Here is a 56152-nt window from a genome sequence, read left to right as displayed (position 1 = left end):
GCCGTCGCGCAGCGTCACGGTGTAGGTCCGGCCGTCGGCCCCGGGGGTCGGGTCGCTCTTGGCCAGGGCGTTGTAGGGTTCCCGCGTGATCGGGTCGAGGTCGACGAGGCCCTCGAAGACGTGCTGGTTGACCGCTGTCGCCACGGCCGAGGAGGCGTTGCTGGGATCGAAACCGCTGGAGAGCGTGAAGGCCAGCGTCGCCTCGATCGACGTGCCCCCCTTCCCGTCGCCCACGGCGTTTGTCGAGGCGGGACCGCCGCTGCAGGCCGCCAGCGCGACCGCGAGGCCGCCCGCGAGGGAGGCGACGGTCAGGGAGCGGACGCGGCCGCGCAGGGCGCGCCGGCTCCTCGACGGCTTACCGGTGGTGCTCACGTAGCTGCCTCCATAGGCTCTTCATGCGCTCGCGTGACCGCTCGCGCTCGGGGATGTGAAGCATAAGGTGTATGACGTCTGACGTCTGATGCCGGTAGGGTGAGAGTGACAGATTCGGGAACGAAGGGCAAGGGGCAGATGACGACCATTGACGCCAGTCCGCTACGCGGCGCCGAGCGGCCCAGCCCTCGCCGGCAGGAGGTGGCGACCAGGATCAAGGAGTACATCCTGCGCAACCGCCTGAAGCCGGGAAACCTCCTGCCCACCGAGACGGAACTGTGCGAGGCGGTCGGTGCCAGCCGGTCCAGCGTCCGCGAGGCGGTCAAGATCCTCTCCGCGCTCGACATCGTGGAGGTACGCCACGGCCACGGCACGTTCGTCGGCCGCATGTCGCTCAACGCCCTGGTGGAGAGCCTGACGTTCCGGGGCCTGCTCAGTGGCGAGGACGACCATCACGTCCTGGCCCAGGTCGTCGACGTCCGCCAGACGCTGGAGCAGGGCCTGGCCGCCACCGTCATCGACGCGCTGGACGAGCAGCACCGGTCGGAGCTGTCCGCGCTCGCCGACGAGATGCACAGCCGGGCCGCCCAGGGCGAGGACTTCCTCGACGTCGACCGCGCCTTCCACCTGAAGCTGATGGAACCCCTCGGCAACGACCTGCTGGTCCAGTTGACAGAGGCGTTCTGGCAGGTGCAGGCCATCGTCGCGCCCACCCTGCGCACCGAGCCGGAGGACCGGGTCATCACCGCCCAGCGGCACCAGGCGATCGTCGCCGCCCTCACCGCCGCCGACGCGGCGGCGCTGCGCTCGGCCATCGCCGAGCACTACGCGCCCATCCGGGCGAGCATCGCCCGCGCCGCGCAGCCCTGATCCGCCGTACGCCGGGACCTGTCGTTCGAGCCTGATCGAAGCCCCCTGTCCCGGGGCACCCCCGGTGCCGAAGCTGTCTGTGACGGGCGCGTCGGGCGCCCCGGACGGCCGAGGTGGGTGTCATGGCGGTGGTGTCGCGCCGGTCGCGGTCCTGGTGGTACGCGGTAGCGGTGCCGGCCGTGCTCGCGGCGGCGGTGGCCGGGGCGCTGGGCGCGAGCCGGGACGCCGCGCCGCCGCCCGCTGACCACGGCGCGACCGCACTGCCACCGGACCCGAGCGCGCCGGCCGTGTCCGCTCCGGCCGCGTCCGCCCCGCCCGCTGAGGTGCTGTACGCCGCCGAGCAGGTACTGATCCGCGACTGCATGCAACGGCGCGGGTTCCGCTACTGGCCGGCCCCCCGGCAGCCGGTGCCGGAACTGCGCGAGTTCCCGTACGTCCTGGACGACGTGTCCTACGCCCGCCGGTACGGATACGGCGGCGCCCTGGAACGCCGGCTCCAGGAGACGATCGCGGCCGACCCGAACGTGCGGTACGCCCGGGAGCTGCCACCGGAGCGCGGCGCCGCCGCCGTGCGCGCGCGCAACGGCGACCCGGGCGAGCCGGATGCGTTGCGCGTGACGCTGCCGGCGGGCGGGGTGCTGCGCCGCAGCAGTCACAGCTGTACCTCCGAGGCGGAGCGACAGCTCTATCGCGACCTGCCCGGCTGGTACCGCGTCACCCGGATCACCGACAACCTCGCCGGCCCGCGCGTCGGGCGGGTGCTCGCCGACCCCCGCTACGCCGACGGCGTGCGGGCGTGGCGGCGGTGCATGCGGGCCGCCGGACACGACGTCGCGGACCCGGCGTCGGCCCGCGCGTCGGCGCCGGAGCCGACTCCCGTCACGCCCGGCTCCGTCACGCCCGGCGAGATCAGGCTGGCGGTGGCGGAGGCGACCTGCGCCACGCGGACCGGGCTCGGCCGGCTCGCCCGGCGGCTCGACGCCGAGCACCGTCGGGCCGTCGACTCCCGGTTCCGCGCCGAGATCGCGGACCGGCTCCGCCTGGAGGCCGACGCGCTGCCACGGGCCCGTGCCGCGCTGGCCGCCGGCTGACCACCCACGACGTCCGTGGCAGCCCGCCACGGAAGGAACCGACCGGAGGGAAACACCATGAGAGCAGTACGCGCCGTGCTGGCCACAGTGGTCGCGGCGGCAGCCGCGCTGGCCTTCACCGCCACCGCCGCCCAGGCCGCGCCCCGGCCGACCCCACACGCGGACACCGCGCAGCGCGCCGCCGCGGGCAGCGGGTACCTCTACGTCAGCCAGGACGCCGGCTGGGCGGGCCGGTGGTGCTGGTGGTACAACGCCGACAACAACTGGGACACGATCAACACGGCGGAGAACGCCAACTGCGACAACAACAACCGGGCCAGCATGCGCAACCTGGCGTCGTCGGCGTGGAACGACTCCAACAGCGGCCGGCCGGTCGCCCTCTACATCCACCCCGACTACACCGGCGCGTACGCCTGTCTCGGCGCCGGCGACGCGTGGGACAACCTCACCGGCGTCTGGTTCACCTGGGGCTCCAACCGCGACGGTTACATGGCCAACGCCAACGACAACATCGCCTCCCACCGCTGGCGGTCCAGCTGCGGCGCCGGCTGAGACACCTCGGGGCGGCAGCCGTACGGCTGCCGCCCACCCCCGCCATCCAGTGATGTACATCAATGTCAGGGACGAGACTGAGCGCGGTGGCGCATGCGGGAACACTGTGCGTCATGGGGACGCTACGCATCCACTTCACGGCCGGGGACCTCAGCCGCACCCGGCTGGCGGCCCGGCCGGATCCACTGTGGGAGATCATCTGTAGCCTGCACCGCCTCCAGACCCGGGCCGGCCACGCGGCTTACGCCCGCTGGCACCGGCAGGTGCGCCCCGACCTGCAACGAGCCGGCCTCGTCCCGGTCCTCCGCGAGCGGCTGCTGCCGATCGCGCCGCTCAGGCGGTACTTCCCGGACTTCCTCACCCCCGGCCCGGTCACCGACCCCGACGAGGGCATCGACCTGGTTCTCGACACCCCGGCCCGGCGGATCCGCACCGAACTGGGGCGGATGGTGACTCCCGTCGACAGCCCCTGGCTGGTCGATCTGGCCGCCGGCCGACCCGCCGCCCGGCACTGCCTCGGCGACGCGCTGCGTGCCTACTTCCGGGTCGCACTCGCTCCGCACTGGACGCAGGTCACCTCCGCCGTCTCCGGTGACCGGGCCCTGCGCGGGGCATGGGTCCTCGACGACGGCGCCGGGCGCATCCTCGACGACCTGAGCCCGGAGACCTCCTGGGATCCCCCGGTGCTGTCCGTGCACGGCTACCCGGAGGACCGGGAGATGCGTCTCGACGGCCGGGGGATCACGCTTGTCCCGTCGTACTTCTGCTGGCATGCGCCGATCACGCTGGCCGACCCGGAGTTGCCGCCCACGCTTGTCTACCCGGCGTGCCGGCAACGATCGGAACCGACGCCGCCGACCGGCCCGCAACGCCGGCTCGGCCCACTGCTCGGCCACACCCGGGTGGCGGTGCTGCGCGCCGCCGCCGGCGGCGCCACCACCGGCGAGCTGGCCCGGCGCGCTCGCATCTCGCCGGCCACCACCAGCCATCACACCACCATCCTGCGCGAGGCCGGCCTGATCGTCAGCCAGCGGCACGGCAACCTGATGCTGCACCGGCTCACCGCGTTGGGCGAGGCGCTGCTCGGCGAGGCGCCCGGGCGCGATCGCTGAGGGCTCTCGGCGCCGTATCGGACGTCGACCGGAACCGATCCTTGACGGGCCGGGGCGGATCCGCCTAGCGTGCAGACATCGGACATCTGACGTCAGATAGTCGATCCGATCCCCCTCCCCCGTCCCGGAAGGAACCACGTGTCCCCTCGCCGCGCCATGCCGCGCCGGGCAACCGTCCTCGCGGTGGCCGCCCTGACCCTGCTCTCCGTACTGCCCACCACGGCGGCCCAGGCCGCCGCCCCGGCCGGAGTGACGGCCACCGCCGGCGCCGACTGCACCACCGGCCGGCTGCTGCTCGACCTCGACAACCGCAGCGCCACCACGCAGACCTACACCGTGACCTGGCCCGGTCGCTCCGGCTCGCCGTGGACCCGCACGGTCGCCGCCGGCAGCAGCGCCGAGCTGTACTGGACGCTGTCCCCCGGCACGCCGTACACGCTGCGCACCACGACCCCGACCGGCCTGGACGACACCACCAGCGGCATCTTCCACTGCGGCACCGGCATGTCCGCGCTCACCAGCTTCGACTGCACCAACGGCCGCCTCCAGCTCGCGCTGGAGAACCGCACCACGACCGCCCGGGACTTCACCGTCACATGGGCCGGGCGCACCGGCTCACCGTGGACCCGGACGATCGCCGCCGGGGGCAACTACCCGCACTACTGGACCGTCGGCGCCGGCACCCCGTACACGCTGCGCGTCACCGCGCCCGGCTTCGACACCACGCTGCGCGGCACCACCTCCTGCGACCTGGCCACCGGCAACCCGCAGATGACAAGCACCACGCTGCTCACCACGCAGACCGTGATCCGCGACCTCAACGGCGCGGGCGGCCGGTACGACGGCACCGTCGCCTCGGTCCGCATCCCCGGCCTGGCGGTCACCAACAACGGCACCGTGATCGCCGTGGCCGACGCCCGGGTCAACGGCTCGTACGACCTCGGCGGCGGCACCAACAACATCCAGATCGTGATGATCCGCAGCACCGACGGCGGCCGGACCTTCGAGCAGCCCCGCGTCATCCACGCCCCGCCCACCACCAGCGAGGGCGTCGGCGACCCCAGCCTGCTCGTGGACCGCGCCACCGGCGTCGTCTACTGCTTCTTCACCTACTCCCCCCGGCCCGGCATCAGCTTCTGGTCCGGCGGCTCCGGCCTGAACACCGCCGACGACCCGAACAGCATGCACCTGCGCTACATCACCAGCCGGGACAACGGCGCCACCTGGAGCGCCCCGGTCGAGCTGAACCCGGCCGTCAAGGACCCCACCTGGCGGCAGGTGTTCTTCTCCTCCGGCCACGGCATCCAGACCAGCACCGGCCGCCTCATCCAGCCGATCGCCTACCGGGACTCGGCCGGCACCAGCCACGCCGCGAACATCTACAGCGACGACCACGGCGTGACCTGGCGGCGCGGCGGATCCGCCGGCGGGAACATCAACGAGAGCAAGGCGATCGAACGCGGCACGGGCGCGGTGGTGCAGAACATGCGGCACAACTCGACCCGCAGCCGGTTCTACGCCACGTCCACCGACGGGGCCGCGACGTTCGGTGCGGCGACGGCGAGCGCCCTGCTGCCCGACCCGCTCTGCAACGCCGACGAGATGTCCTACCTGCGCCCGTCCGAGGTCGGCGCGAACCGGGCGCCGGTGCGCACCCGCACGGCGCTGTTCAGCAACAACGCGCACCCGACCGCGCGCAACGACCTCACCGTACGGCTGTCGACCGACGACGGCGCGAGCTGGCCGGCGCGGGCGCTGGTCAAGCCCGGCGGCGCCGGCTACTCGACGATGGCGGTGCTGGCCGACGGCACTGTCGGCAACCTGTACGAGGTGGGCAACACCGGCGGCATCTACTTCGCCCGGTTCAGCCTCGACTGGGTGAAGGGCGCCTGACCGCCGGGTCCCGCCCGGACAACGGCGTCCGGGCGGGACCGGTCAGCGCTGCCAGCGGACCACGCCGCCGACCACCGTGAGCGCCACTGTCAGGTCGCGCAGCCGCTGCGCCTCCACCCGGTACGGGTCGGTGGGCAGCACGATGAAGTCGGCGAGCATGCCCTGGCGCAGCCGGCCCTTCAGGTGCTCCTCGTAGGAGGCGTACGCCCCGGCCTCGGTGAAGCAGCGCAGCGCCGAGTCCAGGTCGAGCCGCTCGTGCGGGTCGACGCCGCCCGGCGGGGTGCCGTCGGGCTGCTGCCGGGTCACCGCGGCGTGGATGCCGAAGAACGGATCGGGATCCTCCACCGGGGCGTCCGAGCCGAACGCCACTGTGGCGCCGGCGTCCAGCAGGCTGCGCCAGGCGTACGAGGCCAGGCCCCGGCCGGCGAGCATCCGGGTGGTGAGCGGGATGTCGCTGGTGCAGTGCGTGGGCTGCATCGAGGCGATCACCCCGTGGTGGGTGAGCAGCGGCACGTCGGCCGGCAGCAGGTGCTGGGTGTGCTCGATCCGGTGCCGCAGCCGGGCCGCCGGACCGGGTTGCGCCGACTCGCGCCAGCGCGCGTACGCCCGCAGCACCATCCGGTTCGCCGCGTCGCCGATGGCGTGCGCCGCCACCGCGATCCCGGCCCCGGCCGCGCGCGCCACCAGCCGCTCGAACTCCTCGGCCGGGGTGACAGCGATGCCGTGGTTGCCGGGTTCACCGTCGTACGGCTCGGTCATCAGGCAGGTGTGCGAGCCGAGCGCGCCGTCGGTGAAGATCTTCACCGGGCCGGTGCTCAGCCAGCGGTCCCCGTCCCCGGTGGCCCAGCCGCTGTCGATCGCCTCGTCCAACGCTGTGGCCGGAATCGTCTTGTGCACCCGCAGCGGCAGCTCACCCCGCGCGTACAGCGTCTCGTAGGCGGCGCGGGCGTCCTGCCCGTCCAGGTCGTGGATGCTGGTCAGCCCGGCGGCGAGCAGCCGGGGCAGGTGGGTACGCAACTGTGCGACCAGGTCACCGGCGTGCGGGGAGCGCACCACCGCGTACGCCGCGTCCGCCGCCGCCTCGCGCAGGATCCCGGTCGGCTCGCCGTGCTCGTCCCGGGCGATCTGCCCGCCGGGCGGGTCGGGGGTGGCCGCGTCGATGCCGAGCCGGGCCAGGGCCGCGCTGTTCACCCAGATGGTGTGGCCGTCGATGCTCGGCAGCGCCGCCGGCCGGTCCGGGCAGGCCCGGTCCAGGTCGATGCGGTCCGGCTGCACCGGCCGGGTCCATCTGTTGCTGTCCCACCCGCCGCCGAGCAGCCAGGCGTCCGGCGGCAGCGTGGCGGCGTGTCCCGCGATCCGGGTCAGCGCCTCGTCGAGGCTCGCCGTGCCGCGCAGGTCCGCCTGGTCCAGCCCGCGCACGTAGGACGCCGCGTGGATGTGGCTGTCGATCAGGCCGGGCAGCACGGCCATCCCGTCGAGGTCGACCCGGCGTGCGCCGCCGCCGGCCCGGTCCCGGCACTCCGCGAGATCACCGACGGCGACGATCCGCTCGCCGCGGACCAGCATCGCCTCGGCGTACGGGCGGGCCGGGTCGAGGGTGTGGATGCGGGCGTTCTCGTAGACAGTGCCGCTCATGGGCTCCCCTGTTCCGGCGCTCGCGATCGTCAGGACGTGTGGACCGGCGACGTCTCCCGCGGCTCACCGGCCCGGTCGGCGCGGATGCGGTCGATGTGACCGGCCAGCTCGTCGGTGATCAGCAGGTCCCGCCGGATGTCGTCGTGCGGGTAGGCGGTCCGCCCGACCATGTGCGCGGCCACCGGGGCGGTGGCGAGCTGGAACAGGCCGACCAGCACCAGCGTGGTGATGTCCACCCCGGTACGCAGCCGCAGCGCGCAACCGAGCAGCACCAGCAGCAGTCCGAGCACCTGCGGCTTGGCCGCGGCGTGCATGCGCGACAGCACGTCCGGGAACCGGACCAGCGCGATGCCGGCGGCGAGGCAGAGCAGCGCGCCCGCGATCAGGCAGGCACCGGCGACGGTGTCCAGGACCGTGTCGAGGCTCATTTCGGGTTCCTCCGCGCGGCGAAGCGGGCGACGCTCACCGAGCCGACGAAACCGACCAGGGCCAGGACCACGAGCACCGGCAGCGCGGTGGCGTCCCGGCTGTAGGCCGCCTCGGTCGCGATGGCCGCGACAGCGACGGCGAGCAGCACGTCGGTGGCGACCGCCCGGTCGAGGATCGACGGGCCGCGGATGATGCGGACCAGGGTGAGCCCACCGGCAGCGACGAGCAACAGGGTGACGATCACGGCGACGACTGTCACGTCGGTGCCCCTTCCAGGTCGACCGACCGGGACGGCCCGGCGGGTGCGGATCGGCGGACCAGCTCCAGTTCCTCGGGCGAGCCGACGGCCGCCACGATGCGCTGCTCCAGTTCCAGCACGCTCTGGCGGAAGCGCTCCACCTCGTCGCGGCTGCGGATGCCGATGACGTGCACGTAGAGCGTGCCCGTGCTCCGGTCGGCCTCCACGATCAGGCTGCCCGGCACCAGCGACAGGGCTTCGGCGTTGAGGGTCAGGTTGAGGTCGGTGTTCACCCGCAGCGGCACCCCGATGATCGCCGACTGGGGGTGGTTGGACCGGACGGCCAGCCAGGCGATCTGCGCGGACGCCACGACCAGGTCGCGCAGGAAGCGCGCCAGGAACCTCAGCAGCGGCACCGGCCGGATCCGGCCGGCGAACGTCACCGGTGGCAGCGGGAAGACCACGAGCAGCACCGCGGCGACGACCAGGCCGCTTATCACGTTCGCCCAGCTGAAGGTGCCCCACAGCAGCACCCAGACGGTGACCAGGCCGGTCACGGCGATCGCTCGGTTGCGCCAGCGGTCACGGGCGGTCAGCGGCGCTTTCGGCTGACTGGTCACGGCGGTCCCTCCGGGAACACGGCCTCCACGTACGGGGCACGGCGCAACAGGTCGTCGGCGGCGTCGGTGCTGATCTCGAACAGTGGCCCGGCCACCACTGTCAGCGCCAGACCGAGCACCACCAGGGCGGCGGTCGGCACGGTCATCAGCCGGGGCAGTACGGCACCGGCCGGCGAGGCGCCCTCGTGCGGCTGCTCGGCGCCCTCGGTCCGGGCCGCCCGGTCGGCGTCGCCGGGCCCCGGCATGTCCGGGTGCGGGGCCCGCCAGAACGCCAGGTTCCACACCCGGGCGATGGCGTAGAGCGTGAGCAGGCTGGTCAGCAGCCCACCGGCGACGAGCGCCCAGGCCAGGAACCCGCCGTCGTCCACGCCGGCCTGCACGAGACCGAGCTTGCCGAGGAACCCGGAGAACGGTGGTATGCCGGCCAGGTTGAGGGCGGGCACGAAGAACAGCAGCGCCAGCAGCGGCGACAGCCGGGCCAGCCCGCCGAGGCGGTCCAGCGCGGTGCTGCCCCCGCGCCGTTCGACCAGGCCGGCGGCGAGGAACAGCGTGGTCTGGATGGTGATGTGGTGCACCACGTAGAAGATCGCCGCGGACAGGCCGAGCGGGGTGGTCAGGCCGACCCCGAACAGCATGTAGCCGATGTGGCTGACCAGCGTGAACGACAGCAGCCGTTTGATGTCGGACTGGGCCACCGCGCCCAGGATGCCGACCACCATGGTCAACGCCGCTATCACCATGAGCAGGTCGGCGGTGCGGCCGCCGGGGAACAGCAGCGTCTCGGTGCGGATGATCGCGTACACGCCGACCTTGGTGAGCAGGCCGGCGAAGACCGCTGTGACCGGCGCGGGCGCGGTCGGGTAGCTGTCCGGCAGCCACGCCGACAGCGGGAACACCGCCGCCTTGATCCCGAACGCGAGCAGCAGCATGCCCTGCAGGACCAGGCGCAGGTCGTCGGGGAGCGCGTCCAGGCGGTCGGCGAGCTGGGCCAGGTTCAGCGTGCCGGTGGCGGAGTAGACCAGGCCGATCGCCACCAGGAAGATCAGCGACGACAGGAGGCTGACCACGACGTACGTGGTGCCGGCCCGGATCCGCGTCTCCGTGCTGCCCAGCGTCAGCAGCACGTAGCTGGCCACCAGCAGGATCTCGAAGCCGACGTAGAGGTTGAACAGGTCGCCGGAGAGGAACGCGTTGCACACGCCGGCGGTCAGCACGAGGTAGGTCGGGTGGTAGACCGACAGCGGCGTCTCCTCGTTGCCGTCGGCCATGCCCTGCCCGATGGAGTAGACGAGCACGCACAGCGTCACCGAGGCGGAGACCACGAGCATCAGCGCGGCGAGCTGGTCGGCGACGAGCACGATGCCCATCGGCGCGGCCCAGCCGCCCACCTCCACCACCAGCGGGCCGTCCAGCGACGAGCGGACCAGCAGCAGAGCCGCGACCGCGACGGTGGCCGCGAGCACCACGATGCTTACCCACCGCTGGATGCGGGCCCGCCGGGCGAGCAGCAGGGTGAGGGCCGCGCCGAGCAGCGGCATCACCACCGGCAGCGGAACGAGCCAGGTCATCGGCCCCCCTCCGCCTCGGCGGCGGCCAGGACCCGCGCCTCGGGACTGCCGTCGGCCACGTCGGCGTCGGCGGTGCCGGGGCCCTCGTCCCGGTCGGCCAGCTCCATGATGCGGCGGTCCTCGACGTCGTCCTGCACCTCGTCGTGGCCGTTGAGGTGCCAGCTGCGGTAGGCGAGGGCGAGCAGGAAGGCGGTCATGCCGAGCGTGATGACGATCGCGGTCAGCACCATCGCCTGGGGCAGCGGGTCGGACATGTCCTCCTCGGCGGAGGTGCCGACGATCGGCGGGCCGCCCGCCCGGCCGCCGGTGAGCAGCAGCAGGTTCGCGCCGTTGCCGAGCAGGATGACCCCCATGAGGACGCGGGTGAGGCTGCGTTCCAGCAGCAGCGTGACCCCGGTGGCGAACAGGACGCCGATCACCAGGATGTAGACCAGGTTGGGGATGTTCGGGCTCACACCAGCTCCTCTTCCCGTACGCCGGCCGGTTCGTTCTCCTGCTCGTCGTCCTCCTCCTGGCGGTCCATCTCGGCGCCCAGGCTGCGCAGGATGTCCAGCACCAGGCCGACCACGATGAGGAAGACGCCGACGTCGAAGAACACGGACGTGACGAAGTGGACGTGGCCCAGCAGCGGCAGGTGGAAGTCGAGCGTCGCGCTCTGCAGGAACTCGCCGCCCAGCAGCATCGCGACGACGCCGGTGCCGACCGCGACGAACAGTCCCGCGCCGAGCACGAACCCGGCGTCCACCGGCGCGGCGCCGTTGAGTTCGGTACGCCCGCCCGCCAGGTATCGCACCGCGAGGCCGAGGCCGGCGACCAGCCCGGCGGCGAACCCGCCACCCGGCGCGTTGTGGCCGGAGAAGAGCAGGTAGATGGCGAACAGCAGGATGGCGTGGAAGAGCAGCCGGGTGACGACCTGGAGGATCACCGACTGCTGCCGGGAGGTCGCGCCGGTGGTGAGCCAGCGCGGACGCGACGACTGCTGCCGGCCGGCGCCGGGGATGCCGCTGCGCAGGTCCAGCGCGCGGGTGCCGCGGAAGATCAGGCTGGCCACGCCGGTGGCGGCCACCACCAGCACCGCGATCTCGCCCATCGTGTCCCAGGCGCGGATGTCGACGAGCGTCACGTTCACCACGTTCTTGCCGCCGCCGTAGGACACCGCCTCGTCCGGGAAGCCGGCCGAGATCGGCGTGGCCGTCCGGCTGCCCGCCGCGACGTACGCCATGCCGGCGGTGACCAGGCCGACGGCCACGCCGAGCGCGACGCGGAACCGCCGGGTGGCGCGGATCGGGCGGGCCGAGAACCGGCGCGGCAGGCGGCGAAGCACCAGCACGAACATCACGATCGTGACGGTCTCCACCAGGAACTGGGTGAGCGCCAGGTCCGGCGCGCCGTGCAGGATGAACAGCAGCGCCGTGCCGTAGCCGGTCACCCCGACCAGGATCATCGCGGTGAGCCGGCGGCGGGCGCGGGCGGCCACCAGCGCGGCGACGACGACCACCGCGCCCGCGACGGCCTGCAACGGCGTGTCCCACAGCTGGAACCGCTGTGCCCAGGGCACGCCGGCCAGCAGCGCGCCGCCCGGCATGATCACCAGCACCAGCAGGATGACGCCGAGGTAGAACGGCAGGGATCCGCGCTGGGTGGCGCCGGTGAGCTCCACCGCCGCGCGGTCGACGGCGCTCGCCAGCCGGTCGTAGCCGGTGGCGCCGTCGAAGGGCAGCCGGGCCAGGTACGGACGGCGGCGGTGCAGCAGGAGGAACAGCGCGACGCCGCCGGTGACGGCCAGCGCGGACAGGCCGAGGGCGGGCGTCAGCCCGTGCCAGAGCGCCAGGTGGTAGCCGGGGTCGGCGGTCGGGAACTGGTCGGCGTACGGGGCGAGCACCCGGTCCACCGCCGGGGCGCCGATGCCGACCGCGAGGCCGGCCAGGGCGAGCACCGCCGCCGGGCCGATGAACGCCGGCTCGATCCGGTGCGGCCGGGTCTCCGCGACGCCGGGCTTGGCGGCGAACGCGCCCCAGAGGAAGCGCAGCGTGTACGCCACCGTCAGCGCCGAGCCGACGACCACCCCGGCGAGCACCAGCAGCTCGACGGTCCCGCCGTGCAGGAACGCCTCCAGCGCGGCCTCCTTGGCCACGAAGCCGAACAGCGGCGGCAGGCCGGCCATGGAGGCGGCGGCGAGGCCGGCGACGGCCGCCAGCACCGGCGCCCGGCGACCCAGACCGCTCAGTTCGCGCAGGTCACGGGTGCCGGTGACGTGGTCGACGACGCCGACGACGAGGAAGAGGGTGGCTTTGAACAGGGCGTGTGCCAGCAGCATCGCGGCGCCGGCCAGCGCGGTGTCCCGGGTGCCCGCGCCGAGGATCACCATGAGCAGGCCGAGCTGGCTCACGGTGCCGTACGCCAGCAGCAGCTTGAGGTCGACCTGCCGCAGCGCCGTCCACCCGCCGAGGAACAGTGTGATCAGGCCGCCGGCGAGCAGGACCGCCCGCCACACGGTGGCCTGGCCGACCGCCGGGCCCATCAGCGCGGCCAGGAACACACCCGCTTTGACCATGGCGGCGGCATGCAGGTAGGCGCTGACCGGCGTGGGCGCGGCCATCGCGCGCGGCAGCCAGAAGCTGAACGGGAAGATCGCCGACTTGCTCGTCACGCCGAGCAGGACGAGCACCAGCGCGACGGTGAGGTAGCCGCCGTCGGGCAGGTTCCCGGAGATCTCGGACCACCGGTACGAGCCGGCGTGCTGGCCCAGCATCACGAACCCGGCGAGCATCGCCAGGCCGCCGAGCGTGGTCACCAGCAGCGCCTGCATCGCGGCCCGCCGGCTCTCCCGCTTGGTGGGATCGCTGCCGATCAGCAGGTACGAGAAGACGGTGGTCAGTTCCCAGAACACGTAGAGCAGCAGCAGGTCGTCGGAGACCACCAGGCCGAGCATCGCGCCGGCGAACGCGACGAACACCGCGGCGAACCGGCCGAGGCTGGGATCGTCGGAGTCGAAGTAGCGCGCGCTGTAGACCAGCACGAGCGCGCCGACACCGCCGACGAGCAGCACCAGCAGCCAGGACAGCGTGCCCATCCGCAACGCGAGGTCCAGCCCGAGCTGCGGCACCCAGGTGACCGTCTCGACGACGGGCCGGCCAGAGCGGACCGCCTCGGTCCGGGTCAGCGCCCAGACCAGCGCCGCGGCCGGGACGGCGGCCAGCAGGTAGAGCACACGTCTACCGAGGAGGCGTACCAGCACGGGGGCGGTCACGGCTGCGAACGCATGGACCGCCACCAGAACCAGCACACACACTCCTCAAGATCGACCTGCGGTACGTCAACCCTAACCGGCCAGGCCGCGAGACGGTATGTCGAGAGAATCACGCGAACGTGTCGTGTCAGCTCCGCTCTGTTTCGGGTAAGGAGTGAGGTTTGGTCTGCCCGGTACACCGGTCGGCGTCCGGCGGGCGCCCCGATAGGGTGGTCGGCGTGCTGCCGATGCGAGCCGCCCTGGCGGGCACCACCGGGAACGCGATGCTGATGGGCCTCGCCGAGGTCAGCACGCCGCTGGGTTGGGTGCTCCTACCGGGCCTGCTCGGCGTCTCGGCCCGGCCCCGGGTGGCGGTGCTGGTGTCGGCCTGGGCGGGCGCGCTGGTAGTGCTGTCGGTCGTCGTACCGGTCATCCCCGGCCACCGCAGCGATCCGCAGGCGCTGCTCGCCTCGGCGGTCAGCCTGGCCGCGGTGCCGGCCCTGGCCTGGGCCCGCCGCCGGACACGGACCGCGACCGTGGCGCGCGCCGCCGGCCCGCCGGACGTCGCGGTGTTCACCGTGCCGGCCGGCCCCGGACGCGCCGCGCTGGCGATCTGCGGCACACCCGGGGAGATCGGTGCCGCCGTTCCGCTGCGCGGCGGCGGCCTGCTCGCCCTGATCGGCACGGTCACCGGCGCGGCACTGGACACCCCCGCCGGGCGCCGGGCCGTCGAGCAGACCTTCCGCCGCCACGCCCGGCCGGGACGCACGCTGCCGGACCTCGCCGGCGTGCTCGACCGGGCGGTACGCGATCTCGCCCCGGCGGGTCACCTGCGCGCCACGATCGTGCGGGTGGACCGGGCCGGCGCCGTGGCGGCGGTGCGCTGCGGCTCCCCCGACCTGATCACCGTCGCCGGTGACCGGGGCGAACTCGCGGCGGTGCCGGCCGGTCCGGCGCTCGGCGCCACCGCCCCCGGCGGGGACCTGCGGCCGGCACCGGTCGAGGGCCGCCGGATCGCCGTCCTCGGCGCCGCGTACGCCGACGCGCACCGCCGGCACTGGGTGCGCGTACCCGATCAGGTGACCGCCGCCGACGACGACCCGGCGGTCGCGGCGCGGCGGCTGACCCGGGGTCCCCGGGGTGAGCGGCGAATCGGCCCGGCGCTGGTGATCGACCCCGGCCCGCAGTCGCGGGCATGACGCCGGGCGCGCCCGCCCCCGGACGGGCCGGTCACGCCCGCCGACGCCGGCCCCGCGGCCTACGCTGGGCGCGGTGGGCCGGCCTCCGGCGCGGGCCCCGCACGGGGGGATCGCGATGACCGACAGCGTCCGCCGGCCAGGTCCGGTCGCGGGCGGCGAGGACGAGCAGTGGCTGGCCGAGGTGGCCCGCGAGGCGGGCGCCGACGCCGGTGGCGTGCCGGTGGAGCTGCTCGGCGACTACCTGCGGCTGCTCACCGACGCGGCGGTGACCGGCCGCCGGCCGCGCCGCGCCGAACTCGACGCGGTCGGCGCGCTGGGCCGGCGCGCGGCCGAGCAGGGGATCTCCGCCGGCCGCGCGGTACGCCTCTACCTGTCCGCGGCGCGGCGCGTCTGGCGGCAACTGCCGCACCTGGACCGGTCCGACGACAGCGAGGCGGTCCGCGCCGCCGCCGACGCCGTCCTGCACGTGGTCGACACCGCGGTGGCCACGCTCGCCGAGGGGTACGCGGTGGCCCGCCGGGAACTCGTCCGGCGCGAGGAGTCACTGCGCCGGGAACTCGTCGACGACCTGCTGCGCGGCGACTCCGACCTGGGCGGCCTGGTGGAGCGGGCCGAGCCGTTCGGCCTGGACCTGGCCCGGGTGCACCAGGTCGCGCTCGCCGCGCCCGGCCGCCGGCTGCCGGACACGGAGGCGGCGATCAGCGCGCTGGAGCGGGTCATCTTCGACCGGCTCGGTGACCGGGACGTGCTGGTGGCGACCAAGGAGGGCCTGCTCGTGGTGATCGCCCCGGCGGACCCGGTGACCGCCGACCGGGGCCGTGACGCCGGCCCGTCCGCGAACCTCGGCACGCTGATGCACGGCGAGCTGGACCGCCTGGTGCGGGGCCGGCCGTGGCAGGTGGCGGTGGGCCGCCCGCATCCCGGCGTCTACGGCATCGCCCGCTCGTACGAGGAGGCCCGGGAGGCGCTGACCACAGCACGCCGCCTGCACAGTGAGGCATCCGTGATCGACGCGCACGACCTGCTGATCTACCGGGTGCTGCTGCGTGACCAGCCCGCCATGGTCGACCTGGTCCGGGCGGTGCTGACGCCGCTGGCCCAGGCACGTGGCGGCGCCGAGCCGCTGCTGGACACGCTCAACGAGTACTTCGCCTGCGGCGAGGTCGCCACCGAGGCCGCCCGGCGGCTGCACGTGTCGGTGCGCACCGTCACCTACCGGCTGGCCCGGATCCGGGCGTTGAGCGGCTACGACCCCGCCGACGCGCGGGACCGGTTCACGCTGCACGCCGCCGTGCTCGGGGCGCGGGCGCTGGACTGGCCGCGCCGGCCGCTGCCGGCGTAGGGCCGGCTCAGGCCGGTACGGCGACCAGCTCCGGGAAACCGAGCAGGTTGGCCAGGGCCGCCGCCTCGTCGCGGGTGAGGGTCAGCGTGACCATGCGGTCCGGGTCGTCCGGGTCGTCGTGGACGACGTCGCGCCGGCCGCCCACCTGGTAGTCGATCACCCCGATGCGACGGCCCTCCTCGGTGACCAGCGTGTGCCGGACCCCGATGCCGGGGAGGGTTGTACGTTCGATGATCACGGGGACCTCCTTCGGACGCGGTCGCCGCGGACCCGCCGGAACCGGCCGGCGTCAGGGCGACGCGGAAGACGTTCGAGCTGCGCTCGCGTTCTCCATGTGTCAACCATAGCCAGGGGGGATGGGGAGATCCGGGTTCCGGCGACCGGCAATCATCGCGCCCGTTGTTGGCCGGTGGCGTGCAGTGCCGCGCGTGCTGTTCCCGGCGACGCTGGAGGTCCGAGGCGGTACCGAGCAGCGAGGAGGTGGTGAGCATGACCCGCACGTCGATGGCTCCACCACCGGCGTTCGCCGTTCTCGTCGCGTCCCGACCTGCGAGCGGCGACCAGAAGCGCGTCTGAAGCCCCCGGCCACCGGCGTCGTCGAGTGAATCCGACGCCCGCGGCCCCGGCCACGCCCCTTCCCCGCACCGTCCACCGCCCGGTTGGGCACCCTGATCCGAAAGAGGTCGGTATGCCGCACCCTGTCACCGCCATTCGCCCGCCGGCCCGTACCGGCATGCTGATCGGCCGTTCCCACGGCAGCCGCCCGTCGGTGACCGTCGACGCGGCGCCGATCGCCGTGGACCTCGGCAGCAGCCTGCTGCGGATCTGGCTGGGACCGGGCCGGACGCTGAGCGTCCCGGTCGGGCACGGCCTGCGCAGCCCGGTCGTCCGGCGCGGGCGGATCGTCGACGGTCCGGCCTGCGTCACCGAGCTGCGCCGGATCCTGCGCGACCACCGCACCCCGGTCCCGGTCGGCGCGCTGGTGGTGGCCTGCCGTCCGGTGCTCGCCGCGCCGGCCGAGCAGGAGGCGGCGCGCCGGGTGCTGACCGCCGTCCTCGCGCCGTCCCGGCTGCTGTTCCTCGACAGCGTCCGGGCGGGCGCCATCGGCGCCGGCGCCGCCGCCGGCACGCTGCTGGTCGCCGACATCGGCGCCCAGCTCAGCGAGGTGGCGCTGCTGGAGGACGGCCGGGTGGTCGCCGCCCGGCGGGCCGACGTCGGCACCCGGGACCTGAACCACACGACGACCGCCGTCATGCTCGCCGACACCACCGCCCGGCTGGTACGCGAGCTGCGGCAGGACGCGGCGCTGCGGCCCCTGGTCCGCGCCGCGCTGACCCGTGGCCCGGTCGTCATCGGCGACGGCGCCACCCGGCCCGACGTGACCGCCCGCCTGGTGGCCACGCTCGGCGCCACGGTCCACCGGGCCGCGTCACCCCGTACCGCGGCGCTGACCGGCGCCGGCATGGCCGCCATCTCGGCCCTGCGCCACCCGCACGACACCCAGCGCCGCCCGGAAAGGAGCGCCACATCATGACGCACGCCCTCAACCGCACCGACACCCTGCGCGAACTGCTCGACCGGCAGTTCGGCGAGTACACCGACCAGCTCACCGAGCTGACGCTGCACACGCGGCAGCCCGGCCACGGCGGCCACGACCCGGACACGCTGCGCCGGCTGATCGAGGTCGCCCGCCAGGGCGTCGCGGACACCGCACAGGCGCTCAAGCGGATGTCCGAGGGCACGTACGGCGTCTGCGAACGCTGCGGGCAGGACATCCCGACCGCCCGCCTGGAGATCCTGCCCTCGGCCCGCTTCTGCGTGCCGTGCCAGCAACGGCGCTGAGCACCGCACGGGGCTGTTAGAGCGGGCGCCGGCCGGTAGCGTCGTCGCCATGGATGTCGACGACGTCGCCGGCCGGCTCGGCGTGCCCGCCGAGGAGGTCGACCGGGTGCGCCGGCTCGCCGGTGACCTGCCCTCCGCGCCGCTGCCCGCCCGGGCGGACGCGCCCGCGCTGCTGGACCGGCTCGCGGTCCGCCCCGACGACGCCGCCGAGATCCTGGCGGGCTGGCCGGAGCCCGGGTCGCCACTGTGGACGCCGGAGCTGCGCTGGCTGCTCGACCGCTCGATCGCCCTGGTCCGCGCCGACCTCGGTGGTTTCGCCTGGCTGCCGCCGGGCCCGGCGCTGCCCCGCGAGCGGGGTCCGGCCTGGCGGCACCTGTACGCCTACGCGTACCTGGCACTGGTCGACGTGGCCCGGGCCTACCACACCGACCACGGCGTGCCCGACGAGGTGTCCTGGACGACGCTCGCCGACCTGGGCAGCAACCTCGCCGTCGACCGGCGGATGAACGGTGAGGGCTGGCCGGTCATCCAGTGCTGGCTGACGCTGCACGCGCGCGGCGGCATCTACGAACTGGGCCGGCTCCAGCACCAGCGCGGCGACGCCGAGGCGATCGAGCTGCACGTCCCGGACTCGGGACCGCTGACCCCGGAGGCGGTCGACGCGTCGCTGGAGCGGGCCCGCGCGTTCTTCCCGCGCCACTTCCCCGACGAGCGCTACACCGCGTTCTCCTGCGGCTCCTGGCTGCTCGACCCGCAGTTGCGCGAATACCTGCCGGAGGACTCCAACATCGTCCGGTTCCAGCGGCGGTTCACAGTGGAGCCCTACCAGGAACTGCCCGGTCTCGACGGCGACACCGAGATGCTGCGGTTCGTGTTCCGCACCCTGGACACGCCGCTGGACCGGCTGCCGCGCCGCACCGTGCTCCAGCGCGCGGTCGTCGACCACATCCGGGCGGGACGCCACTGGCAGTGGCGCCGGGGCCGCTTCCCGATGTAAGTGGACCGAGGGCTTCGGGTGAGCGCCCCCGCGGGCGGGCAGGTCGTTCACGCTAGGCGCCGGGCCGCGGCACCCGCGGTCCTGCCGGCGCGCCCCGGGCCAGCCAGCCGTCGAGGGCGCCCGGGTCGTCGAACAGCAGCACCGGCGGACCGGCCGGGTCGGCCGCCCAGGCCCGCATGCGCCGGCGCGCCCGGCTGAACCCGGTGACGTGCCACACCAGGACCGAGTCGGGAGACAGCACGCTCCCCCAGGACTCCCGGTTGCCGTTGCAGATCTCCTCGCCGCTCGCCAGCCGCCGCCGCGTGCGCCGCAGCAGCCGGCGGAACGAGACCCCACGCGGATAGTCCAGGCCGATCACCAGGTCGGCGCGGCCGAGGACCACGTCCCGCCACCCGTGGTACGCGCCGTCGAGAATCCAGCTGTCGCGCCGGCAGATCGCCTCGATCCGGCGTCGCTGCTCGGCGACCGGCACCTCGACCCAGCCGGGCTCCCACAGCAGATCGTCGACCGGAAACCAGGGCAGGCCGAACCGCTGCGCCAGATGCGCGGCGAGCGTCGACTTGCCGGAACCGTGGATCCCCTCGACCAGGATGCGGGCCGGGACGGTCATGGCAGCAGCGTAGGCACCGCGCGCACCCGCCGCCGATCCGGGCCGTCCGATCAGTGCGCGACAGCGACCGCCGGAGCCGCCTCCAGACCGGCGAGCCGGGACGGCCGGACGACGACCAGCAGCACCACCAGTGCCGCCACCATCCCGCCGGCCACCACCAGGGCCATCGCCACCGCGCCGGTGCCGAGCACACCGACCAGCGGCGCCGCCACCGCGCCCACGCCGAACTGCACGGCGCCGAGCAGGGCGGACGCGGTGCCGGCCGCCTCACCGTGGCGGGACAGGGCCAGCGCCGGGGCGTTCGGCATGGCCAGGCCCGCTGCCGCCAGCACCAGCCACAGCGACACCAGCAGGGCGGGCAGCCCGCCGAAGCCGGTCGCGGCGAACACCACCAGGGCCAGCCCGGCCACCGTGCCCGCCACCAGCGAGGTCAGCAGGATCCACTGCGACGGGTAGCGGCGCAGCAGCCGCACGTTGTACTGGGTGGCGCCGATCAGGCCCACCGCGCCCGCGCCGAACGCCAGGCCGAACTGCTGCTCGTCGAGCCCGTACCCGTCCTGCAGCACGAACGACGACCCCGCGACGTACGCGAACAGCGCCGCCATGGCCAGTCCGGCGACCAGGACCAGGCCGACGAAGACCCGGTCCCGCAGCAGCCCGCCGTACGTCATCACGGTCGCGACGACTCCACCGCGCTGGCGGCGCGCGGGCGGCAGTGTCTCGGGCAGGGCGACAGTGGCCAGCACGACGAGCAGCACCCCGAATACGGCAAGGACCACGAAGACGCCCCGCCAGTCGGTCCACCGCAGCACGCCGCCGCCCAGCGTCGGGGCGAGGACCGGCGCCGCACCCATCACCAGCAGCAGCCGGGACAGCAGGGTGGCGAACGCCGCCCCGCTGAACAGGTCACGCACCACCGCCATCGCCACCACCGCGGTCGCGGCGACACCGAGGCCCTGCACGACGCGCAGGACGCCGAGGACGGCGATGTTCGGGGCGACCACGCACAGCGCCGACGCCACGATGTGCAGCAGGAGGCCGGCGATCAGCGGGCGGCGCCGCCCGATCGCGTCCGACAGCGGCCCGATCAGCAACTGCCCGACGGCCAGCCCGGCGAGCGTGCCGGTGAGCGTCAACTGGACCGCCGCCGACGTGGTCGCGAAGTCCGTGACGATGGCGGGCAGCGCGGGCAGGTACATGTCGATCGTCAGCGGACCCACAGCGATCAGCGAGCCGAGGACCAGCACGAGCTTGAGCCGCTGGCCCCGGCTCATCAGGTCGCCCGGGGTGGGTGTCGGGGTGGCATCGGTCGTCTGGGGGATCTCCGCCCGGTCGGCGTGCGCCCGGGCGGAAGAGGGTGCGGCACTCACACCCTGAGTCAAATGCGCCTCCGGTGATCACATTCCCGTCTCGGCGAGAGGTAACGCAGGTCACGCCGGTCGCCGGCACCGCCGGACGACGGCCGTACCCACCCGTGGGCACGGTCGGTGCTACCGTGAACCCGACCGGTCCGAGCGCGCAGATCGCAGCGGGAAGACGCGCAGATCGCACAGCGGTGACGCGCAGATCGCACAGGGAGAGCAGACATGGCGGGTGACGACGACATCTCCGGGTGAGCCCGGAGACGCGACCGACCGCAGGCGAGCGCCGTGGTCGTCCCGTCGTTCCCTCGTGACCATGTCCCCCGCCGGGCGGATCCGGTCCGCCCGCCCGTACGTCGAGGTCGTCGCCCGATGTCCGATTCCTTTGTCGTCTGCTCGAACCTGACCTTCTCCTGGCCGGACGACACGCCGGTCTTCCAGAACCTCTCCTTCACCCTCGGCGGCGGCCGGACCGGCCTGGTCGCGCCGAACGGCGCCGGCAAGAGCACGCTGCTGCGGCTGATCGCCGGCGAGTACCGCCCGGCCGCCGGGTCGGTGACCGTCGACGGCGTCCTGGGCTACCTCCCGCAGAGCCTGCCGCTGGCCGCCGGCCTCACCGTGGCCGAGGTGCTGGAGATCGCCCCGCTGATCGCGGCACTGCACGCCATCGAAGCCGGTGACGCCGACGAGAGGCACTTCACCACGATCGGCGCCGACTGGGACATCGAGGAGCGCACCCGCGCGCAACTCGACCGGCTCGGCCTCGGCGACCTGGCCTTCGACCGGCCCCTGGGCACGCTCAGCGGTGGTCAGGTGGTCTCCCTCGGCCTGGCGGCGCAGCTGCTCAAGCAGCCCGACGTGCTGCTGCTGGACGAGCCGACGAACAACCTCGACCTCGACGCCCGGCACCGGCTGCACGACGTGCTGGAGCAGTGGCATGGCTGCCTGCTGCTGGTCAGCCACGACCGGGCACTGCTGGACCGGATGGACCGCATCGCCGAACTCGAACGCGGTGAGCTGCGCTTCCACGGCGGGAACTTCACCTCGTACGAGGCGGCCGTGCGGGCCGCGCAGGAGGTGGCGGAGAAGAACGTGCGCAGCGCCGAACAGGAGCTCAAGCGGGAGAAGCGGGAGTTGCAGGAGGCCCGCGAGCGGGCGGCCCGGCGGGCCGGGAACGCGGCCCGCAACCTGAAGAACGCGGGCCTGCCGAGGATCGTCGCCGGTGGCATGAAGCGGGACGCGCAGGTGTCCGCGGGCAAGGCGAACGAGATGCACTCCGGGCGGGTCGACGACGCCCGGGCGCGGCTGGACGAGGCCGAGCGGGCGCTGCGCAACGAGAAGACGATCACCGTGGAGCTGCCCGCCACCACCGTGCCGGCCGGGCGCACGCTGCTCACCGTCGAGGGCGTGCGGGTCCGGCACGGCGGCCGCCCACTGTTCGCCGCCGGCGGTGTCGACCTGACGATCCGGGGCCCGGAGCGGATCGCCCTGCTCGGTGCCAACGGCGCGGGCAAGTCCACGCTGCTGCGCCTGATCGACGGTGACCTGGAACCGGAGAGCGGCCGGATCACGCGCGCCGAGGGCCGGATCGCGTACCTGTCGCAGCGCCTGGACCTGCTCGACCTGGACCGTACCGTCGCGGAGAATCTCGCCGCGTTCGCGCCGCGGGCCCCTGACGCGCGGCGGATGAACCTGCTCGCCCGCTTCCTGTTCCGCGGCCCGCGGGCGCACCTTCCGGTCGGGGTGCTCTCCGGCGGTGAGCGGCTGCGCGCCACCCTCGCGTGCGTGCTGGGCGCCGAACCGGCGCCGCAGCTGCTCCTGCTCGACGAGCCGACGAACAACCTCGACCTGGTCAGCGTCAGCCAGTTGGAGAGCGCGCTGCACGCCTACCGGGGCGCGTTGCTGGTGGTCAGCCACGACGAGCGGTTCCTCGCCGCGATCGACGTCGGCCGCTGGTTGCGCCTGGCCGACGGGCGCCTGACGGAGACCGGTCCCCCGGCCGCCGCCTGACCAGCCCGGCCCGGTCAGGCGGCCGGCAGGCGGACGACGAACCGACACCCGCCGGTGACGTTGTGCGCGTGCACCCGCCCGCCGTGCGCCTCGACCAGCCCGCGCACGATCGCCAGACCCAGCCCGCCGCCGGCCGGCGCCGCCTCGTCGTCGCCGGCCGGTGCCGGGGTACGGGCCCGGGTGCCCCGGAACGCCACGTCGAACACCCGGGGCAGGTCCGCCTCGGGGATGCCGCCGCAGGTGTCGGAGACGGCGAGCCACGCGTCGTCGGCCTCCCGGCCGGCATCGACACGCACCGTGCCGTCCGGCGGCGTGTACCGCACCGAGTTGACCAGCAGGTTCGTCACGACGCGGGCGAGTTCGGCCTCGGCTGCCCGGACCGTCGGCCAGCCGGTCTCGGGGGCGAGCACCCGGACCCGCCGGTCGGCGGCCAGCGGCGCGGTGGCGGCGATCGCGTCGGAGACCACGTCGCCGAGCGGCACCGGGGACAGCGCGGGCCGCAGCGCTCCGGCGTTGATCCGGGACAGCTCGAACAGGTCGTCGACAAGGCGCGTCATCCGGTCCGTCTCGACCCGGATCCGGTGGTGGTACTCGGCCACCGCCCCCGGCTCGTCGACCACCCGGTCCTCCAGCGCCTCCGCCATCGCCCGCAGTCCGGCCAGCGGCGTACGCAGATCGTGCGAGACCCAGGCGACCAGCTCGCGGCGGCCGGCCTCCAGCTGCCGCTCCCGCTGCCGGGCCTGGTCGGCCCAGACCGCCGCCTGCGCCAGCCGCCGGGCGAACGCCACCCCGACGGCCAGGCTCACCGCCGCCGACGCCGCGACCGTCACGAGGACGACCTGGAGGTCGTGCGCGGACAGGAACATGGCCTGGGCGACGGCGGTGACGCCCGCCGTCACCGAGGCGATGGTGACCGCGAGCAGCACCGCGATGTGCGCGAGGATCGACCGGTGGCGCACCAGCCGCAGCGCTCCGGCGCCGAGCGCGCCGACGACCGCTCCGGCGAGCAGGGCGTAGAACCCGATGACCAGCAGCTCGTTCACCGGGGCGCGTCCTGCGGCTCGTACCGGTAGCCGACGCCCCAGACGGTGACGATGCGGCGGGGCTGCGCGGCCCGCTCCTCGATCTTCTCCCGCAGCCGCCGCACGTGGACCGTGACTGTGGACTGGTCGCCGAACCGCCAGCCCCACACGCGGTCCAGCAGCTCGGCCCGCGACCAGGCCCGTCCCGGGTTCGCCAGCAGGAAGGCGAGCAGGTCGAACTCCCGTACGGTCAGCGCCAGCTGCTGCCCGGCGCGCTCGGCGACCCGCCGGTCGGTGTCCGCGGTGAGGTCACCGTCGCGCAGCACCCCCGACGGCCCCCGGTCCTGCGGGGCCGTGCGCCGCAGCACCGACCTGATGCGCAGCACCAGCTCGCGCGGCGAGAACGGTTTGGTCACGTAGTCGTCCGCGCCGACCTCCAGCCCGGCGACGCGGTCGGCCTCGTCGCCGAGCGCGGTGAGCATGACGACCGGCAGGCCGGGCAGCCGGCGCCGCAGCCGCCGGCACACCTCGATGCCGTCGAGGCCCGGCATCATCAAATCGAGGACCACCAGGTCGGGCGGCTCCTCCTCGGCCGCGGCGAGCGCGTCCGGCCCGTCGAAGGAGAGCCGGACCCGGCAGCCGTCCTGTTCCAGGTAGCGCCGGACGACGTCGCTGACCGTCCGGTCGTCGTCGACGACGAGCACGTAGCGCCCCATGGGCCAGACGCTACCCATCGGCGGCCCGGAGCGGCGGCCCGCGGGCGAGCCGTAAGCGGACGGAAAGATCTTTCCGCCGGGTACGCGCCTAGCGTCACGGCATGGGCAGAAGACGTGTGGTGCTGTCAGTGCTGGCCGTCACCGGTCTCGGGGTGAGCCTGTACCTGTTCCAGCCGTGGCGGCTGGCGACCGACCGCGAGGTACGCGAGACGCTGCCGACCGTGGCGGAGCCGCAGCCGGCCGGCACGACCGGCCCGCCGGCTTCCGGCACGGCCGGCCCGTCGCCGACCGGCGCTACGCCCGCCGACGTGGTGCTCGCCGCCGGTGACTTCGTCACCCACGAGCACGACACGTCCGGCCGGGCGCAGCTCGTCCGCCTCGCCGACGGCCGCCGTCAGCTGCTCCTGCGCGGACTGGACACCTCGGACGGCCCCGACCTGCGGGTCTGGCTCACCGACCGGAAGGTGCGGTCCGGCCGGGCGGGCTGGCAGGTGTTCGACGACGGCCGCTTCGTCGAACTGGGCCGGCTCAAGGGCAACATCGGCGACCAGGCGTACGACATCCCCGCGTCGGTGGACCTGGACGGCTTGCGCAGCGTGTCGATCTGGTGCAAGCGGTTCGCCGTGTCGTTCGGCGCGGCGCCACTGGCTCCGGCGGGGACGGGAGCAACGCCGTCCTGATGACCGTGCCGGCCGGCACTGGGCTACGCTGCGGGAAGCGCTGGTTCACCCGGTCGGCGACGGCCGGGTGTCGTAAGAGGGAACCCGGTGGAAGTCCGGGGCTGCCCCGCAGCGGTGAGTGGGAACGACAGCCGTCAACAGCACTGGGCCACGGCCTGGGAAGCGACGGCCAGTAGGCGACCTCGTGTCACGCCCGCGAGTCCGAAGACCTGCCCGCGTCGCGCGTACCACCGGTGCGCGCCGCCGTCGACCTCGCGGGTGGGTCGGGCGGGTGACACGCCGCAGGCAGGGCCGTCGGCGTGTCCTCGACGTGCACGCCCCGGCCGGTCGGCGGTCCGCTTCTGCGAGGACGGAACCGCACAGTGCCCGACACCATCACGCTCACCGGCCGACCACCGTCGGCCTCGCACCTGACCCTGTCGCAGATCATGGACCAGCACCACACCAACCTGATGGGCACGGTCCACGGCGGGCGCATCCTCAACCTGATCGACTCGGTCGCCGGGGTGGTCGCCGCCCGCCACTCCGACGGACCGGCCGTCACCGCCGCCATCGACGAGACCGCGTTCCTGCGCGCGGTACGCGTCGGGGACGTGGTGCACGTGGACGCCCGGATCACCTGGGCCGGCCGCAGCTCGATGGAGGTGGCGGTGAAGGTCAGCGCGGACCGGTGGGACCGCGCGGTGCCGCCGGTGGACGTGGCGACCGCGCACCTGGTGATGGTGGCGGTGGACGACGACGGGCAGCCCCGGCCGGTGCCGCCGCTGCACACCGAGACCGACGGCGACCGGCGGCGCTACCGGGAGGCGCAGATCCGGCGCGAACACCGGCTGGCGCTGCGCCGGGCGCTGCTCGACGGCGCCGGGGAGGTCTGAGCCGGCCGCGTCCGGCTCAGGCGGCCTGCGCCGCCATCTCCCGGGGCGACGGCACGGCCGGCGTCACGGGTGGGGCCGGCGTCCCCGGCGTGACCGGCGTCCGGGGTGGGGACGGCCGCTCGCGGTCCAGATGCAGGCGCAGCAGCATCCAGCCCAGCGACACGCCGCCGATGAACACGTACGCGGGCTGCGTGCCCAACGTGTCCCAGCAGGTGTGCAGCGTGACCACCGCGGCGAAGGTGAGCAGGAACGCCGCCAGCCTCCGGCCGCCGGGCGCGGCGGCGAACGTGAACAACGCGGCGGCGGTCAGCCCGGTCCAGGCCAGGTGCGCGGCGGGCGCGGTGAGCCCACGCACCAGCAGTGTCCGCTCGACCGCGCCGAGGCTGCCCTGCGACCCGACGAACGCGGTGAACGCGTAGCCCATGGTCTCCAGCGCGGCGAACCCGGCGCCGGCGGCCACACCGAGCACCAACCCCTGCGCCGGGGTCCGGTGCCGTCCCCACAGCAGCAGGACGCCCGCCGGCACGATCAGCTTCGCGGTCTCCTCGGCCAGCCCGACGAGCGCCATCGGCAGGACGCCGAGGTGGTTCAGCGTGTCGTACTCCAGCCATCCGGCGGCGACCACGCCGATCACGCCGCCGAGGAGCGCGGCGAGGCCGACGAGGGCGCCGGGGAGCGGGCGGCGGGCCGGCCGCCCCTGGACGAAGGCCAGGAACGTGGCGGGCGCGACGGACGCGCCCAGCACGATCAGCGCCGGTACGAACGTGGTGGCACCGGTGCCACTCAGTGTCTCCAGCACCAGCAGGTGGAGCCCGACGCCGACAACCAGGACCGCTACCCACGCCCAGCGGCGCCCGGCATTCCCCATGGCGCCGAGTATTCCGCCCGGCGAAATGTGCCGGAAACCGGGGTAGGCACTGTGGACGGTGAGATCGAGCCGACACGCGGACACGACATCTGGTGTTGCCATCCAGCCATCACCGCCATATATGGTGTCTTCCGTAGCTGGTTCGGCCGGGCCTTCACTGGTCCGTCCGAGGCAAGAGGGAACCCGGTGGGAATCCGGGACTGCCCCGCAGCGGTGAGTGGGAACGACAGCCGTCAACAGCACTGGGCCATTGGCCTGGGAAGCGACGGCCAGTAGGCGACCGGCAAACGCCGGTCGGGCCCGCGAGTCCGAAGACCTGCCAGCGCGCCGTGCGCTCCCGCGTACGGCGGTCGGAGGTCGCGCGGGACGACCGACGCCAGCAGCCGGGCCGGCCGTGCGCCGCGCCCGTTGGCGTCTCCCGCCGTCTCCAGACGGTGACAGCGAGGAGAGGTCATGACTGTCGTGCAGGAGAGTCCCCCGTCCACCGCCGGCGGGTCCGAGCCCCGCCGGCCGGCGATGCGGGTACGCAAGCGGGACGGCGACACCGAGCCGGTGGACGTCGGCAAGATCGTCCGGGCGGTCGAGCGCTGGGTCGCGGACCTGGACGAGGTGGACCCGCTGCGGGTGGCCACGAAGACGATCAGCGGGCTCTACGACGGTGCGACCACCGCCGAACTGGACCGGTTGTCGATCCAGACCGCGGCGGAGCTGATCGGCGAGGAGCCGCAGTACTCGAAGCTGGCGGCGCGGCTGCTGGCCGCGTACGTGGACAAGGAGGTCCGCGGGCAGGGCGTGGCGAGCTTCAGCCAGTCGATCGCGTACGCGCACGGGCTGGGACTGATCGGCGACGAGACGGCCGCGTTCGTGGCCCGGCACGCCCGCAAGCTCGACGACGCCGTGGACCCGGACGGTGACCTGCGGTTCGAGTACTTCGGACTGCGCACGGTGGCGGACCGCTACCTGCTGCGGCACCCGCTGTCGCGGCTGGTGGTGGAGGCGCCGCAGTACTGGCTGCTGCGGGTGGCCTGCGGGCTGTCCCGCACCCCGGGCGAGGCGGTCGGCTTCTACCGCCTGATGTCCAGCCTGGCCTATCTGCCCAGCTCCCCCACGCTGTTCAACTCCGGCACCCGGCACACCCAGATGTCGTCGTGCTTCCTGGTCGACTCGCCGCGCGACGAGCTTGACTCGATCTACGAGCGGTACCACCAGGTGGCGAAGCTGTCGAAGTTCTCCGGCGGCATCGGCATCTCCTGGTCGCGGGTGCGCGGCCGGGGCGCGCTGATCCGGGGCACCAACGGCCGGTCCAACGGCATCGTGCCGTTCCTCAAGACCCTCGACGCCGGGGTGGCCGCGGTCAACCAGGGCGGTCGGCGCAAGGGCGCGGCCTGCGTCTACCTGGAGCCGTGGCACCCGGACGTGGAGGAGTTCCTGGAGCTGCGGGACAACACCGGCGAGGAGTCCCGGCGTACGCACAACCTCAACCTGGCCAACTGGATCCCGGACGAGTTCATGCGCCGGGTCGAGGCCGACGGCGAGTGGTCGCTGGTCGACCCGTCGGACGCCCCGGAGCTGCCCGACCTGTACGGCGAGGCGTTCGACGCCGCGTACCGGGCGGCGGAGAAGAACGCGGTCCGCACGGTCCGGGCCCGGGACCTGTACGGCCGGATGATGCGCACGCTCGCGCAGACCGGAAACGGCTGGATGACGTTCAAGGACGCCGCGAACCGGCTGTCCAACCAGACCGGCGAGCCGGGCAACGTGATCCACCTGTCCAACCTGTGCACCGAGATCCTGGAGGTGAACGACGACACCGAGACGGCCGTGTGCAACCTCGGCTCGGTGAACCTCGGCGCGCACGTCACCGCCGACGGGGTGGACTGGGAACGGCTGCGTGCCACGGTGCGCACGGCAGTGGTCTTCCTCGACCGGGTGATCGACATCAACTACTACCCGGCCGGGCAGGCGGCGGCGTCGAACCCGCGCTGGCGGCCGGTCGGGCTCGGGCTGATGGGGTTGCAGGACGCGTTCTTCACGCTGCGCCTGCCGTTCGACTCCCCGGAGGCGAAGGAGCTGTCCACCCGCGTGCAGGAGGAGATCCTGCTGACCGCGCTGGAGACCTCCACCGGGCTGGCCGAACGGTACGGCCCGCATCCGGCGTACCCGCAGACCCGGGCCGCCAAGGGTGACCTGCACCCGGACCTGTGGGGCGCGGAGCCGGCGCAGACCGGACGGTGGGCGGCGCTGCGCGAGCGGATCGCCGCCCACGGGCTGCGAAACTCGCTGCTGGTGGCGATCGCGCCGACCGCCACCATCGCCTCCATCGCCGGCTGCTACGAGTGCGTCGAGCCGCAGGTGTCCAACCTGTTCAAGCGCGAGACCATGTCCGGGGAGTTCCTCCAGGTCAACACGTACCTGGTGCGGGAGCTGAAGGCGCGCGGGCTGTGGACGCCGCAGGTCCGCGACCGGATCAAGCGGGCCGAGGGCTCGGTGCAGGACATCGCCGAGCTGCCCGCGCCGGTGCGGGAGCTGTTCCGCACCGCCTGGGAGCTGCCGCAACGGGCGCTTATCGACCTGGCCGCCGCGCGTGCGCCCTTCGTCGACCAGTCCCAGTCGCTGAACCTGTTCCTGAGCGCGCCGACCATCGGCAAGCTCTCCTCGATGTACCTGTACGCCTGGAAGGCCGGGTTGAAGACCACCTACTACCTGCGTTCCCGTCCCGCCACCCGCATCCAGCAGGCCACCGTCGCGCCGGTCTCCGCCGTGCGCGACGACGAGGCGCTGGCCTGTTCCCTGGAGAACCCCGAGAGCTGCGAGGCATGCCAGTGACCACCACCGCGCCGACCCGGCACATGCTGCTCGACCCCGGCATGGACCTGACCCTGCGGCCGATGCGCTACCCGCGCTTCTTCGACCGCTTCAAGGACGCCATCAGGAACACCTGGACGGTCGAGGAGGTGGACCTGCACTCGGACCTCGCCGACCTGGCGAAGCTGTCCCCGGCCGAACGGCACCTGGTGTCGCGGCTGGTGGCGTTCTTCGCCACCGGCGACACCATCGTCGCGAACAACCTGGTGCTCAACCTCTACCAGCACGTCAACTCGCCCGAGGGCCGGCTCTACCTGTCCCGGCAGCTGTTCGAGGAGGCGGTGCACGTCCAGTTCTACCTGAACCTGCTCGACACGTACGTGCCGGACGAGAAGGAACGGTTCGCCGCGTTCGCGGCGGTGGAGAACATCCCGTCGATCGCCCGCAAGGCCGAGTTCTGCTTCCGGTGGATCGACTCCGTCTTCGAGCTGCGGGAGCTGCGGACCCGCGCGGACCGGCGGGCGTTCCTGCTCAACCTGATCTGCTTCGCCGCGTGTATCGAGGGCCTGTTCTTCTACGGCGCGTTCGCCTACGTCTACTTCCTGCGCTCCCGGGGCCTGCTCAACGGGCTGGCCTCCGGCACCAACTGGGTGTTCCGCGACGAGTCGATGCACATGGCGTTCGCCTTCGACGTGGTGGAGACCGTACGCGCCGAGGAGCCGGACCTGTTCGACGACGAGATGGAACGCCAGGTCAGGGAGATGCTGGCCGAGGCGGTGGAGTGCGAGGTGAGCTTCGCCGAGGACCTGCTCGGGCAGGGCGTGCCGGGGATGTCGCCGGCGGACATGCGCGCGTACCTCCAGCACGTGGCCGACCGGCGCCTGGCCGTGCTCGGCATCGCGCCGATGTACGGCAGCGCCAACCCGTTCGCGTTCATGGAGTTGCAGGACGTGCAGGAGCTGTCCAACTTCTTCGAGCGCCGGGTCTCGGCGTACCAGGTCGGCGTGACCGGCAGCGTGACCTTCGACGACGACTTCTGACCGGGCCGCGACACGACGGAGCCGGCAGGCCGGGAACTCCCGGCCTGCCGGCTCCACACACCGGCGTCGGTTACCGCAGGAAGCGGTCGAGCGCGGCCTCGATGGTGCCGCTGTCCGGCGACGCGTACGACTTCATCGTCGCCTTGTTGTAGGAGATGAAGCTCGGGCAGCGGGCGGCCGGCGCGGCCACCGTGCCGCCGTCGCCGACCTTCTCACCGGTCTTGGCCGCGTGGAAGGTCAGGGTGTACCGCGAGGAGATGTAGTCGATGGTGACGACCTTCTCCTCGCTGTTCTTGTACTGGCACTTCTTCGGCGTGCCCTCGCTGCCCTCGACCATCTTGAGGCAGCCGATGACGGACACCGTGGCGAAGTCCGCCGACTTGGCGTAGTAGGGCTTGGCCGAGCTGACCGTCTTCTGCGACCAGAAGGACGGCCGGTCCGGGGAGTTGGAGAAGACGTACGCCTTCGAGCCCGCCGGCGCGGTGTACGGCGCGGCGTTGAGGATCGCTCCCCCGTCGCAGACCGCCGACATCTCGCTGGAGTACCGCGCGGTGATCGAGTTGTTGTTGGTGGGGCCGTCCGGCCCGCTCGACTCCGGCCCGCCCGCGCTGGGGGTCGCGGAGGAGCTGCTGTCCGGCCCGGGGGTGGCGCTGCCCGAGGCGGCCGGCTTCGGGTCCTCCTCGTCCTCGTTGAACGCGACGTAGGCGAGGCCACCGCCGCAGCACAGCAGCGTCAGCGTGACCGCGCCGGCCGCGAGGCCGACGATGAGACCCTTGCTCTTGCCGCCGCTCGGGGGCGGGGTGGGCGCGTACGGCTGCCCGGCGTAGCCCGGCTGGCCCGGGTAGGGCGCCGCGGGCTGCGCGCCGTACGGAGCGCCCGACGCCGGCTGCGCGCCGTAGGGGGCACCCGACGCGGGCTGCGCGCCGTACGGGGCACCCGAGGCGGGCTGGGCGCCGTAGGGCGCACCCGAAGCCGGTGGCGAGCCGTAGGGCGCGCCGGAGGCCGGCTGCGCGCCGTACGGGGCGTTCGGGTCGGGCTGGTTGCCCCACGCTCCGGCGTTCGGGTCCGGATAGCCTCCGTAGGGAGGGTGATTGTCACTCATCTGAGGTTCTTCCACCTGTCGTCCGTGGTTCCGGCGATCAACCACTTCGCAGCGTAATGACGCCCGCAAATCCAGGATCGCCGACATTCGATCGGTCCTTCACCAGCCGTGCCGGGGCCGCTCCGGTGCGTGCGGACGCGGATCCGGCGCCGAGCCGCCCACCAGGGGCGACCGGGCCGGGGAGCGTTGCGACGCAACGAAACGAGCGCTCGGCACGCACCCTCTACCCGACGCCGACATCGGCGAAAAGTGTGACGCACGCAACATCACGACGCGGCAACAAGCCCTCGGCCGGGCGGCGGCGGACCACATCCCGGGACAACATTTAGTGAGGCTTGTCTATATTGACGTGCATCACAGGCGCGGACAGAATCCCCAGCACCACCACCAGGACCCTCCGGGAGAGCGCCATGATCCGTCCCCGCCTGCCGCTCCTACGAACCGCCGGCAAGATGACCGCGCTCGCCGCGGCCGTCACCGGCGTGCTGCTCACCGCAGCCGTACCCGCCGTCGCCGCCGCACCCGCCGGGCGCTATGTCGCGCTCGGCGACTCCTACACCTCCGCCCCGCTCGTGCCCACCCAGGTCGACCTGAACTGCCTGCGCTCCAACCGCAACTACCCGTCAGTGGTCGCGGCGTCCGCCGGTTCCTCGTCGTTCGCCGACGTGAGCTGCTCCGGGGCCACCACCGAGGACATCCTGTCCGGCGGCGACGGCGCGCTGGGCATCGCGCTGCCGCCGCAGGTCAACGCCGTCACCTCGAACACCGCGCTGGTGACGGTGCAGATCGGCGGCAACGACATCGGCTTCGCCGGCATCATCGGCGACTGCGCCGAGGCGAGCGTCAGCAGCCCGCTCGGATCGCCCTGCAAGGACCGATTCACCGCGGGCGGCACGGACCAGTTGCGGGCCCGTATCGCCGCCACCGCCCCCAAGGTGACAGCCGTGCTGCGGGCGGTCCGCCAGGCCGCGCCGAACGCGCGCGTGGTGGTGCTCGGCTACCCGGCGATCCTGCCCGACACCGGATACGGCTGCTGGCCCGTGGTGCCGATCGCCTATCAGGACGTGCCGTACCTGCGCGGCGTCCAGAAGGCACTGAACACGATGCTCGCCGACACCGCGGCGGCGGGCGGCGCGAGCTACGCCGACGTCTACACCCCCTCGATCGGCCGCGACGCGTGCAAGAGCAGCGGCACCCGCTGGGTGGAGGGGCTGGTGCCGCAGAACTCCGCCGCGCCGTTCCACCCGAACGCCCGTGGCGAGCAGGGCATGGCCACCGCCCTGCTGGCGCACCTGAGCTGATCCGGACGCCGTGAGCCGGCCCCGCCGAGGCGGGACCGGCTCACGGCCCGGGCGCGCTCAGACCCGGGTGAGGCGTACCGCGTCGGCGACCACGTAGCCGGTGCCGGCGCTCCAGCGGCTCACCCCGACCTTGTCCCCGGTTCCGGCGGCGAGCGTGAACACACCGAGGGACACCCAGCGTCCGCCGCCGGTGCGCTGGTCGACGGCCACCGACCGGTTGCCGGTCGTGGTGGCCACCAGGTACGGGGTGCGGTCGTTGTAACCGGGGTCGGCCGGGTACCAGACCGAGACCTCGTAGGCGCCGGTCGCCGGCAGGGTGGCCCGGAACCAGGCCACGTCGCTGGACGCCACCGGAGCGGCGAAGCGGTAGTCGGCGCCGTAGCGCTGCCCGGAGTACGCGGAGGTGCCCCAGGCCGCGCCCGCGGTGAACCCGCCCGCCGTGGTGTTGTCGACTGTGACGCTCCAGGAGGCGGGCGGCGTGCCGGCCCGTACGTCCAGGTAGTTGCGGTCGATCTTCATGGTCACGCCGCCCCACGTCTCGGTGACGTCACCGGCGTACTGGTGCAGGCGCTGCTGGTCGGCGTAGCGGTCGTCGGCGCAGTACGTGCCCCCGTCGGTGTCCGCGACGCCGTTCCACCAGGCGATCCAGATCTGGTCCAGACGCAGGTACCGGGTGTCGTGGTAGGCGTCGCAGACGTCCCTGATGCCAGACGAGCCGCTTGAGTACATGCCGGCGAGGTAGCCGCGCGTGTGCAGGCGCTCGACCCAGCCGGAGAGGAAGGAGAGCACCGCGGCCCGGCAGGCGGCGGTCGTCGGGTACTGCTCGATGTCGTTGTAGAGCGTGCTGCCGGCGCCGATGCCGAGCGCCTGTGCCGCCCCGGCCGCGCTGTCCGCCGCGGTCCTGCCCTGCGCGCGGGCGGTCGCCGGGTCGGCGGACATCTTCGGCGTACGGGTGCCGCAGGGCGCCTGGTAGCCCAGCTCGATGGGGATGAGCCGCCAGCCCTTGCGGGTCTGCTCGGCGACCCAGGTGGCGGTGAGGTTGGGCTGGGCGCACGTCCGGCTGCCGCCGCTGATGTAGACGCCGACAGCGCGGTACGGCGACGCGGCCAGCCAGGCGTCCATCGCGGCCTGCGACGGCGCGGTGCAGGTGTCGAAGCCCCTGCCGGTGAAGGTGCCGGGCTGCGGGCCGACCGCTGCGACGGCGGGCGACGGCTCGGCGGCGGCCGGGGCGGCCGAGGCCGTCGCCGGCACGGTCGCGGCCGTGACCACTGCGAGAAGCGTCAGGGCCGTGGCGATCGCTCTCATCGGCGTCCTCCTGGGAAGGAATCCTCGCCCGGCGGCGAGATCTGGGCAGGATTTCTACCACGCATCGACGGATGACGACAGATGGTCTGGCGAAAGTTTTCACCGCAGAAACGATCATTGAAGGGTATCGACAGAGAGCCCGGCGGCGGTATAGCGTGCCCGCACTCACATCCGTCGATCAGTGCAGCGCCGTCACCCGAGGAGCGCCATGCCCACGTCACGATCCCCCCGTCTGCGGCGCCGAGGTCTGCTCGGCGTACCCGCCCTGGTGGCCGCCGCCCTCGCCGTGGCCGTCCGTCCCGGCACGGCGCTCGCGGCGCCGAAGGCCGAGTGCCTCGCCGACCTGCTCGGGGAGCAGTGATGGCGACCATTCCCTGGCTGGTGGACGTGCTGCGGGCGGCCGGCGTACAGGTCGTGGTCGAGGGCGACTGGCTCAACCGGATGCGCCCCGGCTCGTTCGACCCGATCGGCGTGCTCTGGCACCACACCGCCGCCACGTCCAGCGCCACCAACCCGCACCCGGCGCTGAACATCTGCATCAACGGCCGCTCCGACCTGGCCGGTCCGCTGTGCCAGGCGCTCGTGGACTACCACGGCGTGTTCCACGTGATCTCCGCCGGCCGGTGCAACCACGCCGGCACCAGCGGCGGCAGCGGCCCGATCCCGGCCGGGGACGGGAACACCCTGATGATCGGGTGGGAGATCGACTACAACGGCGTCGACCAGCGGATGACCACCGCCCAGTACAACGCCAGCATCGCGGCCACCGCCGCCGTGCTCAAGCGGCTCGGCCGGGACTCCAGCTACGCCCGGGGCCACCGGGAGACCAGCACCACCGGCAAGATCGATCCGTCCTTCATCGACCTGAACACGATGCGCGCCGACGTGGCCGCCAAGATGGCCGGCGGCGGCACCGGGTGGACGTCGACGGTGGACAACGCGACGGCGGGCCGGTTCACCGCGAGCGCCAGCTGGGGCACCTCGACGTACTCCGGGCAGCGCTACGGCGCCGACTACCGCTACGCGGACCCGGTCGCCGCGAGCGACGCGGCCTGGTACAAGTTCAACGTCCCGCGCACCGGCAACTACCGGGTCGAGGCGTGGTGGCCGGCGAACGCGGGCTACAACGCGGCCACGCCGTACATCGTCGCCACCACCACCGGCAACCGGACTGTCGTCGTCGACCAGCGGGCGACCGGCGGGCAGTGGCGCACGCTGGGCACGTTCACGCTGCCCGCCGGGGACGCCAACCGGGTCGCGGTCAGCCGGTGGAGTTCCGCGGCCGGCCTGGTCATCGCCGACGCCGTCCGGCTGACCGAGGTCTGACCCCGCGCGCGTGTGCGGCCGGGCGGGCATCCCCGCCCGGCCGCACACGGCCCTCTGCCGGGCCGACCGGTCAGGCCGCCGGGTGGTCCGTCTCGAACCGCTCCCGGGTCAGGAACGCCAGCCGCGCCCGCTTGTCCGGCATGTCGATCTCGTCGCCGAACGTGAATCCCTCGATCCGCAGCCGGCGCAGCATCGCGTCGTTGCGCACGTCCGGCTCGACCACGACGCGGCACGCGGCCGGGTCGCGCAGCAGGAACCGGACCAGGGCCGGGAAGACCGCGCCGGTCAGCGAACCCGGATACCGCCGGGGCGCGTCGAGCAGCAGGTGCGTCCCCACGTCGCCGGGCCGCACCGGGTAACGCTCGCCGACCGGGTCCGCCTCGGGCCGGTAGGTCTGGAACAGCCCGATCGGCTCGCCGTCGAGCCGGATCAGGTACGCGTGGTGGGTGTCCAGCCCGTCGACGAACGCGTAGATCTCGCGTACCTCGTCGACCGTGTGCGAGCCCATGCCCCAGAACCGGTTGCGGGGCCGGATGACCCAGCCGTGCAGCAGTTCGGCGTCCCGGTCGGGGCGTACCGGATCCAGCGCCAGCTCGCCGAGGCCGGGGATGCGCTCCAGGTGGATCACGTCGTCTCGTCTCCCGTCAGGGGGCCGGCGGGCACCGGGATCAGCGTCCCGGTCGCCCAGTGGGTCAGTTGGTCGGCGAAGTGCGCGTCGCCGGGGCGCCCGGAGGCACCGAAGGTGACGATCCAGCGGCTGGCCGCCCGGTCGGTCAGATCCCACACGTAGCGGGCCACCGGGCCGCGCCAGCAGGCGTCGGAGACGCCCGGCACGCTGGACGTCGCGAGCACGCAGTCGGTGTCACCGGCCAGCGCCACCTCCCGCCGCATCGCGGCGACCGCGTCGGTGACGGCCGGGGCGACGCCCAGGTGCACCGGGTGCAACAGGTGCCGGCTGCCCCACTCACCGGAAGCAGGGCCGGCGGCCACCTCGGCCAGCGCCTCGGCGGCCGGTTCCGCGAGGTCGAACTCGGCGGCCAGGTGGTCCAGCGCCAGGCCGATCCGGGCGGCCGGGTCGGTCCAGGGGGCGAACAGCTCGTCGAACCCGCACGGCTCGCCGAGGGCACGCAGCCTCGGGTGTACGCGCAACCGCCGGGCCAGCGCCGCCCGCCAGGCCGCGTACGCGCCGGCCTCGACCGAGCCGGATGCCATCGCCCGGTCCCATCCGCGCAGCCGCAGCAGCAGCGCGCGGGCGGGTTCGTCGAGCCCGTCCGGGTCGAGCCGGTCGAGCAGCCGGGACAGCGGGCCGGCCGGGAGCCGGTCGTCGGTGTGCACTGTGGAAGGCTCGGTGCCCTCGGCGAGCAGCGCCCGGATCCGGCGGGCCCGGTGCGGCGGGGCGAAGTCGGCGCCGTGCGCGGCCACGTCGTCGCGCCGGTCGTTGGCGCACACCGCCACGCCGTCGACCCGCTCGTCGACCAGCGGCAGGTAGTCGCCCCGCCACCGGTAGGCCGGTTCCCAGGCCGGCACGGGTTCCCGGCGGCACCGCTCGTCGCGTACCGGGACCAGGCCGGCGACCAGGCGGCGGACGCTCCCCTCGGTGTCGGCGGCGAGCACGCTGTTGACCGGCTCGACCCAGTCGCGCAGCGCGTCTGCGACGTCGCCGGCACGCCGGGCGCGCAGCAGCGGCAGCAGCGCCTCGAAGCCGAGGCGGGCCTCGACCCGGCTCGGCGTGCGCAGCACGATCGCCTCGCCGGTGACCCGGTCGTGGTCGATCACCGGGCCGCGCGGCGTCTCGATCACCTCGACCGTCTCCGGGGCGCCGCCGCGCACCTCGATCTCCTCGACGTGGCGCGCGACCGGCGTCCAGCCGGCGGCGTCGCGCACCAGGACCCGGCCACCGTCGCGGCGCAGCCGTTCGCGGTAGAGGTCCTGGTAGTCGGCCATCGCGTTGGTGACGGCCCAGGCCACGTGGCCGGTGTGGCCGAAGTGCGGCACGCCGGGCACGCCGGGAAAGGCGAGCCCGACCACGTCGAACTCCGGGCAGGCCAGCCGGACCTGCTGGTAGACGCCGGGGAGTTCGAGCAGCCGGTGCGGGTCACCGGCGATCACCGGGCCGCGTCCGCCGGCCGGGTCGGCGGGCAGCGCCCAGGCGTTGCTGCCCGCCGACGCCGGTCCCTCGACCGCGAACAGCCCGGCCGCGTCGGGGCCTAGTGTCCGGGCCACGTGCGCGTGCCACAGCTTGTTCGGGAACGTGGAGAACAGCACGTGCTGGACGAGGAAGACGCCGAGCGGCGACCAGGGGTGCCAGGGCTCGGGCGCGGCGCCGGTGGCGGCGAACTCCGGCGCGCCCGCGGCGCCCTCGGCGAGTCCGGCGTTGACCCCGTCGACGTACGCCCCGACCCAGCGCCGGGTGTCCGGGTCCAGCCGCTCGTAGCAGCGCCGGGCGGTGTCGTCCAGCCGTACGCGGCGGGCGAACCGGTCCCACGCCAGCTCGGCCGGGCCGACGTGGGCGGCGAGGCGCCCCTCGGCGCGCCATCGTTCGACGCTGATCTGCCAGGCCCGGTCCGTCGCGGCGACACGCCCCTGAAGCCGCGCGAGCGCGTCGGCGTCGGCGGCCCACATCTGCGGCACGCCCCACCGATCGCGATCGACGCGCGTCATGGCGCCGGCCTTGTCCGGCGCGCCGGGCGGTGATTCCGTCTGATGGTCAACTTAGGATACCCTCCCCTAACCGACGGCGACCTTACCGCGACGCGGTTGTGGCGCCAACCGGCGGCACATCCGGGACAAAGCATCCCGAGTCGCGCTTGATAGTTAGGCGAGCCTAACCTAACCTGATCGCCGCGGCTCGCGCCGCGTCCTGTCCGTACGACCGCTGGGATGTCGCATGAGTTCGATCGGGAGCCCGACCGACGCCGGGCGCGCCGCCGACACGGCACGCGCTCACCTGTTCAACGCCGGCTCGCTCGGGCGGTACCGGGACGTGCTGGCGCGCGGCGTCGACCGGGTCGCCCGCCGGGTGGGGGAGGCGGACCGGCCGTTCACCGGCGTCACACCCGACGAGCTGGCGCCGCTCATCGGCGGCATCGACCTGGACCGGCCGCTCGCCGACACCGACGCCGCCCTGGACGAGCTGCACGACGTGTGGCTGCGCGACGCCGTGTGGTTCCACCACCCGCGCTACCTGGCGCACCTGAACTGCCCGGTGGTCATCCCGGCGCTGCTCGGCGAGGCGGTGCTCAGCGCCGTCAACTCCTCGCTGGACACCTGGGACCAGAGCGCGGGCGCGACGCTGATGGAGCGGCGGCTCATCGACTGGACGGCCGGGCGCATCGGGCTCGGCCCCGGCGCCGACGGGGTCTTCACCAGCGGCGGCACCCAGTCGAACCTCCAGGCGATGCTGCTGGCGCGCGAGGAGGCGTACCGACGGGTGGTGGGCGGGGCCGCCGGCCGGCCGGACCGCCCTCAGGTGCTGTCCCGGCTGCGCGTCATCACCTCGGCGGCCGGTCACTTCAGTGTGCAGAAGGCCGCCAAGCTGCTCGGCCTGGCCGCCGACGCGGTGCTCACAGTGCCCACCGACGACAACCGGCGGATGCGCACCGACGAGCTGAACCGCGCGATCGACAGCTGCCACCGCGACGGCCAGGTGGTGATGGCCGTCGTCGCCACCGCCGGCACCACCGACTTCGGCAGCATCGACCCGCTGCCGGAGATCGCCGACATCTGCGCCGCCGCCGGGATCTGGCTGCACGTCGACGCCGCGTACGGCTGCGGGCTGCTCGTCTCCCCCACCCGCCGGCACCTGCTCGACGGCATCGAACGGGCCACCTCGGTGACTGTCGACTACCACAAGTCGTTCTTCCAGCCGGTCAGCTCCAGCGCGCTGCTGGTCCGCGACGCGCGGGTGCTGCGCCACGCCACCTGGCACGCCGACTACCTCAACCCGGTACGCGCGGTCGAGCAGGGCGTACCGAACCAGGTCGACAAGAGCATCCAGACCACCCGCCGGTTCGACGCGTGCAAGCTCTGGCTGACCCTGCGGATCATGGGCCCGGACGCGATCGGCGCGCTGTTCGACCAGGTCGTCGACCTCGCGGCGCAGGCGTGGCGGCGGCTCGACGACGACCCGCGCTTCGAGGTGGCCGCGCCGTCGCGGCTGAGCACTGTGGTGTTCCGTTACCGGCCGCCCGGCCTCGCCCCCGACCTGGTCGACGAGGTCAACCTGCACGCCCGCGACGCGCTCGCCGCCTCCGGGGCCGCCCTGGTCGCCGGCACCCGGGTCGACGGCGCGCACCACCTGAAGCTCACCCTGCTCAACCCGGAGACCACTGTCGACGACGTCGTCCACGTGCTGGACCTGATCGCCGGCCACGCCGCCTGGTACGCCCGGACCGCCACCGCCGCCGAGCTGTCCTGCCCGGTCGGCTGACCCCCGTCGAGGAGAACGAGACCATGTCTACCCACGACTTCATCGCCGTCGGGCTGGGCCCGTACAACCTCGGTCTGGCCTGCCTCACCGCGCCGGTCGACGACCTCGACGGGCTGTTCCTGGAGGCCCGGGACAGCTTCGACTGGCATCCCGGCATGCTGCTCGAATCCACCCGGCTCCAGACGCCGTTCATCGCCGACCTGGTGACGCTCGCGGACCCCACCTCGCCGTTCTCGTTCCTGTGCTACCTGAAGGACACCGGCCGGCTCTACCCGTTCTACATCCGGGAGAGCTTCTTCCCGCTGCGCGCCGAATACAACGACTACTGCCGCTGGGCCGCCGCCAAGCTGCCGAACGTGCGGTTCCGGCACACGGTCACCGCCGTCGAGTACGACGAGGCCGGCGACCGGTACGTGGTGCACGCCGACACGCCGGACGGGCCGGTCACGCACCGGGCCCGGCACCTCGTGCTCGGCACCGGCACGCCGCCGTACCTGCCGCCGTCCTGCGCCGGGCTGGGCGGCGACCTGATCCACAATTCGCGCTACCTGGAGCACCGGGAGGCGCTGCGGGCCAAGGACAGCATCACGATCGTCGGCAGCGGCCAGAGCGCCGCCGAGATCTACCACGACCTGCTCGGCGACATCGACACGTACGGCTACCAGCTCACCTGGGTGACCCGCTCGCCCCGGTTCTTCCCGCTGGAGTACACCAAGCTGACGCTGGAGATGACCTCGCCGGACTACGTGGACTACTTCCACGCGTTGCCCGAGCCGACCCGCTACGCGCTGGAGGCCGCGCAGAAGCCGCTGTTCAAGGGCATCAACGCCGACCTGATCAACGACATCTACGACCTGCTGTACGCCAAGAGCCTGCACACACCGGCGCCGACCCGCCTGCTGACGAACACCGAACTGGTCGAGGCGGCGTACGCCGACGGCCGCTACCGGCTCGGGTTCCGTCACACCGAGCAGGACCGCGCGTTCACGCTGGACACGGAAGGGCTGGTGCTGGCCACCGGCTACCACTACCGGGTGCCGGAGTTCCTCGCGCCGGTACGCGACCGGCTGCGCTTCGACGCGCACGGCCGCTTCGACGTGGCCCGCAACTACAGCGTCGACCACACCGGCCGTGGCGTGTTCCTGCAGAACGGCGGCACCCACACGCACAGCATCACCTCACCCGACCTGGGCATGGGCCCGTACCGCAACTCGTGGCTGATCCGCGAGATGACCGGCCGGGAGCACTACCCGGTGGAGAAGACAATCGCGTTCCAGGAGTTCGGCGCGCCCGCCGGAGCGCCCGCATGAGCGAGCGCACCGAGCGAAGCGAGGGCCGCGAGCGCATGCCCAGACGGCCCCGCATGACCAGCTTCACCCGCGTCGACGACGCGCTGGGCGAGTTCACCCTGCGACCGCTGGACCCGGAGGCCGACGCCGCGCTGCTGCACCGCTGGGTCACCCATCCCAAGTCCGCGTTCTGGCTGATGCGGGACGCCGACGTGCCGGCCGTCGCCGCCGAGTACCGGCGCATCGCCGACCATCCGCACCACGACGCGTACCTGGGATCGTGGCGCGGCGCCCCGGCGTTCCTGGCCGAGCGGTACGACCCGGCCCGGGTCGAACTGGTCGGCCTGTACGAGCCGGCGCCCGGCGACGTGGGCATGCACTTCCTCTGCGCACCCGCCGACACGCCTGTGCACGGCTTCACCCGGGCCGTCATCACCACGGTGATGGCGTGGCTGTTCGCCGACCCGGCGACCCGCCGGGTGGTGGTGGAGCCGGACGTGCGCAACACCGCCGTGCACGCGCTGAACGCGGCCGTCGGCTTCACAGTCGTCGGGCCGATCCGCAAGCCCGAGAAGGAGGCGCTGCTGAGCGTCTGCACGCGGGACCAGTTCCGGGCCGCCACCGGCGCGCCCACAGGCGAGAAAGGGGCACCGGCGTGAACGCCAGCGCATCAGTGGACCACCTGACCCCCGAGGCGTGGGCGACGGCCAACCGGCTGCTGGTGCGCAAGGCGCTGGCCGAGTTCGCCCACGAGCGCCTGATCACGCCCGAGCCCGCCGGCCCGGGCCGGTGGCTGGTACGCGGCGACGACGGCGCCGTGGAGTACCGGTTCACCGCGCAGCTGCTGGCGCTCGACCACTGGGAGGTCGACGCGGACAGCATCGTGCGCCGCCGCGACGGCGCGGAACTGCCGCCCGACGCCGTCGACCTCTGCGTGGAGCTGCGCGGCGCGCTCGGCCTCACCGACGCGATCCTGCCGGTCTACCTGGAGGAGATCACGTCCACGCTGGCCGGGACCGCGTACAAGCTCGCCAAGCCCGCGCTGAGCGCCGCCGAGCTGGCCGCCGCCGGTTTCCAGGCGATCGAGACCGGCATGACCGAGGGGCATCCCTGCTTCGTGGCGAACAACGGCCGCATCGGCTTCGGCGTGCACGAGTACCACGCGTACGCCCCGGAGGCCGCCGCGCCGGTACGGCTGCTCTGGCTCGCCGCGCACCGCGACCACACCACGTTCACCTGCGCCGACGACCTGGACTACGACACGCTGGTCCGGGCCGAGCTGGGCGAGCGGACGCTGGCCGGGTTCACCGCCACGCTCACCGGGCTGGGCCTGGACCCGGCCGACTACCTGCTCGTCCCGGTGCACCCGTGGCAGTGGTGGAACAAGCTCGCCGTGACGTTCGCCGGTGAGGTGGCCGCGCGCCGGCTGGTCTGCCTCGGCGAAGGGCCTGACGAATATCTCGCGCAGCAGTCCATCCGTACCTTCTTCAACGTCACCGACCCGGCCAAGCACTACGTGAAGACCGCGCTGTCGGTGCTGAACATGGGCTTCATGCGCGGGCTGTCCGCCGCGTACATGGAGGCGACGCCGGCCATCAACGACTGGCTGGCCGGGCTGATCGAGGGCGACCCGGTGCTCAAGCGCACCGGCCTGTCGATCATCCGGGAGCGGGCCGCGATCGGCTACCGGCACCGGCAGTACGAGGCGGCCACCGATCGCTACTCGCCGTACCGGAAGATGCTGGCGGCGCTGTGGCGGGAGAGCCCGGTCCCCGGGCTGGAACCCGGGCGGCGGCTGGCCACCATGGCGTCGCTGCTGCACCTGGACCGGGACGGCCGCTCGCTCGCCGCGGCGCTGATCGACGAGTCGGGGCTGGCGCCGGCCGACTGGCTGCGCCGCTACCTGGACGCCTACCTGGTGCCGCTGCTGCACAGCCTGTACGCCCACGACCTGGCGTTCATGCCGCACGGCGAGAACGTCATCCTGGTGCTGCACGACAGCGTGGTCGAACGGGTCGTCTTCAAGGACATCGCCGAGGAGATCGTGGTGATGGACCCGGACGCGGACCTGCCCGAGCGGGTCCGGCGGATCCGGGCCGCCATCGGAGAGGACGAGAAGATCCTGTCCATCTTCACCGACGTGTTCGACTGCTTCCTGCGGCACCTGAGCGCCACCCTGCACACCCGGGGCGTGCTCGACCAGGACGAGTTCTGGCGCACCGTCGCCGAGTGCGCCGCCGGCTACGCCGCCACCGTGCCGCACCTGACCGACCGGATGCGCCGGCACGACCTGTTCGCGCCGGAGTTCACGCTGTCCTGCCTCAACCGGCTTCAGCTGCGCAACAACCAGCAGATGGTGGACCTGTCCGACCCGTCGGCCGCGTTGCAGTTCGCCGGCACCCTGGTCAACCCGCTCGCCCCGTACGCGCCGCGCGGATGACGAAAGCGGGCCGGCGCGTCATGCGCCGGCCCGCTTCGACGGCGGTGGGGACGATCAGTTCTCCGCGCGACCGGCCCGCCAGTAACCCATGAACGCCACCGCGCGCCGGTCCATGCCGCGCTCGGTGACCAGGTGCCGGCGCAGGCCGCGGATCACCGCCGCCTCCCCGGCCAGCCAGGCGTAGAGCGCCGCGCCGTCGGGCCGCTCCGGCACCTCCCAGAGGATGTCCCGGTCCACGTCCACCTCGGCCAGCGGCGCGGCGACCGGAGCGGCCGGTACCGGCACCAGCCGGCCGGCCAGGCTCGTCACGGCCGGGGTGAGCCGGCTGCCGTGCGGGGCGCCGTCGCGGGGCAGCCAGGTCACGGTGACGCCGGCCGGGGCCCGGCACGACAGCTCGTCGCCGGTCTCCGGCACCTCCACCAGCGCGTGCCCGCGCGCCTGCGCGGGCAGCCGTTCCAGGATCGCGCAGATGGCCGGCGCGGCGGTCTCGTCGCCTGCGAGCAGCAGCGTCGCCCCGGCCGGCGGCTGAAACTCGACCCCGCCGTGCGGGCCGTCCCACCCGGCGTCGGGGCCGACGAGCGCGATCCGGTCACCGAGGCGGGCGCGCCGCGCCCACCGGGTGGCCGGGCCGCCGTCGCCGTGCAGCGCCATGTCCACGTCCACCTCGTACGCCTCCGGCCGGACCGCCCGGACCGTGTAGGTGCGGATCGGGCTGCGCAGCCCGTCCGGCAGCGCACGCCACCGCGCGAACCAGTCCGGCCCTTCGGGCAGCTCCCCCGCCACGCCGTCGGCAGCCGGCAGGGCCAGCTTGATCCGCTGGTCGTACCCGTTGTCGGCGAACCGGTCCAGGTCCGGGCCGGTGAGCGTCACCCGCAGGAACGACGGGCCGAGCCGCCGTAGCGCGCGGACCTCGACGGTGAAGACTCGCCAGGGCGCGACGGCCAGGGTGCTGGTCATGCGTCATTCCTCTCACGGCCGGTGGGTGGTGCGTGGGTGAACGGGTCAACGGGCGGCTGCGGCGGCGCGGGAACGCCACAGCAGCCAGACGAAGTACGGGGTGCCGATCATGGCGGTGACCAGACCGGCGGGGACCTGGGCCGGTGCGATGACGCTGCGGCCGAGTGTGTCGGCGAGGCTGACCAGGGCGGCGCCGAGCAGCACCGCGACCGGCAGCACGCGGGTGTGCCGCCCGCCGACGAGCGCGCGGGCGGCGTGCGGCGCGACCAGGCCGACGAAGCCGATCACGCCGACCGCCGACACGGCGGTGGCGGTGAGCAGCGCCGCCAGGCCGAGCGCGACCAGGCGGGCGCGTTCCAGCCGGACGCCGAGCACCCGGGGCGTGTCGTCGTCGAGCGCGAGCAGATCCAGCTCGCGGCGTACGGCGGCGACCACCGGCAGGGCGACCAGCAGCGCGATCGCCACCGGCAGCACCTGCGGGGCGGTACGCCCGTAGGTGGAGCCGGACAGCCAGGTCAGGGCCTTGCCGGTGTTCCACGGGTCGGACGAGACCACGATGAACGTGATGATCGCCGTACCGCCCTGCCAGACCGCGAACCCGATCAGCACCAGCCGGTCGGAGTTGAGCCCTCGCCGCCGGGCCAGGCCGTAGACCAGCGCGAATGCGACGACCGCGCCGAGGCCGGCGGCGCCGGACAGGGCGAGCACGCCGGCCATCGGCGCGAACGTCAGCAGCGACACGGCGCCGATGCCGGCGCCGCCGGTGATGCCGAGGATGCCCGGTTCGGCGAGCGGGTTGCGGCAGACGGCCTGCACAGTGGTGCCGGCCAGGGCCAGCGCCGCGCCGGCCAGCAGCGCCGCGGCGACGCGCGGCCAGCGGGCGTCCAGCACGAAGGTGTACGCCGGTCCGGTGCGGCCCTGCACCCAGTTGACGATGTCGCCGAGCAGCACCCAGGTGTCCCCGGCGAGCATGCCGAGCAGCAGCGCGGCGGTGACGACGACCGCGCAGACCGCGATCACGGAGGCGACGAAGCCGCGGGAGCGGACGGCGGCGTGGCCGCCCGGCGCCTGCCGGGTCGGCCCGGCGTCGCGGTGGCGGCGGGCCAGCCAGACCAGCAGCACCGCGCCGAAGAGCGTGGTCACCACGCCGGTCGGCACGTCGACCCCGGCCTGCCCGCCGAGCACGGCGCGCAGCAGCACGTCGGAGCCGAGCACGATGACGACGCCGACGATGCCGGACAGCGGCATCAGGATGCGGTGCCGGTGCACCTCGGGCACCCAGCGGCCGAGCAGCCGGACGATCACCGGGGCGCCGAGGCCGACGAAGCCGATCGGCCCGGCCAGGGTGACCGCAGCGGCGGAGAGCAGCACGGCGAGCAGCACGACTGTCAGCCGGGTACGGCGCACGTTGAGCCCGAGCACGGTGGCGGTGTCGTCGCCGAGGGCGAGCAGGTCCAGCCGGTGCCCGAGGGCCACCAGCACCAGCGCGGCGACCCCGATCACGGGGGCGAGCTGGGTGAACGCGACCAGGTCGCCCTGCACGAGCGAGCCGTTGCCCCACGCGAACAGGCCGATGGTGGCCTGCTCGAAGAGCAGCATGAGCAGCATGGTCAGCGAGGAGAGCGCCATCGCGGTGGCCGAACCGGCGAGGATGAGCCGGGTGGTGGCCGCCTGGCCGCCGGCCGAGAGCAGCATGACCAGGGAGGCTGCGGCGAGGCCGCCGCAGAACGCCAGCCCGCCAGCGGGCAGCGCGGGCAGCGCGATGCCGAACGCGGCGGTGGCGACGATCGCCAGGTGCGCGCCCGCGTTGACGGCGAGCGTGTCCGGTGAGGCGAGCGGGTTGCGGGTGGTCGACTGCAACGCCGCGCCGGCGAAACCGAGGGCGATGCCGACGGCGAGGCCGGTGAGCAGCCGGGGCAGGCGGGAGGCGACGAGCACCCGGGCGGTCTCGTCGTCGCCGCCGGTGAGCAGCCGGAGCAGGTCCAGCGCGCCGACGGACGACGTGCCCTGGGTGAGGTGCACCGCGGTGATCGCGACGAGCAGCCCGGCGGCGAGGGCGAACGCGCCGGCCACCCGGCTGCGCCGGGCGGGCGGCGGCCCGACCGGGGCCGGCCGGGTGGCCGGCCCCGGCGGGGCGGGGGCGGTCATCGCGCTCAAGCCGTGTAGACCTTGACGAGCTCGTCGATGTACTGCTTGGCGGAAAGCGTGCCGCCGAACGTCCAGATGCCGTTGGGCATCTTGTGCAGCTTGTTCTGCTGGACGAACGGCAGGGCGCGCCAGATCGCGTTGCCGGCGAGGCCGTCGGCGAACACGTCGGTGCCGTCCGAGGCGTTGTAGAAGAAGTGCAGGTCCTGACCCTTGAGGACGTTCATGCCCTCGACGTCGGTCTGGCCCAGGCCCCACATCTCGTCGGTCTTGCCGGTCCAGGCGTTCTTGAGGCCGAGCTGGATGCCGAGCTGGGAGACGAGCGCGCCCTGGCCGAACATCCGGATCGAGACGGTGCTGCCCTCCTTCCAGCCGTCGGCGAAGGCGAACTGCTTGCCGGCCGCACCGGCGTCGGCGATCTTCTTCTTGCCGTCGGCGATCGCGGCGTCGAAGTCGGCGAGCAGCTTGTCCGCCTGGGCGGTACGGCCGGTCGCGGTGGCGATCATCTTCAGGTCCGAGCGCATCCGGCCGATGTTGTCGGAGGCGTCGCTGCCCTTGGTGACCAGCACCGGGACGTACTTCTCCAGCTGGGTGACGACGGCGGAGCCGCGCTCGGCCTCCATCACCACGAGGTCCGGCTGGAGGGCGACGATGGAGTCGACGCTCGGCTCACCACGGGTGCCGACGTCCTTGACGCCCGGGTCGAGCGGGGCGGCGGTCACCCAGGTGGCGTACCCCTTCGGGTCGGCCACACCGACCGGCATGACGCCGAGGCCGACGAGCATCTCCACCTCGCCCCACTCCAGGCCGACGACCTTGGTGGCGGGGCTCTTGAGGGTGATGGTCTTGCCCCGGCTGTCGGTGACGGTGACCGGGCCGGTGGACGCGGCGTCGGAGGGGGACGGTGCGGCGGCGGGCTCCTCGGTGGTGCCGCAGCCGGCGATCAGCAGCGCGCTCGCCGCGGCGGCGGCGAGCAGGGTCAGACGGGTACGCAACATCGTTTCTCTTCTGTGGGCAGGGATCGGTCAGGCGCAGACGCGGGTCGTGTGCCGGCCGACGGGGCGGGTGGAGAGCAGGTTGGTGACCGGGTCAACGGTCACCTCGACGCGGATGCCGTACGCCTCGGTGAGCGCCGCCTCGGTGAACACCTCGTGCGGCGTGCCGGCACCGCGTACCCGGCCTTCGTGCAGGAGCACGACGTGGTCGGCGACGGCGGCCGCCTGGTTGAGGTCGTGCAGCACCACACCGACGGCGACGCCGGCGGTGTCGGCGAGGTCGCGCATCAGGTCGAGGATCTCCACCTGGTAGCGCAGGTCCAGGAACGTGGTCGGCTCGTCCAGCAGCAGGATCGCGGTGTCCTGGGCCAGGCAGGTGGCCAGCCACACCCGTTGCAGCTCGCCGCCGGACAGTTCGTCGACCGGCCGGCCGGCCATGCCGTCGACACCTGTGACGGTCATGGCCCGCTCGATCGCGGCCGGGCCGTCGGGGTCGCCGGCGCGCCACCGCTGCCGGTACGGGTGCCGGCCGTAGCCGACCACGTCCCGCACCGTCACCCCGCTGGGGGTGGGGCGGCTCTGCGCCAGCAGCGTCACCCGGCGGGCGAAGTCCCGGGCGGACAGCGCCCGCGCCGGGGTGCCGTCGGCGAGCACGATCTCGCCGTGCTCCAGCGGGTGCAGGCGGGCCAGCCCGCGCAGCAGCGTCGACTTGCCGCTGCCGTTCGGGCCGACCAGCGCGGTCACGGCCGCGGGCCGCAGCGTGATGGCGGCGTCGTGCACCACCGTCTTGCCGTGGTAACCCAACCGCAGCTCACTGCCCCGCAGGCCGTCGGCCCGCACCGTTCCGCTCGTCACGCAGGTTAGGCTAACCTAATCCACGATCACCCTGTCAAGCCGCTCCCCGGCCAAACCTCCACCCGGTCGATCATGAGGTTGGCGGCGTTGTCGATCTTCGATCCGGCCGCCAACCTCATGATCGACTCAGGTGGGTGGGCCGTCAGAGGGAGACGGCGCGGCCGCCCAGGGTCACCGTGAGGCGGCCGTCGGCGGCGAAGGACCAGGCCAGAGCCCCGGAGTACGTGGCGCAGCGGGAGCCGTTGGAGCCGGACCAGAACTGGTTCGAGCCGTCCACGTTTCCGACCGTCTTGTCATTGGAGCCGCTGCCGGCGAAGCGGCAGGACGTGTTGCTCCGGAAGACCGAGGTGCCGGCGTCGAACGAGAAGTTGCGCTCGGCGTTGTCGATGCTCAGGTTGTTCGAGATCGTCATGGTGCCCGGGTTGCGGTTGTACGTGAACCCGTGCTTGCCGTTTCGGTACGCGATGGTGCGCCGGACGGTGTGGTTCACCGCGATGTCCTCGCCGCCGAGCTTGAAGGCGTTGCGGTCACCGTTGCCGTTCTGCGTGCCGTTGCTCAGTGTGCCGTTGCTGTACGCGAGGGAGTCCTCGATGGTCACCGGGCCGATCGCGCCGGTGTCGGACTTGGTGTAGAGGTCCCAGCCGTCGTCGATGTTGTGGTGCGACACCGCGTACCGGAAGACGTTTCCACTGCCGACTGTGAGCTTGGCCGCGAACCCGTCGGCGTCCTCGCCGTCAGAGTCGGCGTTGTCGTGCGACTCCACGCTGACCATGAGGTTGTTCGCGGGCCACTGGTCGCGCGGCGTGCTGGAGGCGATGCGGGACAGTTGCAGCCCGGTGTCGCGGTTGAAGCGGGTCACCGTCCGCTCGATGATGTTGTTGCTGCCGCCGACGAAGATGCCGTTGTCACCGGCCCGCTCCACCACGAGCCCGCGCACGTGCCAGTACGAGGCGTTGAGCGCCAGTCCCCGGTTGGCCGGGTCCTCGCTCATCGCCGAGAAGTTCAGGATCGGCGTCTCGCCCGGGTAGGCGTACAGGTTCTTACGGGCGCTCGACGTGCCGTTGTTGCCGGCGGCGACGGTGACCGTCTGGGACAGGTTGTACGTGCCGCCGCGCAGATAGATCGTGCCGCCCGCCCCGACGCGGGTGATCGCCGTGGCGATCGTGGTGGGGCTGGCCTGGGTGCCGGCCGCCCCGGCGGTGCCGTTCGGCGCGGCGTAGATCGCCCCACCGGCCGGCGGCGTGCTCGGCGGCGGCGTGCTCGGGGGCGGGCTGCTCGGCGGCGGCGTGCTGGGCGGCGGAGCACTGGTCGGCGTGCCGGTGGTCGGGGTGACCCCGCCGGTGCAGGTGACGCCGTTGACCGCGAAGGTGGACGGCACCGGGTTGCTGCTGTTGTTCCAGGTGCCGTTGAAGCCGAACGACGTGCTCGCGTTGGTGCCCAGGCTGCCGTTGTAGCTGACGTTGACGGCGCGCACCGACGCGCCGCTCGCGGTGATGTCGGCGCCCCAGGACTGGGCGACGGTCTGCCCGGCGCCGAAGGTCCAGGTGACGGCCCAGCCGTTGAGCGGGTCGCCGAGGTTCGTCAGGTTGACGTTCGCGGTGAAGCCGCCGCCCCACTGCGCGGTGACGGCGTAGTCGACGCGGCAGCCGGCGGCCGCCTGCGCGGCGGTCGCGCCGACGGCCAGTCCGGACGCGGCGAGCGCGGCGGTCGCCGCGGCGGACGTCCACAACACCGTACGGCGGTGTCGGTTGTTCATGGTGGTCTCCTGCGGGTGGTGGTGCCGTGCCCCCGCCGGCACCGATGCCCGGTCGGTGTCGGGGACGGGCCTTGATACCCGGACGTCAGTGCCACGAACGCTCACGCCTCCCGCGCAGTAAGCGCTTTCAGCGCAGCCTAACGACGGACGTCGATACGGTCAAACCTTCGCGCGCACTGAACGATCGCGCCGCGCCGTCCGTATCCACTGCCGACCGGAACATCGGCCGGAACCGCGATGCCGGAGCGGGCACGAGCACGATTCCTCCAGTCGTCACTTCGCACCGTGGAGACGGGGCGGCAGCCGCCGCGCCGGGCCTCCCGGTCAACCAGAGGAGAGGTGCATGGCCAGGGGTACGCGCAAGACCGCGGTCCTGAAGCTCGGCGGGGTGGGCGCCCTCGCGGCGCTGTTGTTCGCCGGTGGGCTGCAACTGGCGTCGGCGGGCGAGAACAACCGCCCGGCCGCCACCGCCGCAGCGCAGACCGTGAACTGCCCGACCGTACGCGACAAGCTGCCCGCCGTCCCGGCGGCGGCATCGGCCCAGGTGGAACGGGAACTGGCCAACCTGGACCAGGAGATCGCCCGGCAGAACGAGCGGCTGGCCCGGCAGGCGGTACGCCCCGAGGGCGGCCCGGCGTTCATCGACAACGCCATCCTCGGGCCGCTGCGCAGCAAGCGCGTCGCCGTGCTCGACCGCATCGAGATCGCGTTCAACCGGATCGGCGCGCAGCGGCCGAACCTGGACGCGCTGGCGGCCTGCACCCTCAACGCCCCGGGCGTGCCGAGCGCCGTCAACGGCGGCGCCGCACAGGGCGGCGGCGGCCAGAACGCGGGCGGTCAGAACGGCAACGGTCAGAACGGCAACGCCGGCGGGCAGAACGGCAACGCGGGCGGCCAGAACGGTAATGCCGGAGGCGCGGCGCGGACCGTGAACTGCCCCCGGGTCGCGCTGCCCGCCGTTCCGGCGGCGGCCGCCGGTCAGGTACAGGCCGAGCTGGCCACGCTGGACAAGCAGATCGCCGAGGCGAACGCCCGCCTCGCCCAGCTCGCGGTACGCCCCGAGGGCGGGCCGGCCTTCATCGACAACGCGATCCTCGGGCCGCTGCGCAGCAAGCGTGTCGCGGCGCTCGACCGCATCGAGATCGCGTTCAACCGGGTCGGCGCGCAGCGCCCGAACCTGGACGCGCTGGCCACCTGCGGCCTGAACTGAGCGCCCGGCCGCGGCCCGGCGGTGCGCATCCCGCCGGGCCGCGCCCCGGGGTCACAGCGGTCCGAAGACGTCGGCCGGGTCGGCGTCAAGTGCCAGCGTCTCCAGCACGGTGAGCAGCTGCCGTTCCTCGTACCGGAAGTGCGACTCCATGATCGCCGCCACGCCCTCCAAGTGCCGGGCCAGTTCCCCCGGCGGGGCGTCGCGGGCCACCGCCGCGCTCAGCCCGGCCAGCAGGTACCCGATCATCGAGTGGTCCTGCCGCAGCCGGTCCAGCGTGCCGCGCAGCTCCGGATGCCGCGCCGCGATCGCCGGGAAGAGACTGCGGTCCTCGCCCTCGTGGTGCGCGGTCAGCGCCGCGCAGAACCCGTGACAGAACAACAGCAGGTCACGCGCCGCCGGGCGGGCCGGCTCACCGTCGGCGAGCGCCCGCCGGGTCACCTCCAGCGCCTCGCGCAGCCGCCCGTGGACGGCGCGCATCTCCCGGCTCCAGGCCACCAGCCTGGCCTGTTCGCCCTCAGCCACGAGGCGAGGGCGAAGGGACGACGAGTGTCATCGTCGTGCTCCCTTCGGTCCGGCGCCTCCATGCCTGACACGGTCTGCCACCGGCACGCGACGCTGCGCGGAGCCTAACCGGCGGCACCGGTGCCATCAAGTGGTGCCAGCGCTACCCCGGCTCGGCAGCTGGCGGTATGGAGCGAGGGCCCGGTTCTGGCGAGGCTTGAGGACGTACCCGTTCATCTCCGTCGAGGAGTTCCCATGACCCGCCGTACCTTCCCGCTGGCCGTCGGCGCCACGGCCCTGCTGACCGTCACCGCGCTCGGTGTGCCCGCCGCGTCCGCCGCGACCACCGACACCCGGCGTCCCGCCGCCGACGCCGTCCAGACGCGACTGGACGGCCTGGTCGCCGAGCACGGCTTCCCCGGGGCGCTGGCCTCCGTCCGCCGCGAGGGCCGGGTGCGCGACTACACCGCCGGGGTCGGGGACCTGCGCACCGGCGCCGGGATCCCCCGTGACGCCCGGGTGCGCGTCGGCAGCAACACCAAGACGTTCACCGCAGTGGTCGTCCTCCAGCTCGTCGGCGAGGGCAAGATCGACCTGGATGCCACCGTCGAGCGCTACCTACCCGGCATGGTGCGCGCCAACGGCAACGACGGGCGGCGGATCACCGTACGCCAGTTGTTGCAGCAGACCAGCGGCCTGCCCGACTACGACGACGTGGTCTTCACCGAGGAGCAGGATCTGATCGACAGGCGCAGCGAGTACTTCGACCCGCGCCGGCTCGTGGACGAGGCGCTCACCCAGTCCCGCCGCTTCCCGCCGGGGACGAAGTGGGAGTACAGCAACACCAACTACGTCCTGGCCGGACTGATCGTCGAGCGGGTCACCAAGCGCCCGGTCGGTGAGGAGATCACCCGGCGGATCATCGAGCCGCTGCGGCTGCGCGACACGTACTGGCCGCAGACCGGCGAGCAGGACCTGCCCGGCCGGCTGCCGCGCGGATACGTGGCGGTGGGGCCCGGCGCGCCGTGGGTCGACGTGACCCGGATGGACCCGTCGCTGGGCTGGGCCGCCGGCCAGCTCGTCTCGACGCCGTCGGATCTGCGCGCGTTCTTCGAGGCGCTGCTGGCGGGCAAGCTGCTCAAGCCGGCCCAGCAGGCGGCCCTGACGCGTACCGTGCCGGCGGCCGACTTCGAGCCCAGCGGCGAATGGGCGTACGGCCTGGGCATCGCCCGGCACGAGCTGCCCTGCGGCGGCCACGCCTGGGGGCACGGCGGCGACATCCAGGGCTTCGAGACGCGCAACCTGTCCACCACGGACGGGCGCAGCGCGGTGGTCGCGGTGACCGCGCTGCCGACCGGCCTGGAGATGCTGGAGGCGGTCACCAGCACCGTCGACGCGGCCCTGTGCGGCACCGACTGATCCAGGTCACACCGCACGCGCGCCGTCTCTCCGCGAGGCGGCGCGCGTGCGTACGCCTATCGCCGGCCGTCGAGATAGCGCAGCACGGCGGTGACCCGGCGGTCCGCGCGGTCGTCCGGCGGCAGGCTGAGCTTCGCGAAGATGTTGCGGATGTGCTTGTGCACCGCGCCGTCGGTGACGAACAGCCGTTCCGCGATCGCGCCGTTGCCCAGCCCCTCGGCCATCAGCGCCAGCACCTCGTGCTCCCGCGGCGACAGCTCGGCCAGCGCGGTGTCCGGCCGCCGGTTGCGGGCGAGCAGCTGCCCGACCACCTCGGGGTCGATCACGCTGCCGCCGCTCGCGACGCGGTGCAGCGCGGCGAGGAACTCCTCGACCCGGCCCACCCGCTCCTTGAGCAGGTAGCCGAGCCCGGAGGCGCCGACCGAGAACAGCTCGGTGGCGAAGGCCTGCTCGACGTACGCGGACAGGACCAGCACCGCGAGGCCCGGCAGGCGGCGGCGGGCCTCGACCGCGGCGACGATCCCCTCGTCGGTGTGGGTGGGCGGCATCCGCACGTCGACGATCGCCACGTCCGGGCGGTGCTCGTCCACGGCGGTCAGGAACTCCTCCGGTGTGCCGGCGGTGGCGACCACGTCCAGGTCCTCGGCGCGCAGCAGCAGCGCCAGCCCCTCGCGCAGCAGCGCGTCGTCCTCGGCGATCACGATCCGCATGGCAGCTCCACGTGCATCCTCGTCGGTCCTCCCGCAGGACTCGTCAGCGTCATCCGCCCGTCGTACGCCTCGACCCGGCGGCGGATGCCGGTCAGCCCGGAGCCGCGCGCCTCGTCGGCGTCGCCGCGCCCGTCGTCGGTGACCGTCACGAGCAGCCGGTCCCCCTCCCGGCGCACGGCGACCTCCACGGCGCCCGCGCCACTGTGCCGGACCACGTTCGTCAGCGCCTCGGCCACCACGAAGTACGCGGTGGCCTCGACCGACGCCGCGCAGCGCGCGTCGACGTCCACCGACAGGCGGCACGGCACCGCGCACTCCGCGGCGAGCCCGGCGAGCGCCCCGGCCAGCCCCCGGTCGCCGAGCACCGGCGGCAGGATGCCCCGCACCACCGTACGCAGCTCGCCGAGCGCCTGCTCGGCCGCGTTCTGCGCGCGTTCCAGGATCTCGTCGGCGCGGTCCGGGTCACGGCGTACCGCCCGCCGGGCGGCGCCGAGCAGCACGTTCACCGCGACGAGCCGGTTCTGGGTGCCGTCGTGCAGCGAGCGTTCGATCCGCCGCAGCTCCACCGCGTGGGCGTCGAGCGCGGCGGCCCGGGTGGCGGTGAGCTCGGCGACCCGCAGCGACAGGTCGAACCCGGGCGGCGGGGGCAGCAGCCGGCGGCCCGGCCGGGCCTGGATCCGGGCCAGCGCCGGCCCGGTCGCGACCGCGAGCACCAGCCAGCCGATGCCGAGCACGCCGACCACCAGCGCGTCGCCGAGCCCGTCGACGCGCCACCAGCCGATCCCGGGCGCGCCGGCCTCCGGCGGCACCAGCCGGTACCACAGCGGGAAGGTCATGTCCTGCACGGCGTAGATCGGCAGCGCGAGCGCGATCAGCCCGGCGACGAAGCCGAGCGTGGCGTGGGCGCCGACCCAGCGCAGCTCCCGCCGGACGACCGGGTCGCGCAGCGCCGGCCGCAGCCCGTCCGGCACCGGGCCGGGCGCCGGGATCGGCGACCCCCACCGGGACAGCCGGGCGCGCTCCCGGTCGGCCACCGACCGCACCGCCCGCAGCATCCCGGGTACGAGCAGCAGCCCGACCCCGCCGGCGCAGGCGGCCGCCACGACGATCACCCCGAACAGCGCGCCCAGTGCCAGCACGGCCGTGCCCAGCCCGCCGACCAGGTGTTCCAGCGCGTCCACCGAGGCGCGGAACCGCCCGCGCACGTATTCCATCCCGGCCCACCCCCGGCCGACACGATAGGTCACCGCGGTCCCCGCGCGGCAGGGCCGGGCACGGAAAGTACAGCCTGCTGTACCTCGGTCGTCGTGCTGGCGGGATCGTTCCGGGCGGGCCGCGCGCCTAAGGCGTGTTTCGTAAGTCGGGCTGGCAGCGTCGAGGTCACGGTGTGGCGGTGATCGACAACTGAAGAGGTCTCCGGTATCTGGTTCTGCGAC

General features: G+C 73.5%; 50 protein-coding genes and 2 riboswitches (1 of these 52 cut by a window edge). Of the genes, 24 read left to right on the top strand and 26 right to left on the bottom strand.

The genetic code is table 11. The annotated features are described in order from the left end of the window. Positions 1-372, bottom strand: the 5' portion of a protein-coding gene (locus AB0C17_RS12080; RefSeq protein WP_357384902.1) for an ABC transporter substrate-binding protein. It extends 1254 nt beyond the left edge of the window; only the first 372 of its 1626 coding nucleotides appear in the window; its start codon is at positions 370-372; its stop codon lies beyond the left edge, outside the window. A 138-nt stretch (positions 373-510) separates the two neighbouring features. Here AB0C17_RS12080 and AB0C17_RS12075 point away from each other — a divergent pair, with 138 nt between their 5' ends. From AB0C17_RS12075 to AB0C17_RS12055, 5 genes are all read left to right on the top strand, one after another. Next, the gene (locus AB0C17_RS12075) at positions 511-1242 is read left to right on the top strand and encodes an FCD domain-containing protein (RefSeq protein WP_357384900.1); all 732 of its coding nucleotides are present in this window, start codon (positions 511-513) and stop codon (positions 1240-1242) included. Between the two features lie 122 nt (positions 1243-1364). Then, entirely contained in the window at positions 1365-2333 is a 969-nt protein-coding gene (locus AB0C17_RS12070) for a hypothetical protein (RefSeq protein ID WP_357478287.1), read from the top strand. A 57-nt stretch (positions 2334-2390) separates the two neighbouring features. Further along, positions 2391-2885: a hypothetical protein gene (locus AB0C17_RS12065; protein ID WP_357384896.1), complete on the top strand. Its 495-nt coding sequence runs from the start codon at positions 2391-2393 to the stop codon at positions 2883-2885. A 113-nt stretch (positions 2886-2998) separates the two neighbouring features. Further along, on the top strand, positions 2999-3997 hold the full coding sequence (locus AB0C17_RS12060; RefSeq protein ID WP_357384894.1) for a helix-turn-helix domain-containing protein: 999 nt from the start codon (positions 2999-3001) through the stop codon (positions 3995-3997). 138 nt (positions 3998-4135) lie between these two features. After that, complete coding sequence (locus AB0C17_RS12055) at positions 4136-5890, top strand: exo-alpha-sialidase (protein ID WP_357478285.1); 1755 nt, start codon at positions 4136-4138, stop codon at positions 5888-5890. Positions 5891-5932: 42 nt separating this feature from the next. Here AB0C17_RS12055 and AB0C17_RS12050 read toward each other — a convergent pair whose 3' ends face one another. The 7 genes from AB0C17_RS12050 to AB0C17_RS12020 are packed head-to-tail and all read right to left on the bottom strand — an operon-like array spanning position 5933 to position 13666. Then, positions 5933-7525, bottom strand: a complete 1593-nt coding sequence (locus AB0C17_RS12050) for an amidohydrolase (RefSeq protein ID WP_357478283.1) — start codon at positions 7523-7525, stop codon at positions 5933-5935. Between the two features lie 29 nt (positions 7526-7554). Further along, positions 7555-7953, bottom strand: a complete 399-nt coding sequence (gene mnhG, locus AB0C17_RS12045; protein WP_357478281.1) for a monovalent cation/H(+) antiporter subunit G — start codon at positions 7951-7953, stop codon at positions 7555-7557. Further along, positions 7950-8213 carry a monovalent cation/H+ antiporter complex subunit F gene (locus AB0C17_RS12040; RefSeq protein ID WP_354873039.1) on the bottom strand — a complete coding sequence of 88 codons (264 nt, stop codon included), beginning with the start codon at positions 8211-8213 and terminating at the stop codon, positions 7950-7952. The genes mnhG and AB0C17_RS12040 overlap by 4 nt, the downstream gene beginning before the upstream one ends. Then, on the bottom strand, positions 8210-8812 hold the full coding sequence (locus AB0C17_RS12035; protein WP_357384886.1) for a Na+/H+ antiporter subunit E: 603 nt from the start codon (positions 8810-8812) through the stop codon (positions 8210-8212). The genes AB0C17_RS12040 and AB0C17_RS12035 overlap by 4 nt, the downstream gene beginning before the upstream one ends. After that, a complete protein-coding gene (locus AB0C17_RS12030; RefSeq protein WP_357384883.1) occupies positions 8809-10380 on the bottom strand; it encodes a Na+/H+ antiporter subunit D in 1572 nt (523 codons plus the stop codon). The genes AB0C17_RS12035 and AB0C17_RS12030 overlap by 4 nt, the downstream gene beginning before the upstream one ends. Next, the gene (locus AB0C17_RS12025) at positions 10377-10835 is read right to left on the bottom strand and encodes a Na(+)/H(+) antiporter subunit C (RefSeq protein ID WP_357384881.1); all 459 of its coding nucleotides are present in this window, start codon (positions 10833-10835) and stop codon (positions 10377-10379) included. The genes AB0C17_RS12030 and AB0C17_RS12025 overlap by 4 nt, the downstream gene beginning before the upstream one ends. Beyond that, positions 10832-13666, bottom strand: coding sequence for a Na+/H+ antiporter subunit A (locus AB0C17_RS12020; RefSeq protein WP_357478279.1), 2835 nt, complete (start codon positions 13664-13666; stop codon positions 10832-10834). The genes AB0C17_RS12025 and AB0C17_RS12020 overlap by 4 nt, the downstream gene beginning before the upstream one ends. Positions 13667-13857: 191 nt before the next feature. On the opposite strand from AB0C17_RS12020, the gene AB0C17_RS12015 reads away from it, so the two are divergent. After that, the gene (locus AB0C17_RS12015) at positions 13858-14808 is read left to right on the top strand and encodes a hypothetical protein (protein ID WP_357384973.1); all 951 of its coding nucleotides are present in this window, start codon (positions 13858-13860) and stop codon (positions 14806-14808) included. Between the two features lie 115 nt (positions 14809-14923). Further along, on the top strand, positions 14924-16150 hold the full coding sequence (locus AB0C17_RS12010; protein WP_357384877.1) for a helix-turn-helix domain-containing protein: 1227 nt from the start codon (positions 14924-14926) through the stop codon (positions 16148-16150). Between the two features lie 7 nt (positions 16151-16157). Here AB0C17_RS12010 and AB0C17_RS12005 read toward each other — a convergent pair whose 3' ends face one another. Beyond that, a complete protein-coding gene (locus tag AB0C17_RS12005) occupies positions 16158-16388 on the bottom strand; it encodes a potassium transporter TrkA (protein WP_357471194.1) in 231 nt (76 codons plus the stop codon). 450 nt (positions 16389-16838) lie between these two features. Here AB0C17_RS12005 and AB0C17_RS12000 point away from each other — a divergent pair, with 450 nt between their 5' ends. The 3 genes from AB0C17_RS12000 to AB0C17_RS11990 are packed head-to-tail and all read left to right on the top strand — an operon-like array spanning position 16839 to position 18989. Next, entirely contained in the window at positions 16839-17684 is an 846-nt protein-coding gene (locus AB0C17_RS12000; protein WP_357478277.1) for a cell shape-determining protein MreB, read from the top strand. Then, positions 17681-17992 (top strand): TraR/DksA C4-type zinc finger protein, encoded by a 312-nt coding sequence (locus AB0C17_RS11995; protein WP_357384871.1) that lies wholly within the window; start codon positions 17681-17683, stop codon positions 17990-17992. Before AB0C17_RS12000 ends, AB0C17_RS11995 begins: the two co-directional genes overlap by 4 nt. A gap of 49 nt (positions 17993-18041) precedes the next feature. Further along, on the top strand, positions 18042-18989 hold the full coding sequence (locus tag AB0C17_RS11990; protein ID WP_357478275.1) for an acyltransferase domain-containing protein: 948 nt from the start codon (positions 18042-18044) through the stop codon (positions 18987-18989). 52 nt (positions 18990-19041) lie between these two features. On the opposite strand, the gene AB0C17_RS11985 is transcribed toward AB0C17_RS11990, so the two are convergent. Together AB0C17_RS11985 and AB0C17_RS11980 are read right to left on the bottom strand one after the other, a co-directional pair. After that, complete coding sequence (locus AB0C17_RS11985) at positions 19042-19599, bottom strand: adenylate kinase (RefSeq protein ID WP_357384866.1); 558 nt, start codon at positions 19597-19599, stop codon at positions 19042-19044. A 50-nt stretch (positions 19600-19649) separates the two neighbouring features. Continuing rightward, a complete protein-coding gene (locus tag AB0C17_RS11980; protein WP_357471240.1) occupies positions 19650-20873 on the bottom strand; it encodes a multidrug effflux MFS transporter in 1224 nt (407 codons plus the stop codon). Positions 20874-21332: 459 nt separating this feature from the next. Here AB0C17_RS11980 and AB0C17_RS11975 point away from each other — a divergent pair, with 459 nt between their 5' ends. Beyond that, positions 21333-22970 carry an ABC-F family ATP-binding cassette domain-containing protein gene (locus AB0C17_RS11975; RefSeq protein WP_357384863.1) on the top strand — a complete coding sequence of 546 codons (1638 nt, stop codon included), beginning with the start codon at positions 21333-21335 and terminating at the stop codon, positions 22968-22970. A 14-nt stretch (positions 22971-22984) separates the two neighbouring features. On the opposite strand, the gene AB0C17_RS11970 is transcribed toward AB0C17_RS11975, so the two are convergent. Next, positions 22985-24013 carry a HAMP domain-containing sensor histidine kinase gene (locus tag AB0C17_RS11970; protein ID WP_357384861.1) on the bottom strand — a complete coding sequence of 343 codons (1029 nt, stop codon included), beginning with the start codon at positions 24011-24013 and terminating at the stop codon, positions 22985-22987. Beyond that, positions 24010-24708 (bottom strand): response regulator transcription factor, encoded by a 699-nt coding sequence (locus AB0C17_RS11965; RefSeq protein ID WP_357478273.1) that lies wholly within the window; start codon positions 24706-24708, stop codon positions 24010-24012. The genes AB0C17_RS11970 and AB0C17_RS11965 overlap by 4 nt, the downstream gene beginning before the upstream one ends. A gap of 101 nt (positions 24709-24809) precedes the next feature. Between AB0C17_RS11965 and AB0C17_RS11960 the strand changes: the two genes are divergently transcribed. Then, on the top strand, positions 24810-25388 hold the full coding sequence (locus AB0C17_RS11960) for a DM13 domain-containing protein (protein WP_357478271.1): 579 nt from the start codon (positions 24810-24812) through the stop codon (positions 25386-25388). 24 nt (positions 25389-25412) lie between these two features. Further along, positions 25413-25620: riboswitch (cobalamin riboswitch) on the top strand. A gap of 130 nt (positions 25621-25750) precedes the next feature. Beyond that, positions 25751-26263 (top strand): acyl-CoA thioesterase, encoded by a 513-nt coding sequence (locus AB0C17_RS11955; RefSeq protein WP_357471208.1) that lies wholly within the window; start codon positions 25751-25753, stop codon positions 26261-26263. A gap of 16 nt (positions 26264-26279) precedes the next feature. On the opposite strand, the gene AB0C17_RS11950 is transcribed toward AB0C17_RS11955, so the two are convergent. Further along, positions 26280-27131 (bottom strand): PrsW family glutamic-type intramembrane protease, encoded by an 852-nt coding sequence (locus AB0C17_RS11950; RefSeq protein ID WP_357384854.1) that lies wholly within the window; start codon positions 27129-27131, stop codon positions 26280-26282. 121 nt (positions 27132-27252) lie between these two features. Beyond that, positions 27253-27470, top strand: a riboswitch (cobalamin riboswitch). 177 nt (positions 27471-27647) lie between these two features. Here AB0C17_RS11950 and AB0C17_RS11945 point away from each other — a divergent pair. Both AB0C17_RS11945 and AB0C17_RS11940 read left to right on the top strand, forming a co-directional pair. Then, positions 27648-29957: a ribonucleoside-diphosphate reductase subunit alpha gene (locus AB0C17_RS11945; protein ID WP_357471245.1), complete on the top strand. Its 2310-nt coding sequence runs from the start codon at positions 27648-27650 to the stop codon at positions 29955-29957. Continuing rightward, positions 29948-30976 (top strand): ribonucleotide-diphosphate reductase subunit beta, encoded by a 1029-nt coding sequence (locus AB0C17_RS11940; RefSeq protein WP_357384851.1) that lies wholly within the window; start codon positions 29948-29950, stop codon positions 30974-30976. Before AB0C17_RS11945 ends, AB0C17_RS11940 begins: the two co-directional genes overlap by 10 nt. 70 nt (positions 30977-31046) lie before the next feature. On the opposite strand, the gene AB0C17_RS11935 is transcribed toward AB0C17_RS11940, so the two are convergent. Further along, positions 31047-32078 (bottom strand): hypothetical protein, encoded by a 1032-nt coding sequence (locus AB0C17_RS11935; RefSeq protein WP_357384849.1) that lies wholly within the window; start codon positions 32076-32078, stop codon positions 31047-31049. A 410-nt stretch (positions 32079-32488) separates the two neighbouring features. On the opposite strand from AB0C17_RS11935, the gene AB0C17_RS11930 reads away from it, so the two are divergent. Next, positions 32489-33379 carry an SGNH/GDSL hydrolase family protein gene (locus AB0C17_RS11930; RefSeq protein ID WP_357384847.1) on the top strand — a complete coding sequence of 297 codons (891 nt, stop codon included), beginning with the start codon at positions 32489-32491 and terminating at the stop codon, positions 33377-33379. Between the two features lie 57 nt (positions 33380-33436). Here the strand turns inward: AB0C17_RS11930 and AB0C17_RS11925 are convergent, their stop codons facing one another. Further along, complete coding sequence (locus AB0C17_RS11925; RefSeq protein ID WP_357384845.1) at positions 33437-34684, bottom strand: glycoside hydrolase domain-containing protein; 1248 nt, start codon at positions 34682-34684, stop codon at positions 33437-33439. A 208-nt stretch (positions 34685-34892) separates the two neighbouring features. On the opposite strand from AB0C17_RS11925, the gene AB0C17_RS11920 reads away from it, so the two are divergent. Together AB0C17_RS11920 and AB0C17_RS11915 are read left to right on the top strand one after the other, a co-directional pair. Beyond that, a complete protein-coding gene (locus AB0C17_RS11920; RefSeq protein WP_162959110.1) occupies positions 34893-35045 on the top strand; it encodes a hypothetical protein in 153 nt (50 codons plus the stop codon). Next, positions 35045-36010, top strand: coding sequence for an N-acetylmuramoyl-L-alanine amidase (locus AB0C17_RS11915; protein WP_357384843.1), 966 nt, complete (start codon positions 35045-35047; stop codon positions 36008-36010). The genes AB0C17_RS11920 and AB0C17_RS11915 overlap by 1 nt, the downstream gene beginning before the upstream one ends. A 70-nt stretch (positions 36011-36080) precedes the next feature. On the opposite strand, the gene AB0C17_RS11910 is transcribed toward AB0C17_RS11915, so the two are convergent. Both AB0C17_RS11910 and AB0C17_RS11905 read right to left on the bottom strand, forming a co-directional pair. After that, a complete protein-coding gene (locus AB0C17_RS11910; protein WP_357384841.1) occupies positions 36081-36638 on the bottom strand; it encodes a GNAT family N-acetyltransferase in 558 nt (185 codons plus the stop codon). Beyond that, the gene (locus AB0C17_RS11905; protein ID WP_357384839.1) at positions 36635-38671 is read right to left on the bottom strand and encodes a penicillin acylase family protein; all 2037 of its coding nucleotides are present in this window, start codon (positions 38669-38671) and stop codon (positions 36635-36637) included. Before AB0C17_RS11905 ends, AB0C17_RS11910 begins: the two co-directional genes overlap by 4 nt. Before the next feature lie 226 nt (positions 38672-38897). Between AB0C17_RS11905 and AB0C17_RS11900 the strand changes: the two genes are divergently transcribed. The 4 genes from AB0C17_RS11900 to AB0C17_RS11885 are packed head-to-tail and all read left to right on the top strand — an operon-like array spanning position 38898 to position 44168. After that, complete coding sequence (locus tag AB0C17_RS11900) at positions 38898-40439, top strand: aspartate aminotransferase family protein (protein WP_357384837.1); 1542 nt, start codon at positions 38898-38900, stop codon at positions 40437-40439. Positions 40440-40462: 23 nt separating this feature from the next. After that, entirely contained in the window at positions 40463-41749 is a 1287-nt protein-coding gene (locus AB0C17_RS11895; RefSeq protein ID WP_357471216.1) for a lysine N(6)-hydroxylase/L-ornithine N(5)-oxygenase family protein, read from the top strand. A 53-nt stretch (positions 41750-41802) separates the two neighbouring features. Further along, positions 41803-42387 carry a GNAT family N-acetyltransferase gene (locus AB0C17_RS11890; RefSeq protein ID WP_357384833.1) on the top strand — a complete coding sequence of 195 codons (585 nt, stop codon included), beginning with the start codon at positions 41803-41805 and terminating at the stop codon, positions 42385-42387. Beyond that, positions 42384-44168: an IucA/IucC family siderophore biosynthesis protein gene (locus AB0C17_RS11885; RefSeq protein ID WP_357384831.1), complete on the top strand. Its 1785-nt coding sequence runs from the start codon at positions 42384-42386 to the stop codon at positions 44166-44168. The genes AB0C17_RS11890 and AB0C17_RS11885 overlap by 4 nt, the downstream gene beginning before the upstream one ends. A gap of 54 nt (positions 44169-44222) precedes the next feature. Here AB0C17_RS11885 and AB0C17_RS11880 read toward each other — a convergent pair whose 3' ends face one another. The 5 genes from AB0C17_RS11880 to AB0C17_RS11860 all read right to left on the bottom strand — a co-directional run bounded on the left by AB0C17_RS11880 (position 44223) and on the right by AB0C17_RS11860 (position 50876). Then, positions 44223-45125: a siderophore-interacting protein gene (locus AB0C17_RS11880; RefSeq protein ID WP_357384829.1), complete on the bottom strand. Its 903-nt coding sequence runs from the start codon at positions 45123-45125 to the stop codon at positions 44223-44225. Positions 45126-45170: 45 nt separating this feature from the next. After that, complete coding sequence (locus tag AB0C17_RS11875; protein ID WP_357478515.1) at positions 45171-47273, bottom strand: iron ABC transporter permease; 2103 nt, start codon at positions 47271-47273, stop codon at positions 45171-45173. 5 nt (positions 47274-47278) lie between these two features. Further along, positions 47279-48268, bottom strand: a complete 990-nt coding sequence (locus tag AB0C17_RS11870) for an iron-siderophore ABC transporter substrate-binding protein (RefSeq protein ID WP_357384827.1) — start codon at positions 48266-48268, stop codon at positions 47279-47281. Between the two features lie 27 nt (positions 48269-48295). Next, on the bottom strand, positions 48296-49105 hold the full coding sequence (locus tag AB0C17_RS11865; protein ID WP_357471251.1) for an ABC transporter ATP-binding protein: 810 nt from the start codon (positions 49103-49105) through the stop codon (positions 48296-48298). Between the two features lie 157 nt (positions 49106-49262). Then, a complete protein-coding gene (locus tag AB0C17_RS11860; protein WP_357478269.1) occupies positions 49263-50876 on the bottom strand; it encodes a cellulose-binding domain-containing protein in 1614 nt (537 codons plus the stop codon). A 343-nt stretch (positions 50877-51219) separates the two neighbouring features. Here AB0C17_RS11860 and AB0C17_RS11855 point away from each other — a divergent pair, with 343 nt between their 5' ends. Continuing rightward, complete coding sequence (locus tag AB0C17_RS11855) at positions 51220-52086, top strand: hypothetical protein (protein ID WP_357384823.1); 867 nt, start codon at positions 51220-51222, stop codon at positions 52084-52086. 51 nt (positions 52087-52137) lie between these two features. On the opposite strand, the gene AB0C17_RS11850 is transcribed toward AB0C17_RS11855, so the two are convergent. After that, a complete protein-coding gene (locus tag AB0C17_RS11850; RefSeq protein WP_357384821.1) occupies positions 52138-52608 on the bottom strand; it encodes a hemerythrin domain-containing protein in 471 nt (156 codons plus the stop codon). A 234-nt stretch (positions 52609-52842) separates the two neighbouring features. Between AB0C17_RS11850 and AB0C17_RS11845 the strand changes: the two genes are divergently transcribed. Then, a complete protein-coding gene (locus tag AB0C17_RS11845) occupies positions 52843-54006 on the top strand; it encodes a serine hydrolase domain-containing protein (protein WP_357384819.1) in 1164 nt (387 codons plus the stop codon). A 56-nt stretch (positions 54007-54062) separates the two neighbouring features. On the opposite strand, the gene AB0C17_RS11840 is transcribed toward AB0C17_RS11845, so the two are convergent. Further along, on the bottom strand, positions 54063-54716 hold the full coding sequence (locus tag AB0C17_RS11840; protein WP_357384817.1) for a response regulator transcription factor: 654 nt from the start codon (positions 54714-54716) through the stop codon (positions 54063-54065). Beyond that, positions 54704-55930, bottom strand: coding sequence for a sensor domain-containing protein (locus AB0C17_RS11835; protein ID WP_357472995.1), 1227 nt, complete (start codon positions 55928-55930; stop codon positions 54704-54706). The genes AB0C17_RS11840 and AB0C17_RS11835 overlap by 13 nt, the downstream gene beginning before the upstream one ends. Between the last annotated feature and the right edge of the window lie 222 nt (positions 55931-56152).

The sequence above is a fragment of the Micromonospora sp. NPDC048887 genome (assembly GCF_040649715.1).
Taxonomy (GTDB): domain Bacteria; phylum Actinomycetota; class Actinomycetes; order Mycobacteriales; family Micromonosporaceae; genus Micromonospora.
Note: the sequence above shows the minus strand (reverse complement) of the source record. Positions and strands in the feature narration are given on the sequence as shown.

What these genes read in the sequence shown, in the direction of transcription:
- AB0C17_RS12060 (WP_357384894.1), top strand. Translation starts at nt 2,999, where the DNA reads ATGGGGACGCTACGCATCCACTTCACGGCCGGGGACCTCAGCCGCACC.
- AB0C17_RS11875 (WP_357478515.1), bottom strand. Translation starts at nt 47,273, where the DNA reads ATGACCGCCCCCGCCCCGCCGGGGCCGGCCACCCGGCCGGCCCCGGTC.
- AB0C17_RS11975 (WP_357384863.1), top strand. Translation starts at nt 21,333, where the DNA reads ATGTCCGATTCCTTTGTCGTCTGCTCGAACCTGACCTTCTCCTGGCCG.
- AB0C17_RS12050 (WP_357478283.1), bottom strand. Translation starts at nt 7,525, where the DNA reads ATGAGCGGCACTGTCTACGAGAACGCCCGCATCCACACCCTCGACCCG.
- AB0C17_RS11990 (WP_357478275.1), top strand. Translation starts at nt 18,042, where the DNA reads ATGGATGTCGACGACGTCGCCGGCCGGCTCGGCGTGCCCGCCGAGGAG.
- AB0C17_RS11945 (WP_357471245.1), top strand. Translation starts at nt 27,648, where the DNA reads ATGCGGGTACGCAAGCGGGACGGCGACACCGAGCCGGTGGACGTCGGC.
- AB0C17_RS12000 (WP_357478277.1), top strand. Translation starts at nt 16,839, where the DNA reads ATGCCGCACCCTGTCACCGCCATTCGCCCGCCGGCCCGTACCGGCATG.
- AB0C17_RS11925 (WP_357384845.1), bottom strand. Translation starts at nt 34,684, where the DNA reads ATGAGAGCGATCGCCACGGCCCTGACGCTTCTCGCAGTGGTCACGGCC.
- mnhG (WP_357478281.1), bottom strand. Translation starts at nt 7,953, where the DNA reads ATGAGCCTCGACACGGTCCTGGACACCGTCGCCGGTGCCTGCCTGATC.
- AB0C17_RS11980 (WP_357471240.1), bottom strand. Translation starts at nt 20,873, where the DNA reads ATGAGCCGGGGCCAGCGGCTCAAGCTCGTGCTGGTCCTCGGCTCGCTG.
- AB0C17_RS12070 (WP_357478287.1), top strand. Translation starts at nt 1,365, where the DNA reads ATGGCGGTGGTGTCGCGCCGGTCGCGGTCCTGGTGGTACGCGGTAGCG.
- AB0C17_RS11880 (WP_357384829.1), bottom strand. Translation starts at nt 45,125, where the DNA reads ATGACCAGCACCCTGGCCGTCGCGCCCTGGCGAGTCTTCACCGTCGAG.
- AB0C17_RS11960 (WP_357478271.1), top strand. Translation starts at nt 24,810, where the DNA reads ATGGGCAGAAGACGTGTGGTGCTGTCAGTGCTGGCCGTCACCGGTCTC.
- AB0C17_RS11935 (WP_357384849.1), bottom strand. Translation starts at nt 32,078, where the DNA reads ATGAGTGACAATCACCCTCCCTACGGAGGCTATCCGGACCCGAACGCC.
- AB0C17_RS11950 (WP_357384854.1), bottom strand. Translation starts at nt 27,131, where the DNA reads ATGGGGAATGCCGGGCGCCGCTGGGCGTGGGTAGCGGTCCTGGTTGTC.
- AB0C17_RS11905 (WP_357384839.1), bottom strand. Translation starts at nt 38,671, where the DNA reads ATGACGCGCGTCGATCGCGATCGGTGGGGCGTGCCGCAGATGTGGGCC.
- AB0C17_RS12030 (WP_357384883.1), bottom strand. Translation starts at nt 10,380, where the DNA reads ATGACCTGGCTCGTTCCGCTGCCGGTGGTGATGCCGCTGCTCGGCGCG.
- AB0C17_RS11995 (WP_357384871.1), top strand. Translation starts at nt 17,681, where the DNA reads ATGACGCACGCCCTCAACCGCACCGACACCCTGCGCGAACTGCTCGAC.
- AB0C17_RS11855 (WP_357384823.1), top strand. Translation starts at nt 51,220, where the DNA reads ATGGCCAGGGGTACGCGCAAGACCGCGGTCCTGAAGCTCGGCGGGGTG.
- AB0C17_RS11860 (WP_357478269.1), bottom strand. Translation starts at nt 50,876, where the DNA reads ATGAACAACCGACACCGCCGTACGGTGTTGTGGACGTCCGCCGCGGCG.
- AB0C17_RS11900 (WP_357384837.1), top strand. Translation starts at nt 38,898, where the DNA reads ATGAGTTCGATCGGGAGCCCGACCGACGCCGGGCGCGCCGCCGACACG.
- AB0C17_RS11965 (WP_357478273.1), bottom strand. Translation starts at nt 24,708, where the DNA reads ATGGGGCGCTACGTGCTCGTCGTCGACGACGACCGGACGGTCAGCGAC.
- AB0C17_RS11940 (WP_357384851.1), top strand. Translation starts at nt 29,948, where the DNA reads ATGCCAGTGACCACCACCGCGCCGACCCGGCACATGCTGCTCGACCCC.
- AB0C17_RS11845 (WP_357384819.1), top strand. Translation starts at nt 52,843, where the DNA reads ATGACCCGCCGTACCTTCCCGCTGGCCGTCGGCGCCACGGCCCTGCTG.
- AB0C17_RS12065 (WP_357384896.1), top strand. Translation starts at nt 2,391, where the DNA reads ATGAGAGCAGTACGCGCCGTGCTGGCCACAGTGGTCGCGGCGGCAGCC.
- AB0C17_RS12010 (WP_357384877.1), top strand. Translation starts at nt 14,924, where the DNA reads ATGACCGACAGCGTCCGCCGGCCAGGTCCGGTCGCGGGCGGCGAGGAC.
- AB0C17_RS11870 (WP_357384827.1), bottom strand. Translation starts at nt 48,268, where the DNA reads ATGTTGCGTACCCGTCTGACCCTGCTCGCCGCCGCCGCGGCGAGCGCG.
- AB0C17_RS12015 (WP_357384973.1), top strand. Translation starts at nt 13,858, where the DNA reads ATGCGAGCCGCCCTGGCGGGCACCACCGGGAACGCGATGCTGATGGGC.
- AB0C17_RS11840 (WP_357384817.1), bottom strand. Translation starts at nt 54,716, where the DNA reads ATGCGGATCGTGATCGCCGAGGACGACGCGCTGCTGCGCGAGGGGCTG.
- AB0C17_RS11890 (WP_357384833.1), top strand. Translation starts at nt 41,803, where the DNA reads ATGACCAGCTTCACCCGCGTCGACGACGCGCTGGGCGAGTTCACCCTG.
- AB0C17_RS11930 (WP_357384847.1), top strand. Translation starts at nt 32,489, where the DNA reads ATGATCCGTCCCCGCCTGCCGCTCCTACGAACCGCCGGCAAGATGACC.
- AB0C17_RS12075 (WP_357384900.1), top strand. Translation starts at nt 511, where the DNA reads ATGACGACCATTGACGCCAGTCCGCTACGCGGCGCCGAGCGGCCCAGC.
- AB0C17_RS11895 (WP_357471216.1), top strand. Translation starts at nt 40,463, where the DNA reads ATGTCTACCCACGACTTCATCGCCGTCGGGCTGGGCCCGTACAACCTC.
- AB0C17_RS11915 (WP_357384843.1), top strand. Translation starts at nt 35,045, where the DNA reads ATGGCGACCATTCCCTGGCTGGTGGACGTGCTGCGGGCGGCCGGCGTA.
- AB0C17_RS11985 (WP_357384866.1), bottom strand. Translation starts at nt 19,599, where the DNA reads ATGACCGTCCCGGCCCGCATCCTGGTCGAGGGGATCCACGGTTCCGGC.
- AB0C17_RS11920 (WP_162959110.1), top strand. Translation starts at nt 34,893, where the DNA reads ATGCCCACGTCACGATCCCCCCGTCTGCGGCGCCGAGGTCTGCTCGGC.
- AB0C17_RS11835 (WP_357472995.1), bottom strand. Translation starts at nt 55,930, where the DNA reads ATGGAATACGTGCGCGGGCGGTTCCGCGCCTCGGTGGACGCGCTGGAA.